The 57,362-nt window shown below is 65.6% G+C and carries 51 protein-coding genes (2 of these 51 cut by a window edge); 35 read left to right on the plus strand and 16 right to left on the minus strand.

The features are described from left to right. Both QX128_RS21525 and QX128_RS21530 read right to left on the minus strand, forming a co-directional pair. On the minus strand, positions 1 to 785 hold the 5' portion of the coding sequence (locus QX128_RS21525; RefSeq protein WP_316217381.1) for a hypothetical protein. Its footprint begins 382 nt before the window's first position; only the first 785 of its 1,167 coding nucleotides appear in the window; it begins with the start codon at positions 783 to 785; its stop codon lies off the left edge, out of view. Beyond that, positions 782 to 1,483 (minus strand): FecR domain-containing protein, encoded by a 702-nt coding sequence (locus QX128_RS21530; protein ID WP_316238462.1) that lies wholly within the window; start codon positions 1,481 to 1,483, stop codon positions 782 to 784. Before QX128_RS21530 ends, QX128_RS21525 begins: the two co-directional genes overlap by 4 nt. Positions 1,484 to 1,622: 139 nt before the next feature. On the opposite strand from QX128_RS21530, the gene QX128_RS21535 reads away from it, so the two are divergent. Beyond that, positions 1,623 to 2,951, plus strand: coding sequence for a phospholipid carrier-dependent glycosyltransferase (locus QX128_RS21535; RefSeq protein ID WP_316238463.1), 1,329 nt, complete (start codon positions 1,623 to 1,625; stop codon positions 2,949 to 2,951). 67 nt (positions 2,952 to 3,018) lie between these two features. Here QX128_RS21535 and QX128_RS21540 read toward each other — a convergent pair whose 3' ends face one another. After that, the gene (locus tag QX128_RS21540; protein ID WP_316238464.1) at positions 3,019 to 3,669 is read right to left on the minus strand and encodes an OmpA family protein; all 651 of its coding nucleotides are present in this window, start codon (positions 3,667 to 3,669) and stop codon (positions 3,019 to 3,021) included. 385 nt (positions 3,670 to 4,054) lie between these two features. Between QX128_RS21540 and QX128_RS21545 the strand changes: the two genes are divergently transcribed. From QX128_RS21545 to QX128_RS21560, 4 genes are all read left to right on the plus strand, one after another. Beyond that, entirely contained in the window at positions 4,055 to 4,285 is a 231-nt protein-coding gene (locus QX128_RS21545) for a hypothetical protein (RefSeq protein ID WP_315802718.1), read from the plus strand. A gap of 74 nt (positions 4,286 to 4,359) precedes the next feature. Beyond that, a complete protein-coding gene (locus tag QX128_RS21550; RefSeq protein WP_316238465.1) occupies positions 4,360 to 5,532 on the plus strand; it encodes a winged helix-turn-helix domain-containing protein in 1,173 nt (390 codons plus the stop codon). A gap of 126 nt (positions 5,533 to 5,658) precedes the next feature. After that, complete coding sequence (locus QX128_RS21555) at positions 5,659 to 6,216, plus strand: TetR/AcrR family transcriptional regulator (protein WP_316238466.1); 558 nt, start codon at positions 5,659 to 5,661, stop codon at positions 6,214 to 6,216. A gap of 50 nt (positions 6,217 to 6,266) precedes the next feature. Next, entirely contained in the window at positions 6,267 to 7,229 is a 963-nt protein-coding gene (locus QX128_RS21560; protein ID WP_316238467.1) for an alpha/beta hydrolase, read from the plus strand. A gap of 36 nt (positions 7,230 to 7,265) precedes the next feature. On the opposite strand, the gene QX128_RS21565 is transcribed toward QX128_RS21560, so the two are convergent. After that, entirely contained in the window at positions 7,266 to 7,700 is a 435-nt protein-coding gene (locus QX128_RS21565; protein ID WP_316238468.1) for a DUF2809 domain-containing protein, read from the minus strand. A 129-nt stretch (positions 7,701 to 7,829) separates the two neighbouring features. Between QX128_RS21565 and QX128_RS21570 the strand changes: the two genes are divergently transcribed. The 17 genes from QX128_RS21570 (at position 7,830) to QX128_RS21650 (ending at position 26,682) form a co-directional block, all read left to right on the plus strand. Next, complete coding sequence (locus QX128_RS21570; RefSeq protein ID WP_316238469.1) at positions 7,830 to 9,161, plus strand: MFS transporter; 1,332 nt, start codon at positions 7,830 to 7,832, stop codon at positions 9,159 to 9,161. Positions 9,162 to 9,605: 444 nt separating this feature from the next. Further along, positions 9,606 to 10,712: an efflux RND transporter periplasmic adaptor subunit gene (locus tag QX128_RS21575; protein WP_316238470.1), complete on the plus strand. Its 1,107-nt coding sequence runs from the start codon at positions 9,606 to 9,608 to the stop codon at positions 10,710 to 10,712. 154 nt (positions 10,713 to 10,866) lie between these two features. Next, entirely contained in the window at positions 10,867 to 14,007 is a 3,141-nt protein-coding gene (locus QX128_RS21580) for an efflux RND transporter permease subunit (protein ID WP_316238471.1), read from the plus strand. A gap of 24 nt (positions 14,008 to 14,031) precedes the next feature. Next, positions 14,032 to 14,640: a TetR/AcrR family transcriptional regulator gene (locus tag QX128_RS21585; RefSeq protein WP_315802870.1), complete on the plus strand. Its 609-nt coding sequence runs from the start codon at positions 14,032 to 14,034 to the stop codon at positions 14,638 to 14,640. Positions 14,641 to 14,779: 139 nt separating this feature from the next. Further along, the gene (locus QX128_RS21590; RefSeq protein WP_316238472.1) at positions 14,780 to 15,403 is read left to right on the plus strand and encodes a flavin reductase family protein; all 624 of its coding nucleotides are present in this window, start codon (positions 14,780 to 14,782) and stop codon (positions 15,401 to 15,403) included. A 52-nt stretch (positions 15,404 to 15,455) separates the two neighbouring features. Continuing rightward, positions 15,456 to 15,875, plus strand: a complete 420-nt coding sequence (locus QX128_RS21595; protein WP_316238473.1) for an acyl-CoA thioesterase — start codon at positions 15,456 to 15,458, stop codon at positions 15,873 to 15,875. Positions 15,876 to 16,247: 372 nt separating this feature from the next. Further along, complete coding sequence (locus QX128_RS21600; RefSeq protein ID WP_315802728.1) at positions 16,248 to 16,490, plus strand: hypothetical protein; 243 nt, start codon at positions 16,248 to 16,250, stop codon at positions 16,488 to 16,490. 159 nt (positions 16,491 to 16,649) lie between these two features. After that, the gene (locus QX128_RS21605; RefSeq protein ID WP_315802729.1) at positions 16,650 to 16,841 is read left to right on the plus strand and encodes a hypothetical protein; all 192 of its coding nucleotides are present in this window, start codon (positions 16,650 to 16,652) and stop codon (positions 16,839 to 16,841) included. 150 nt (positions 16,842 to 16,991) lie between these two features. Further along, positions 16,992 to 17,825, plus strand: coding sequence for a DeoR/GlpR family DNA-binding transcription regulator (locus tag QX128_RS21610; protein ID WP_316178064.1), 834 nt, complete (start codon positions 16,992 to 16,994; stop codon positions 17,823 to 17,825). Between the two features lie 153 nt (positions 17,826 to 17,978). Continuing rightward, positions 17,979 to 19,532 (plus strand): glycerol-3-phosphate dehydrogenase, encoded by a 1,554-nt coding sequence (glpD, locus tag QX128_RS21615; RefSeq protein WP_316238474.1) that lies wholly within the window; start codon positions 17,979 to 17,981, stop codon positions 19,530 to 19,532. Next, entirely contained in the window at positions 19,529 to 20,611 is a 1,083-nt protein-coding gene (locus QX128_RS21620) for an ABC transporter ATP-binding protein (RefSeq protein ID WP_315802731.1), read from the plus strand. The genes glpD and QX128_RS21620 overlap by 4 nt, the downstream gene beginning before the upstream one ends. 12 nt (positions 20,612 to 20,623) lie before the next feature. After that, positions 20,624 to 21,706, plus strand: a complete 1,083-nt coding sequence (locus QX128_RS21625) for an ABC transporter ATP-binding protein (RefSeq protein ID WP_315802732.1) — start codon at positions 20,624 to 20,626, stop codon at positions 21,704 to 21,706. Positions 21,707 to 21,709: 3 nt separating this feature from the next. Beyond that, positions 21,710 to 22,612 carry a sugar ABC transporter permease gene (locus QX128_RS21630; protein WP_316178068.1) on the plus strand — a complete coding sequence of 301 codons (903 nt, stop codon included), beginning with the start codon at positions 21,710 to 21,712 and terminating at the stop codon, positions 22,610 to 22,612. Beyond that, on the plus strand, positions 22,612 to 23,418 hold the full coding sequence (locus QX128_RS21635; RefSeq protein WP_315802734.1) for a carbohydrate ABC transporter permease: 807 nt from the start codon (positions 22,612 to 22,614) through the stop codon (positions 23,416 to 23,418). The genes QX128_RS21630 and QX128_RS21635 overlap by 1 nt, the downstream gene beginning before the upstream one ends. A gap of 188 nt (positions 23,419 to 23,606) precedes the next feature. Beyond that, positions 23,607 to 23,936, plus strand: a complete 330-nt coding sequence (locus QX128_RS21640; protein ID WP_315802735.1) for a DUF2160 domain-containing protein — start codon at positions 23,607 to 23,609, stop codon at positions 23,934 to 23,936. 67 nt (positions 23,937 to 24,003) lie between these two features. Beyond that, on the plus strand, positions 24,004 to 25,800 hold the full coding sequence (locus QX128_RS21645; protein WP_316238475.1) for an ABC transporter substrate-binding protein: 1,797 nt from the start codon (positions 24,004 to 24,006) through the stop codon (positions 25,798 to 25,800). A gap of 168 nt (positions 25,801 to 25,968) precedes the next feature. After that, complete coding sequence (locus tag QX128_RS21650) at positions 25,969 to 26,682, plus strand: hypothetical protein (protein ID WP_316238476.1); 714 nt, start codon at positions 25,969 to 25,971, stop codon at positions 26,680 to 26,682. On the opposite strand, the gene QX128_RS21655 is transcribed toward QX128_RS21650, so the two are convergent. Next, positions 26,671 to 27,486, minus strand: coding sequence for a tetratricopeptide repeat protein (locus QX128_RS21655; protein ID WP_316238477.1), 816 nt, complete (start codon positions 27,484 to 27,486; stop codon positions 26,671 to 26,673). The genes QX128_RS21650 and QX128_RS21655 overlap by 12 nt on opposite strands. Before the next feature lie 380 nt (positions 27,487 to 27,866). Here QX128_RS21655 and exbB point away from each other — a divergent pair, with 380 nt between their 5' ends. Genes exbB through QX128_RS21670 form a run of 3 tightly spaced genes read left to right on the plus strand, consistent with a single transcriptional unit; the run spans position 27,867 to position 30,016 of the window. Then, positions 27,867 to 28,643: a tonB-system energizer ExbB gene (gene exbB, locus QX128_RS21660; RefSeq protein WP_315802738.1), complete on the plus strand. Its 777-nt coding sequence runs from the start codon at positions 27,867 to 27,869 to the stop codon at positions 28,641 to 28,643. A 3-nt stretch (positions 28,644 to 28,646) separates the two neighbouring features. After that, complete coding sequence (exbD, locus tag QX128_RS21665; protein ID WP_315802739.1) at positions 28,647 to 29,072, plus strand: TonB system transport protein ExbD; 426 nt, start codon at positions 28,647 to 28,649, stop codon at positions 29,070 to 29,072. After that, positions 29,069 to 30,016, plus strand: coding sequence for a TonB family protein (locus QX128_RS21670; RefSeq protein ID WP_316238478.1), 948 nt, complete (start codon positions 29,069 to 29,071; stop codon positions 30,014 to 30,016). Before exbD ends, QX128_RS21670 begins: the two co-directional genes overlap by 4 nt. Before the next feature lie 43 nt (positions 30,017 to 30,059). Here QX128_RS21670 and QX128_RS21675 read toward each other — a convergent pair whose 3' ends face one another. Together QX128_RS21675 and QX128_RS21680 are read right to left on the minus strand one after the other, a co-directional pair. Continuing rightward, positions 30,060 to 30,401, minus strand: a complete 342-nt coding sequence (locus tag QX128_RS21675; RefSeq protein ID WP_315717331.1) for a hypothetical protein — start codon at positions 30,399 to 30,401, stop codon at positions 30,060 to 30,062. 48 nt (positions 30,402 to 30,449) lie between these two features. Beyond that, positions 30,450 to 31,292 carry a hypothetical protein gene (locus QX128_RS21680; protein WP_316167415.1) on the minus strand — a complete coding sequence of 281 codons (843 nt, stop codon included), beginning with the start codon at positions 31,290 to 31,292 and terminating at the stop codon, positions 30,450 to 30,452. 369 nt (positions 31,293 to 31,661) lie between these two features. Here QX128_RS21680 and QX128_RS21685 point away from each other — a divergent pair, with 369 nt between their 5' ends. Next, on the plus strand, positions 31,662 to 32,030 hold the full coding sequence (locus QX128_RS21685) for a hypothetical protein (protein ID WP_316238479.1): 369 nt from the start codon (positions 31,662 to 31,664) through the stop codon (positions 32,028 to 32,030). A 219-nt stretch (positions 32,031 to 32,249) separates the two neighbouring features. Then, the gene (locus QX128_RS21690) at positions 32,250 to 32,606 is read left to right on the plus strand and encodes an EF-hand domain-containing protein (protein WP_315802873.1); all 357 of its coding nucleotides are present in this window, start codon (positions 32,250 to 32,252) and stop codon (positions 32,604 to 32,606) included. Between the two features lie 79 nt (positions 32,607 to 32,685). On the opposite strand, the gene QX128_RS21695 is transcribed toward QX128_RS21690, so the two are convergent. Continuing rightward, a complete protein-coding gene (locus tag QX128_RS21695; protein WP_315802742.1) occupies positions 32,686 to 33,318 on the minus strand; it encodes a response regulator transcription factor in 633 nt (210 codons plus the stop codon). Between the two features lie 310 nt (positions 33,319 to 33,628). Between QX128_RS21695 and QX128_RS21700 the strand changes: the two genes are divergently transcribed. The 3 genes from QX128_RS21700 (at position 33,629) to QX128_RS21710 (ending at position 40,408) form a co-directional block, all read left to right on the plus strand. Next, entirely contained in the window at positions 33,629 to 36,022 is a 2,394-nt protein-coding gene (locus QX128_RS21700; protein WP_316238480.1) for a TonB-dependent receptor, read from the plus strand. Positions 36,023 to 36,460: 438 nt separating this feature from the next. Then, entirely contained in the window at positions 36,461 to 39,493 is a 3,033-nt protein-coding gene (locus tag QX128_RS21705; protein ID WP_316238481.1) for an autotransporter domain-containing protein, read from the plus strand. A gap of 546 nt (positions 39,494 to 40,039) precedes the next feature. Further along, entirely contained in the window at positions 40,040 to 40,408 is a 369-nt protein-coding gene (locus QX128_RS21710; RefSeq protein ID WP_409997934.1) for a hypothetical protein, read from the plus strand. A gap of 172 nt (positions 40,409 to 40,580) precedes the next feature. Here QX128_RS21710 and QX128_RS21715 read toward each other — a convergent pair whose 3' ends face one another. Next, the gene (locus QX128_RS21715; protein ID WP_316238482.1) at positions 40,581 to 41,678 is read right to left on the minus strand and encodes an alkene reductase; all 1,098 of its coding nucleotides are present in this window, start codon (positions 41,676 to 41,678) and stop codon (positions 40,581 to 40,583) included. A gap of 162 nt (positions 41,679 to 41,840) precedes the next feature. Continuing rightward, positions 41,841 to 42,344 (minus strand): DUF1993 domain-containing protein, encoded by a 504-nt coding sequence (locus tag QX128_RS21720; RefSeq protein WP_316238483.1) that lies wholly within the window; start codon positions 42,342 to 42,344, stop codon positions 41,841 to 41,843. Between the two features lie 188 nt (positions 42,345 to 42,532). Between QX128_RS21720 and QX128_RS21725 the strand changes: the two genes are divergently transcribed. Next, on the plus strand, positions 42,533 to 42,724 hold the full coding sequence (locus QX128_RS21725; protein WP_316217349.1) for a hypothetical protein: 192 nt from the start codon (positions 42,533 to 42,535) through the stop codon (positions 42,722 to 42,724). Positions 42,725 to 42,925: 201 nt separating this feature from the next. Next, on the plus strand, positions 42,926 to 43,300 hold the full coding sequence (locus QX128_RS21730; RefSeq protein WP_316238484.1) for a VOC family protein: 375 nt from the start codon (positions 42,926 to 42,928) through the stop codon (positions 43,298 to 43,300). 62 nt (positions 43,301 to 43,362) lie between these two features. Here the strand turns inward: QX128_RS21730 and QX128_RS21735 are convergent, their stop codons facing one another. Both QX128_RS21735 and pgm read right to left on the minus strand, forming a co-directional pair. After that, complete coding sequence (locus tag QX128_RS21735; protein WP_316178458.1) at positions 43,363 to 44,601, minus strand: lytic murein transglycosylase; 1,239 nt, start codon at positions 44,599 to 44,601, stop codon at positions 43,363 to 43,365. Between the two features lie 245 nt (positions 44,602 to 44,846). Then, positions 44,847 to 46,487, minus strand: coding sequence for a phosphoglucomutase (alpha-D-glucose-1,6-bisphosphate-dependent) (gene pgm / locus QX128_RS21740; RefSeq protein ID WP_316238485.1), 1,641 nt, complete (start codon positions 46,485 to 46,487; stop codon positions 44,847 to 44,849). A gap of 730 nt (positions 46,488 to 47,217) precedes the next feature. On the opposite strand from pgm, the gene QX128_RS21745 reads away from it, so the two are divergent. Beyond that, positions 47,218 to 47,922 (plus strand): hypothetical protein, encoded by a 705-nt coding sequence (locus QX128_RS21745; RefSeq protein WP_316238486.1) that lies wholly within the window; start codon positions 47,218 to 47,220, stop codon positions 47,920 to 47,922. 159 nt (positions 47,923 to 48,081) lie between these two features. Here QX128_RS21745 and QX128_RS21750 read toward each other — a convergent pair whose 3' ends face one another. After that, on the minus strand, positions 48,082 to 48,504 hold the full coding sequence (locus QX128_RS21750) for a hypothetical protein (RefSeq protein WP_316217346.1): 423 nt from the start codon (positions 48,502 to 48,504) through the stop codon (positions 48,082 to 48,084). A 335-nt stretch (positions 48,505 to 48,839) separates the two neighbouring features. Here QX128_RS21750 and QX128_RS21755 point away from each other — a divergent pair, with 335 nt between their 5' ends. Further along, positions 48,840 to 50,138, plus strand: coding sequence for a TadE/TadG family type IV pilus assembly protein (locus QX128_RS21755; RefSeq protein ID WP_316238487.1), 1,299 nt, complete (start codon positions 48,840 to 48,842; stop codon positions 50,136 to 50,138). A gap of 7 nt (positions 50,139 to 50,145) precedes the next feature. Here the strand turns inward: QX128_RS21755 and mdoH are convergent, their stop codons facing one another. Beyond that, positions 50,146 to 52,284 carry a glucans biosynthesis glucosyltransferase MdoH gene (mdoH, locus tag QX128_RS21760; RefSeq protein WP_316238488.1) on the minus strand — a complete coding sequence of 713 codons (2,139 nt, stop codon included), beginning with the start codon at positions 52,282 to 52,284 and terminating at the stop codon, positions 50,146 to 50,148. Continuing rightward, positions 52,272 to 53,777, minus strand: coding sequence for a glucan biosynthesis protein G (locus QX128_RS21765; RefSeq protein WP_315802755.1), 1,506 nt, complete (start codon positions 53,775 to 53,777; stop codon positions 52,272 to 52,274). Before QX128_RS21765 ends, mdoH begins: the two co-directional genes overlap by 13 nt. 592 nt (positions 53,778 to 54,369) lie before the next feature. Between QX128_RS21765 and arsA the strand changes: the two genes are divergently transcribed. After that, entirely contained in the window at positions 54,370 to 56,139 is a 1,770-nt protein-coding gene (gene arsA / locus QX128_RS21770) for an arsenical pump-driving ATPase (RefSeq protein ID WP_316178099.1), read from the plus strand. Positions 56,140 to 56,954: 815 nt separating this feature from the next. Here the strand turns inward: arsA and QX128_RS21775 are convergent. Further along, positions 56,955 to 57,362, minus strand: partial view of a short-chain fatty acyl-CoA regulator family protein gene (locus tag QX128_RS21775; protein WP_316238489.1) — the end only. Its footprint extends 1,038 nt past the window's final position; 408 of the gene's 1,446 nt are visible here — the last part of the coding sequence; its start codon lies beyond the right edge, outside the window; its stop codon occupies positions 56,955 to 56,957.

The raw sequence follows: 57,362 nt of genomic DNA on the forward strand, positions 1-57,362 counted from the left end.
AATTGCCACAGCTCGACCGAGGCCGCGAGCTCGTCGCGCGGCGAGAACCGGCTGATCCAGCCGGCGCGGCCATAGACCGCGTAGTTCGATGCCGTGGTGGTGCCGTCCACGGTGACGTTGCCGAGGCTCGTCGCATAGCTGCGGCCGTAGCGCACGCGCTCATAGGGTGTCAGGATGGTGCCGACGTCGAAGAACGGCCGCGACGAGCCCCAGTCGGCGAAGTCGTAGCGCAGTGCAAAGGCGCCGATCGGCGCAGACGTCACGTGATAGCCGTTCTCGTCGTAATGCGTGTAGGCGAGGCCGGCGAGCAGCGCCAGATTGCTGGTGAGCTGCTTGCGGCCATGGATGCCCGCCGAGAACGAGCCGGCCGAGCCGAACGCGCTGACGCAGTCGCTGCAGTTGACCTGCTCATTGACGCCGAGCAGCACCAGCCCGAGCACGCGGTTGGTGATCATCTGGTTGAAGCGCTGGTCGGCGAGGCTGTTGATCGCGTTGGCGCTGTTTCCCGCGCCGGTGGGCGACGGCGACGGGGTCGGCGTGCTCGAGGGCGAGGGCGTCGGCGTCGGACTGGCGGTCGATGTCGGCGTGGCCGACGGCGTCGGCGTCGCGGTGGGCGAGGAGGTCGGAGACGGCGACGGGGTCGGGCACGGCGCCGCCGCGAAGTTGTCCACCCCGCAATTGCTCTGCGCGGCGGCCGGCGCGGCTTGCAGGGCGAGCGCGAGCAGCCCGCCGGCGATGGCCGTCATCAGGAGAGCAAGCTGACCGCGGCGTGTTCTCATCGTCATCGTCCGCACAGGATGCCGGTGAAATCCTGCGGCGGCGCATTGCTGGCGAGATCGGTGACCGTGCAGAGGCCCGATGTCGACGCGCAGCTCGCCGCAAAGCTCCAGGACGGATTGCTGGTCTTCTTGATCGTGCTCCTGCCGTTGCCGGTTGCGGTGACGATGGCCGTGTCGCCGGGCTGGGTCAGCTCGAGGCATTGGAAGGTGAGGGTGCAGACCCGCGACGCGCCTTCCTGCAGCACGACCATGGTCTGGCCGCGCTGCGAGCGGATGTCGAGGATGGTGCCGCGCACGCCGATGGTCGCGAGTGGCGTGTTGATCTTGTAGGCGGTCTTCTCGGAATGGCCGGTGACGAAGCGGAACGCGCCGGTGCCGAGCCGGATCGCGATGTCGCGATAGCTGGTCTCGTCGTTGAACACGGTGCGGTCGAGCGTCAGGGTGGCGTTGGCGCCGAGCGAGAGATTGGTGCTGTCGATCATGACGAGCCGCGCGGCGCTGTCATTGCCGGTGCGCACGGTCTCGTTGCGTACGACGCCGTCGCCGACATTGATCGGGCTGCTCGACGCGCCTGCAACGCGCAGCACGTCCTTCTGCACCAGCACGGCTTCGCCGATGCGGCCGTCGGCGCTCGCGCCGCCCGCGACGCCCAGCAGGGCGGCGGCCGAGATCGCAGCGACACAGGTTCGGCGACGCAGGCTCATATCCACACCGAAGGTCGTTCCCTGCTCAATCTAGCCGAAGACGGCGTGCGGGGTTGTTGTAAAATGGGCACAAGTTTGCCTCGATGACCGTTCGGTGGTTAGTTGCCGTCACCGTGGGATCAGTTCAACGCGGAGGCCCATGAAGGTATCTGCTGCTCGCCGGGATGACGACGAAGATGACGGCGAGGTTGCGCAGGATGGCGCTCTGTCGGTCCGCCGCTGCGTGATGACGGCGTTGCTGATCTTCGCGATCGCGCACGTCGTGCTGATGATCGGGCTCGCCTCGCCGCCGAAATTCGTCTTCGACGAGGTGCATTACGTGCCGGCGGCGCGGCAGATGCTGGGACTGGGGCCGGCGACGCCGCAGCTCAACCCGATGCATCCGCCGCTCGCCAAGGAGCTGATCGCGCTGTCGATCAGGACGTTCGGCGACAATGCCTTCGCATGGCGCTATCCCGGTACCGTGCTCGGCGGGCTCGCCGTCGCCGCGATCTATCTGTGCGGCCTGGCGCTGTTCGCGGCGCAATGGCCCGCCATCGCGGCGGCGCTGCTCGCGGCCTTCAACCAGATGCTGTTCGTGCAGGCGCGCATCGCGATGCTCGACATCGGTGCGCTCGCCTTCAGCCTGCTCGCGATCGCGACGTTCCTGTTTTCATTCAGGCAGCGCCGGCCGCAACTCGTGTTCGCGCTGGCGGGGGCGCTGTTCGGCCTTGCGATCGCCTGCAAATGGAGCGGGCTGTTTCCGCTCTTGACGGCGCTTATCATCGTCGGTCTCATCAAGCTGTTGCAGCATTGGCAGACCTCGTTCGGCGATGGCGAGCCGACCGACTGGTATCGGCCCGAGCAATGGCCGCAACTGAGCTGGCTGCAGATCGTGCTGGGCCTCGTCGCGATGCCTACTGTCTGCTATCTCGCGACCTTCGTCCCGCTGCACGGCCTGTCCGTCATGGGTATCGTCGAGGCGCAGCGGCGCATCTTCGCCGACAGCATCACCACGGCGATCGCCGGCCACACCTATATGAGCGCGTGGCCGACCTGGCCGCTGCTGGTGCGTCCGGTCTGGTTCCTGTTCGACAAGAATGTTGACACCGACATCGCCGCAGTGGTGCTGCTCGGCAATCCGCTGGTGCTGTGGCCGGCGCTTGCCGCGCTCGCCATCTGCGTCCGGGATTTCATCGCGACGCGCAGCGCGACGGCGTTCCTGATCCTGGCGTTCTATCTCGGCTGCTATCTGCCCTGGGCGCTGCTGCCGCGCGCGCTGAGCTTCATCTACTACTACCTGCCGTCGGCGACGCTGGCGAGCCTCGCGCTCGTCCATGCGCTGCGACGCTGGCCGCGCTGGGTGCTGGTGAGCTATGTCGCCGTCGCGATCCTCGGCTTCGTCGCGATGCTGCCGATCAGCGCCGCCTTCATCGGCACGACGATGCAGACCTTCACCCGGCTGATGCTGTTCCAGAGCTGGATCTGAAGGGCGGACAAAAAGCGCCCCGCCTGCCAGGGACCGTCAGCAGGCGGGGCGATGCGCGGCGGAGCGCTCACTTCGCCGCGGTTTTGGTGTCCATGTTGACGACCTGGACCCGCCGGTTGAGCGGATCGGCCGGGTTTGCCGCGTCCTTGAGCTTGGTCTTGCCGTAGCCGACCGCGACGAGGTCCTGGCCGGGGAGGGCGAACTTCTCGACCAGATAGCGCTTGATGGTGTCGGCACGGCGCTCGGAGAGATCCTGGTTGAAGCCGTCGCTGCCGATGCCGTCGGTATGGCCGGCGACCACGAAGGTCGAGCCCTTCAGGTTCGGATCGGATAGCGCCTTGCCGAGTTCCTGCACGGCCGGCATCGAGGCCTTGCTGATCTCGGCCGAATTGTAGTCGAACTGGATCTCCAGATCGATCTTGGGCTTGGTCGCCGCGATCTCGGCAATCTGCTCGCGCTCGCCGAGCGACAGCGAGCGGGTCTTGCGGTTGCGCATGCTGTCGATGAAGGCCGCCTGCTTGGCCTGCGTCGCCGCGTCGACCTGCGGGTTCGCCTGCGGTCCGACCGAGATGCTGCGCGTGACCGCCTTCGGCTTCAGCGCGTTGAGGATCTTGTCGGCCGACACGGCCTCGCCGGCGAGAGCGGTGCCTGCGCCGAGCGCCAGCATCGCGGAGAACGCCGCCGCCTGAACTGCAAAACGTCCAAAATATGGGGTCATCGTCGTTATCCTTGGGTCGTCATGCCCTATGGCCATTGGATGCGTGAACGATAGAACGGGTTCAAAGCGTCCAATGTGATCGACGTCACGTTGCCGGACCGGGCGGGCCCTCGAGGGGCGAAGCGAGCGGTCTGCGAGACGCGCCGCGCGCTGCCGCAAAGCGATCGGCAGGTGGCCGGTCCGCGAACAACAAATCGGCCAGATGCGGTTCTACCGGATAGCGCTCGCCAGGAAAAAATCGCAAACCTAAGGGACGCGAACGGCGAGTGGATTCGTAGTCAAGAAACGCGAACAGAAAAGCAGAGCCGTGTTCAACCCATCGCACAGGCGCGACTATCAGTCCCATCGGGCGAGCAGCCAGGATCAGGCGGGATCATCCGGTTCCATGTCGACGCTGATTGGAGCAGGGATCATTGCCGCATCGATCCTGCTGTCGACGCTGTTCACGGCCGTCGGCAACCGCTATGTCGGCCTGGAAAGTCCCTCCGAGGATACGGCCTGGCTGGTCGACCGCCTGACCGGCCGCATCTACAAATGCCGTGCGCCCGATCCCGGCCGCGCCAGCTGCAAGGCCGAGATCGCCACCGGCAGCATTCCGGACAAGTCCAAGCCTTGAGGTTCCGCAAGGGGTTCCCGTCGGCCTGATTCGCCGTTGCGGGAGCGGGGGCGAATCTCGCACCATTGCGCGGCATGCCCGCCGTTTCCACGCCCATCCCGCTCTCCAAGCCGCAGGCGCGCCGCATCTGGCTGCGCGCGCAGCGGCTCGATGCCGAGGCGCCTTTCGGCGCGGGCCCCGAGGCGGTCGCCGCCGCCATCGCCCATCTCGGTTATGTGCAGATCGACACCATCAACGTCATCGAGCGCTGCCACCACCACATCCTGTTCAGCCGCATTCCCGCCTATCGCCGCGCCGATCTCAGGCAGGCGCAGAGCGCGGACAAGACCGTGTTCGAATATTGGACCCACGCGCTGTCCTATATTCCGGTGCAGGACTTCCGCTACTTCGTTCCGGCGATGCGCCGCCACCGCCGCGAGGGCCATCGCTGGCTCACGACCGTGAAGCCGGAGGATACGCGCAAGGTCATGCGGCTGATCCGCCAAGGCGGCGCGCTGACGATCCGCGACATCGACGACGACGTGCTGCGCGAGAAGGACCACGCCTGGGCCAGCCGCAAGCCGTCGAAGCGCGCGCTGCAACTCGGCTTCTACGAGGGCGTGCTGACGGTGTCGGGCCGCGACGGCATGCTCAAGACCTACGACCTCACCACCCGGCATTTCGGCTGGGAACGGCTGCCGAAGGGCGCCAACGATCGCGAGATCGCAGCCTATCTGCTCGACCGCGGCTTGCGCGCGCAAGGCGTCGTCAGCCTCGATTCGCTCTGCCATCTCAATGCGCCCAGCAAGGCCGCGGTGCGCCGGGTCATCGATGCCAGGGTCCAGCGCGGCGAACTGCTGCCGGTGACGGTGGAGGGCGCCGGCAAGCAGGAGCACTGGGCGACGCCAGCAGCGTTGGACGAGCCGGCTGAAATCGATCCGGCGCGCGTGCACATTCTGTCGCCGTTCGATCCGCTGATCATCCAGCGCAAGCGGACGCAGGCGATCTTCGACTACGATCATCGCTTCGAAGCCTATGTCCCGAAGGACAAGCGCCTGTTCGGCTATTTCGCGCTGCCCGTCCTGGTCGGCGACGAGATCGTCGCCGCGCTCGACCTCAAGACCGACCGCCAGAACGGCAAGCTTCTGATGCAGAAATGGAGCTGGGTCGGCCACGGCAAGGCCGCGCGTGGCGAGCCGCGCAAGGCGCTGAAGCGGCAGATCGAGGACGAGTTGCACCGGTTCCAGCGCTTTCAACTTGGAGACTGACCGCTGCGCCGGAGAGTCCCGTCGTGCTCTTGATTTGGAAACGAATGTTTCCTAAAAGAAGGAATGACGCGGTCACGAACGAATTCATCCGAGCGCCGCGGCCCCGGTCGGCCGCGCGAGTTCGATATGGACACGGCCCTGAACAGGGCCCTGGTGGTCTTCAGCGAACGCGGCTATCACGCCGCGTCGCTGGCCGAGTTGCGCGCCGCCATGAAGCTCGCCACTGGCAGCCTGTACAAGGCCTTTGCGGACAAGCGCGCGATCTTCCTGGCGACGTTGGATCATTACATCGCGCGCCGCGACCAGCAGGTGCGCGAGCGTCTCGATGCGCAGCACAGCGGCCGCGACAAGCTTAAAGCCTTGCTGCAGTTCTATGCGGAATCCGCCAGCGACAGCGAAGGCCGGCGCGGCTGCCTGGTCGTCACCAGCGCGGCTGAGCTCGCCACCTTGGATGCGGAGGCCGCCGCCAAGGTCCGCGGGGCGATGCGCCGGGTTGAGAGCCTGTTGCGCGATCTGATCAAGCTCGGACAATCCGATGGATCGATCCGGCCGAATCTCGACGCGGAAGTCGTGGCCGGCGCTCTTTTCTGCGTGATCCAGGGGCTGCGGGTGGTCGGCAAGACGGGGCGTGCGAAGAGCGAGATGATGAGCGTCGCAAATCAGGCCGCGGCCTTGTTCGCGTGATGCTGCGCCGATTTAGGAAACATTTGTTCTACAATAAAGGAGAGTGATCGATGCCCGAGTTGATGAACGCCATCTCTGCCAAAAGTCCGTCGCGTCTGGTCGCGGCTGAGCCGTTCTGTCGCGCCGAGCCCTCGTTGCCGGGATTCACCCACCGCTTCGAGACCGTCGACGGTGTCAGGCTGCACTATGTCAGCGGTGGCCCGCCGGATGGCGAGGTGGTGGTGCTGCTCGCAGGCTTCCCCGAAAGCTGGTTTGCCTGGCGCAAGGTCATGCCGCTGCTCGGGTCGCGCTATCGGGTCATTGCGCCGGATCTCCCGGGACAGGGGGACTCGGACCGTCCAGCCGAAGGCTACGACACGCAGGCGCTGGCCACGACGGTGCACCGCCTGCTGCAGCAGCTCGGTCTCACCCGCTATCATCTGGTGGCCCATGATATCGGCGCGTGGGTGGCCTATCCCTATGCGGCCTTGTTTGAAGCCGAGGTGCGCAGCCTGGCCCTGCTCGATGCAGGAATTCCCGGCGTCACCTTGCCCGAGGCGTTGCCGTTCGCGCCAGACCGCGCGTGGCGCACTTGGCACTTCGCGTTCCACGCCGTCGCGGATCTCCCGGAGATGCTGATCCATGGCCGCGAACGCGACTATCTCGCCTGGTTCCTGCGGCGGAAGGGGGCCAGTCCAGAAGCGTTCTCCGAATGCGATCTCGACGAATACGACCGCGTGCTGACCAAGGCCGGCGGCTTGCGCGCCGGGCTCGCCTATTATCGTTCCGCTGCACTGTCCGCGCTTCAGAACCGCGAGCTGAAAGCCAGGGGCAGGCTGAAGCCGCCGGTGCTGGCCGTCGGCGCCGACCAGGGATCGATCGTGGACATGGCCGCGCCGCTCAGGGAGGTCGCTGATCACGTCGAGGGCATCACCATATCTTCGTGCGGCCACTACATCCCGGAAGAGCAGCCTGCCGTTCTGGCCGAGGAGCTGAACGCCTTCTTCAGCCGCGTCGGTACCGCGTCGGGCTGAGCTCTCGCGCGATGTCGTAGCTTGCCCGGGGCAAGCCTATGCCGAAGCCGGCCGCATCGCGATCCGGTCGATCCAGACGCCGATGAGGATGCCGACCACATAGGCGGCAATGTTCCACAGCGAGAAGATGCGGCCGAGCAGCAGCGCGCCCGCCAGCGTCAGGCGAAAGCTGTCGAGCCAGGGCGTGTGGATCAGCCTGAAGGCTTCGACGATGGCGGCGATGGCGAGCGCGAGGCCGGCGATCTGCCCCACCGCCATTCGCGGCAGCAGCGCGACGAGCAGCATATAGACCATCGTCGCCCAGAGCACGGAGCCGCCATACTTGACGATCAAGGCGGGAAGGCCGAGGCCGGGACCGTGGAAGCGCAGGCCAAGCCCGAGCGCGATCACGATCAGCGCCGTCGCGAGCGCTCGTGCTGCGCGGCGGCGCCTGTCAGCGCGGGTGAGCATCCCGGGTGACGAGAGCGTCATGCGCGTGCCGCGCCCCCGCGATGCGCCGACGGGCTGTGGGGTCTCAGGTTTTCCGATTGACTTGCCACGACCGATGCTCAACACCGCCCATCAACTACCAATGTCTGCAATGCTCCCGGGAGGAGATCGATGAGTCCGTCCGCCACCACCCCGGCCGCGCCTGGCCGCTCCGACATCGAGGCCGCGACCATCCGCGCCATCTCCTGGCGGCTGATCCCGTTCCTGGTGCTGGCCTATTTCTTCTCGTATCTGGATCGCGTCAATCTCGGCTTCGCCGCGCTGACCATGAACGCCGAGCTGAAGTTCTCGCCGCTGGTGTTCGCCTGGGGCGCCGGCATCTTCTTCATTGGCTATTTCATCTTCGAGGTGCCGAGCAATCTGGCGCTGGAGAAGTTCGGCGCCAGCCGCTGGATCGCGCGCATCATGGTGACCTGGGGCATCATCTCGGCGCTGATGGCGCTGGTCTCGGGCCCGTGGAGCTTCTACACGCTGCGCTTCCTGCTCGGCGTCGCCGAGGCCGGATTCTTCCCGGGCATCATCCTCTATCTCACTTACTGGTATCCCGCGCAGTATCGCGCGCGCTTCCTCGCCGCCTTCGCGGTTGCCGTGCCGATTTCGACCGTGATCGGCGCGCCTGTGTCGGGCCTGCTGCTCGGCATGCACGGCTTGATGGGACTGCAGGGCTGGCAGTGGCTGTTCATCATCGAGGGCATCCCCTCGGTCATCCTCGGCGTGGTCACCTGGTTCTACCTGACCGACCGGCCCGAACATGCAACCTGGCTGTCGGCGGAGCAGAAGGCCTGGCTCGCGGCAAGGCTCGAGGCCGAGACGGCGGCGAAGCAGGCCGCCGGACACATGACGCTCGGCGAGGCGCTGTCGTCGCCCAAGGTGATCGTGCTCAGCCTGATCTATTTCGGCTTCGTCGGCGCGCTCTACGGCATGCAGTTCTGGCTGCCGCAGATCGTCAAGGCGTTCGGACTGACCAATGTGCAGACCGGCTTCGTCACCGCGATCCCCTATGCGTTCGGCACCGTGGCGATGATCCTGTGGGCGCGGCATTCGGATGCGACGCGCGAGCGCGTGATCCATGTCGGCGCGCCACTGATCCTGATCGCGGTGGCGCTGGCCGCCTCGAGCATGATCGGCGATCCCACGCTCACCATGGTCGCGCTGACGGTCGCCGCGATCGGCGTGTTCTGCGTCTTCGGCGTGTTCTGGACCTTGCCCACGGCGTGGCTGTCGGGCACGGCCGCCGCCGGCGCCATCGCGCTGATCAATTCGATCGGCAATCTCGCCGGTTTCGGCGGCCCCTATCTGGTCGGCTGGATCAAGGACACCACCGGCTCGACCACCCATGGCCTGCTCGCATTGTCGGTGCTGCCGCTGATCGCCGGGCTGCTGGTGTTCTTCGGCGGCCATGAGAGCAAGGTCGAATTCGCAGGCCAGGCGCCGGCGGAATAGCGACCGCACAATCGGCTGACGATTGCAGACCTGAAACCGCCCATCGGCTGAGTGCGACGAAGGGCCCGGTCTCGACCGGGCTCTTTGTTGTCGTTGCCCCAGCAAGGGCACGTGCGCTCCGCGGGGTGAGGCGGGTGCGATCCGCGGCGGCCGTGCGGACGTTCGTTGAGAGGCTGCATCAGCCACGTCATTCCGGGGCGGTCGCGCAGCGACCGAACCCGGAATCTCGAGATGATGAGGATCGTGCCAACCACCTCGGGATTCCGGGTTCGACCGCTGGCGCGGTCGCCCCGGAATGACGTGAGTCCCCGACAGGCTGCCTGCCGATGGACTGAGCACCTGCGGCAACGTGTCCAGATGTTCACGAAGTCATGATCACTGACGAATATTGACAATCGTCACTCAACATTCGACACTTGCTCGCAACTGCAGCGAGGGTGCCCCATGTTGATCCGCCTGATTTTCGCGAGCTATTCCAAGCTGTTGACCGGTCTTGCGCTGGCCACCATGACCGTCGCCCTGGCCGGGTGCAATGAAACCGTCGCCCAGAAGGCCGAGCCTGTCAGGCCGGTGCTGGTCGCGCCCGTGCATTACGAGGCCGAGACCCCCGAACGCAGCTTCGTCGGCACCATCCGGCCGCGCATCGAGGCCGATATCGGCTTCCGCGTCGCCGGCAAGGTCGCCAAGCGCCTGGTCGAGGTCGGCCAGACTGTCGATGTCGGCCAGCCGCTGGCCACGCTCGACGAGGTCGACCTGAAGCTCCAGGCCGAGCAGGCTGAAGCCGAATTCCGCGCTGCCACCGGCGTGCTGGCGCAGGCGTCCGCCGCCGAGACCCGCGCCAAGGAGCTGCGGGCCAAGGGCTGGACCACGGATGCCCAGATGGACCAAGCCAGGGCGTCCGCCGACGAGGCGAGGGCACGGCTCAACCGTGCCGAACGCTCGGTCGAACTGACCCGCAACTCGCTGTCCTACGCGACGCTGGTTGCGGATGCGCGCGGCGTGGTCACCGCGAGCATGATCGAGCCGGGCGTGGTGGTTGCCGCCGGCCAGGCCGCGATCCGGGTCGCGCGCTTCGCCGAGAAGGAGGCGGTGGTCGCGATCCCGGAGACGCTGCTCGAACGCGCCAAGACCGGCAGCGCCTACGTCACGCTGTGGTCGGACGCCGACAAGAAATATGCGGCCAAGCTGCGCGAGATCGCGCCGGCCGCCGATCCCGCCACGCGCACCTATCTCGCCAAATTCTCGCTGCCGGACGCCGGCGAGGCCGTCTCGCTCGGCATGACCGCGACCTTGACGCTCGCCGATCCCGCCACCACCCGCGTCGCGCGGCTGCCGCTGTCGGCGCTGTTCAGCGAGGGCCGCGATCCGTCGCTCTATGTGGTCAACGACAAGGGCGAGGTGACGCTGAAGCCGGTGAAGGTGAAGGCCTATGACAGCAAGGACGTGCTGGTCACCTCGGGCGTCGACGAGGGTGAGAAGGTCGTGGCGCTCGGCGTGCAGAAGATCGACCCCGCGCAGAGAGTGCGCATCGTGTCGGCGCTGACGTTCTGATGGCATGATGGCCTCATGGTTCGAGACGCGCGGCGACGCCGCGCTCCTCACCATGAGGGGCTAGATCCTCATCCTGAGGAGGCGCGAAAGCGCCGTCTCGAGGGATTGAGGCCACCGAAGCGTGAAGCAACTAGGTCCTCATCGGAGAGCACCCATGAAGCGGTTCAACCTGTCGGCCTGGGCGGTCAATCATCCGCCGCTGGTGCTGTTCCTGATCATTGCGCTCGGCGTCGCCGGCTTCTTCTCCTATCAGAAGCTCGGCCGCGCCGAAGATCCGTTCTTCACCGTCAAGGTCGTCAACGTCTCGGTGATGTGGCCGGGCGCGACGGCGGCCGAGATGCAGAGCCAGGTGGCCGACCCCATCGAGAAGAAGCTGCAGGAGCTGCCTTATTTCGAGAAGGTGCAGACCTATTCGAAGCCGGCCTTCACCGCGATGCAGGTGACCTTCCGCGATTCGACGCCGCCGAAGGAGGTGCCGCATCTGTTCTACCTGATCCGCAAGAAGCTCGACGACGTGCAGTCCTCGCTGCCGTCGGGCATCGTCGGTCCGTTCGTCAATGACGAGTTCTCCGACGTCGATTCGATCCTGTTCATGATGACCGGCGACGGCGCCGACTATGCGCAATTGAAGAAGACCGCCGAAGGTCTGCGCCAGCGCCTGCTGAAGGTCGCCGGCGTCACCAAGGTCAATCTCTACGGCACCCAGGACGAGCGCATCTATGTCGAGTTCAGCCATGCCAAGCTCGCCACGCTCGGCATCACGCCGCAGGCGCTGTTCGATTCGCTTGCCAAGCAGAACAATGTGACACCGGCCGGCACGGTCGAGACCTCGTCGCAGCGGGTGCCGCTGCGTGTCACCGGCGCGCTCGATGGCGCCAAGGCGGTGGCGGAGACGCCGGTCGAAAGCAATGGTCGGGTGTTCCGGCTCGGCGATATCGCCACCGTCACCCACGGCTACGTCGATCCGCCGAGCTTCAAGGTGCGGCAGGAGGGCAAGCCCGCGCTCGGCATCGGCGTCGTCACCGCCAAGGAGGCCAACATCCTGGAGCTCGGCAAGGAGGTCCACGCCGCGGCCGACGACTTCATGAAGGCCGTGCCGCAGGGCATCGAGATCGAGCAGATTGCCGACCAGCCCAAGGTGGTCGAGCACGCCGTCAGCGAGTTCGTGCATTCGTTCGTCGAGGCGCTGGTGATCGTGCTGTTCGTGTCGTTCCTGGCGCTGGGGTGGCGCACCGGCATCGTCGTGGCGCTGTCGGTGCCGCTGGTGCTCGGGCTCGTCTTCATCGTCATGAACATCATGGGGCTGAACCTGCACCGCATTTCGCTTGGGGCCCTCATCATTGCGCTCGGCCTTCTGGTCGATGATGCCATCATCGCGGTCGAGATGATGGTGGTGAAGATGGAGCAGGGCTGGGACCGGATGCGCGCGGCGTCGTTTGCGTGGGAGTCCACCGCGTTCCCGATGCTGACCGGCACCCTGGTCACGGCCGCCGGCTTCCTGCCGATCGGCTTCGCCAATTCCGCGGTCGGCGAATATGCCGGCAGCATCTTCTGGATCGTCGCCATCGCGCTGGTCGCGTCCTGGTTCGTCGCGGTGATCTTCACGCCCTATATCGGCGTCAAGCTGCTACCGGACATGAAGGCCCATCACGGCCATGACGAGCACGCGGTCTACGACACGCGCATGTATCGCGGCCTGCGCGCCATCGTGCGCTGGTGCGTCGATCACCGCATCACCACCGTCGCTGCGACGGTCGGCGTGTTCGCGGCATCGATCGTCGCCTTCGGCCACGTCCAACAGCAGTTCTTCCCGCTGTCGGAACGCCCCGAGCTGTTCCTGCAGTTGCGGCTGCCGGAGGGCACCGCGTTCGGTGTCACCGAGAAGGCGGCGCGCGAGGCCGAGGCGCTGCTGAAGGACGACAAGGACATCGAGACCTACACCGCCTATGTCGGGCAGGGCTCGCCGCGCTTCTGGCTCGGCCTCAACCCGCAACTGCCGAACGAGGCCTTCGCCGAGATCGTGATCGTCGCCAAGGACGTCGCCGCGCGCGAGCGCATCAAGGCCAAGATCGAGACCGCGGCTGCGAACGGCGAGCTGAACGAAGCGCGCGTCCGCGTCGATCGCTTCAATTTCGGTCCGCCGGTCGGCTTCCCCGTCCAGTTCCGCGTCATCGGTCCCGATGCGGCCAAGGTGCGCGAGATCGCCCATCAGGTGCGTGACGTCATGCGCCAGAACCCGAATGTCAGGGATCCGCAGCTCGATTGGAACGAGCAGTCGCCTTACCTCAAGCTGGTCGTCGACCAGGATCGTGCCCGTGCGCTCGGCCTGACCCCGCAGGACGTGTCGCAGTCGCTGGCGATGCTGATCTCCGGCGTCCAGGTCACGACCATCCGTGACGGCATCGAGAAGGTCGGCGTCGTCGCGCGCGCGGCACCGTCCGAGCGGCTGGATCTCGCCCATGTCGGCGATCTCACCATCACCTCGAAGAACGGCGTGGCGGTGCCGCTGCAGCAGATCGCCAAGATCGAATATTCCCACGAGGAGCCGATCCTGTGGCGGCGCAACCGCGACATGGCGATCACGGTGCGCGCCGACGTGGCCGATGGCGTGCAGGCGCCTGATGTCACCAACCAGATCTCGCCGAAACTGCAGGATATCCGCAACCACCTCGAGCCCGCCTACCGGATCGAGGCCGGCGGCGCGTTCGAGGAATCAGCCAAGGGCAATGCCTCGATCTTCGTGCTGTTTCCGCTGATGGTCATCGTGATGCTGACCCTGCTGATGATCCAGCTTCAGAGCTTCTCGCGGCTGATCCTGGTGTTCCTGACCGCGCCGCTCGGCATCGTCGGAGCGTCACTCGGACTGAATGTCGCCAACGCGCCGTTCGGCTTCGTGGCGCTGCTCGGCCTGATCGCCCTCGCCGGCATGATCATGCGCAACGCGGTGATCCTGGTCGATCAGATCGAGACCGACGTCGCCCATGGCCTGACCCGCAAGGACGCGATCATCGAGGCCACGGTGCGCCGCGCCCGCCCCGTGGTGCTGACCGCGCTGGCGGCGATCCTGGCCATGATCCCGTTGTCGCGCTCGGCGTTCTGGGGCCCGATGGCGATCACCATCATGGGCGGGTTGTTCGTTGCAACCTTCCTGACGCTGCTGTACTTGCCTGGATTGTATGCCCTATGGTTCCGCAAGAGTCTGGACGAGCGCGGAGCGAAAGACGCGGATCATTCCGCAGCGCAGCACGTTGACGTGCCGAGGCCTTCGCTTCCTCTGGCCGAGGCCGCCGAATGAAGGATCAACAAGATCGCAGGCATGATGACCCTGGTTTCCGACCATATCGAATCCGACACGCACGAGCGCATTCTCGTCGTTGCTGAGCGCCTGTTTCGACAGATCGGCTACCAGAAGACGACCGTCGCCGACATCGCCAAGGAGCTCCGCATGAGCCCGGCGAATGTCTACCGGTTCTTCGACTCCAAGAAGGCGATCCACCGCGGGGTCGCCCGCACGCTGATGGCCCAGGTCGAGGCGGCCGCCATCGCGATCGCGGAGCGGCCCGGACCGGCGGCGCCGCGGCTGCGCGAGCTGCTCGGCACGATCCATCGCATGAACACCGAGCGCTATGTCGGCGACAACAAGCTGCACGAGATGGTCGCGGTGGCGATGGAGGAGAGCTGGGACGTCTGCGAGGCGCACATGCTGCTGATCACCGAGATCATCGGCCGCGTGATCGGGCAGGGCGCGGCGTCCGGCGAATTCGCGGTCACCGACCTGACGCTGGCGGCAAAATGTGCGACGACCGCGATGATGCGCTTCTTCCATCCGCAGATGATCGCGCAATGCGCGACCAAGCCGGGCCCGACGATCGACGAGATGATCGATTTCGTGCTGGCAGGGCTTGGTTCCAGGGGCGCTGCGGTCTAGGTTGCAGTCATTCCGGGGCGATGCGAAGCATCGAACCCGGAATCTCGAGATTCCGGGTTCGCCTCTTCCGATCAAAGTGGCTTCGCCATTTTTGTCGCGCGAGGCGCCCCGGAATGACTGCTGCTTAGGAGACGACGGCGTGATCGAACGCGACTTGCATTTCTACGAACCGAAGAACGGCCACGGCCTGCGCCACGATCCCTTCAACGCCATCGTCGCGCCGCGTCCGATCGGCTGGATCTCGTCGCGTGATCCGGATGGGCACGTCAACCTTGCGCCCTACAGCTTTTTCAATGCGTTCAACTACACGCCGCCGATCATCGGCTTCTCCTCGACGCAGTGGAAGGACTCGGTCGCCAACATCCAGGACACCGGCGAGTTCGTCTGGAACCTGGTGACGCGCGACCTGGCGACGCAGATGAATGCGACCGCCGCGCATGTCGCGCGCGAGGTCGACGAGTTCAAGCTCGCGGGCGTGACGCCGGTGCCGTGCAAGTTCGTCAACGTGCCGCGGGTCGGCGAAAGCCCCGTCGCGTTCGAATGCAAGGTGACGCAGATCATCCAGCTGCAGGGCGCCGACGGCACCAAGGCCCAGGCCTGGCTGACGCTCGGCGAGGTGGTCGGCGTGCATATCGACAAGACGCTGATCAAGGACGGTGTCTACCAGACCGCGCTCGCGCATCCGATCGTCCGCGCCGGCCGTCGCGGCGACTATTTCGAGATCATGCAGGAGGCGATGTTCGAAATGGCGAGGCCGGACTGACGGCCCTGCTTGGCGCCTTCTTGAACGCTCCCGCAATTGGAGACCATCCGACGTGACCGAAGCGACCGCCCATGCCGCGCCGACCGAGCCCCGCGGCGATCTCTGCATCCGCACGCTGGCGATGCCGGCGGACACCAACGCCAATGGCGACATCTTCGGCGGCTGGCTGCTCAGCCAGATGGACGTCGGCGGCGGCGTGTTCGCCGCCAAGGTCGCGAAGTCGCGCACGGTGACGGTCGCGATCGAGGCGATGAACTTCCGCAAGGCGGTCTATGTCGGCGACCTCGTTTCGGTCTACGCACATCTCGTCCGCGTCGGCCGGACGTCGATGACGGTGCGTCTCGAAGCCTGGGTGCTGCGCCGGAAAGAGGAGCAGCCGATCCTCGTCACCGACGGCAATTTCACCTATGTCTCGATCGACGACGGCGGCTGGCCGCAGCCGATCCAGCGTGATGGCGTGATCGCGACCTGATCACATTCGCGGTCGGCGGCCGCAAATAACCTCCGTTAATGCGCGGCATATGCCGCTCGCTCGGCATAGGAACCGGCATCCGGCGATGCGCGTTCATTCGAGCACGTTCGCGCGGCGTCTGCGCCGATCACTCTCGCGCGATCTACGTCCGGTCCACAGGGCAGGCGTCTTTACGATGTTTGCAAGTTCTGGTTGCTTGGATGCGCGTTGCCGCGTCTCTGCCGTATTGCGCGCTTCGAGTGGCGCGCCGGACGGACAGCAATCATGGCAGTCCGTTTCCGACCAACAAGGCAAAAAATGCCAGCCGGAAAAAATTGCCGGCACAGGGGAAATGGTGGGGGCATGTTGCGCGAACAGGGTGGGAGGAAGTCCATGTCGGACGTCGACGAGAAACTGACCTTGCAGGTGCTGAAGAAGCTGCAGCAGCGGCTCCTCCATGCCGAGCGCAGGATTGGCGTCTACGAGCATCAGCTCAGCGCGTTTCGTGAACATCACGTCGAGGTGCTGAGGGATCTGCGCACGATCTATCAGTTGCTCGGTCGGCATCAGCACTGTCTCGGCGGAGCCGATGCATCGCTGCACAAGGCGACGCTCGTCCCGGATGATCCGCACTGATTCGGCAAGGCGTCACGGCGTGAGGGCGTGCAGCGCAGCCAACATAACATCCACACAATTTCCTGTTGGCATTCACGTCGGAATAGCCGGGGCTCCCTGCACGGAACATTCGTCATGGAGCTCGGTTATACGCCCCGGAATGAACGACGGGATTGCGCAATGTCCGAAACCTATATCATCGAGGTCAGCTCCCAGGCGGCGGGGATCGTCATCCGCGACCGCGGCGGCTTTCGCTTCTTCGCGGCGTCCCATCGCTTCAATGCCCTCGAGGGCCAGGTGTTTCGCAATGCCCGCGAAGCCGAACGCGCCGCGATTCGGCTCGTGACCGGTGAGCTGAGCGCAGCCGCCTGAGCGAGCTCGGCGCACGTGGACGTAGGCCGGACCAAGGCCGCGTCTGAGCTGCTCCGGGGCGGGCGATTGCTGCGATGCGCCCAATGCTTCGCCGATTGACGCTTGACTCGATCAGCATCACCATGGTGCAGCTTGTCCTGAAAGCTTGCCATGGCCGTCCTGTCCCAACGCCAGACCGACATCCTCAACATCGCCCGCGCCTCCGGCCGCGTCATGGTGGAGGATCTCGCGCGCCGCTTCGAGGTCTCGGCCCAGACCATCCGCAAGGATCTCAACGATCTGTGCGAGCAGCGCGCGCTGACGCGCATCCATGGCGGGGCCATCATCGCCTCCGGGGTCGAGAATCTCGCCTACGAGGCGCGGCGCTTCGTCGCTGCGGACGAAAAGAAGGCGATCGGTGCGGTCGCAGCCGCGCGGATTCCGAACGGCTCCTCTCTGTTCATCAATATCGGCACCACGACGGAGGAGGTGGCGAGCGCGCTGTCGTCGCACCAGGACCTGCTCGTCATCACCAACAATCTCAACGTCGCGATGCTGCTCTATCCGCATCCGCGCATCGAGGTGATCGTGGCCGGCGGCACCGTGCGGCGCTCGGACGGCGGCGTCATCGGATCGACCGCGACGCAACTGATCGGCCAATTCAAGGTCGACTATGCGATCATCGGCGCGTCGGCGATCGACGAGGAGGGCGCGCTGCTCGACTTCGACTATCGCGAGGTCCAGGTTGCGCAAGCCATCATCGCCAATGCCCGCAGCGTGATGCTGGTGGCCGATTCCACCAAGCTCCACCGCAGCGCGCCGGTGCGCATCGCACATCTCAGCCAGATCCAGACCTTCGTCACCGACCGCCCCCTGCCGGACGGACTGGCGAGCCTCTGCCATAGCCGCGGCATCGAGGTGGTCTCGGCGATGCCCGCCGACGATGCCGACGACGCCGCAGAGGCAACCGAAACGGCGGGGTCCGCCGTGCTCCGCCGCGCCTGACTTTCCGCCACTCTCGCAGGCTCCTTGATCCCGGTTTGGGCAGCTTTTGCCCAACCGCGGCCCAACATGCGAATTTCGATTTTCTTTCACTTTCGTTTGTGTTTAACTCGAAACCGAAAGTGAAATCGCCGCAGTCAAGGCGATTGCCGGGGGATGCGTCTGTTGGAGCGGATCTACGACCTCGCCATTATCGGAGGCGGCGTGAACGGTTGCGGCATCGCGCGCGATGCGGCCGGACGCGGAAATTCCGTTTTCCTGTGTGAAATGAACGATCTGGCGAGCGGGACCTCGTCCTGGTCGACCAAGCTCGTGCATGGCGGCCTGCGCTATCTCGAATATTACGAGTTCCGGCTGGTCCGCGAGGCGCTGATCGAGCGCGAAATCCTGTGGCAGATCGCGCCCCATATCATCCGTCCGCTGCGCTTCGTGCTGCCGCATCATTCGGGGCTGCGCCCGGCCTGGCTGCTGCGCCTCGGCCTGTTCCTCTATGACCATCTCGGCGGCCGCAAGCTGCTGCCGCCGACGCGGTCGGTGAACCTGCGCAGCGACGAGGTCGGCCGCCCCTTGATCCCCGGGCGCTACAGCAAGGGCTTCGAATATTCCGACTGCTTCGTCGACGATGCGCGCCTGGTCGTGCTGACCGCTCGAGATGCCGCCGATCGCGGCGCCGTCATCCGCACCCGCGCGCGTGCGACCGAGATCCATCAGGATGGCAGCCACTGGCTGGTCACGACCGAGAACACCCAGACCGGCGAGCGCGAGACCATCAAGGCGCGCGCGCTGGTCAATGCCGCCGGTCCCTGGGTCGAGCAGGTGCTGGCGACCGGCGCCGGCGTCAATGCGAAAGCGAAGGTGCGGTTGGTGCAGGGCTCGCACATCGTGGTGCGCAAGCTCTACGATCACGACCGCGCCTACATCTTCCAGAACGCCGACGGCCGCATCATCTTCGCCATTCCCTATCAGCAGGATTTCACGCTGATCGGCACCACCGATCGCGACTATCAGGGTGATCCGGCCAAGGTGAAGGCGACCGACGAGGAGATCGCCTATCTCTGCGCCGCGCTCGGGGAATATCTCGCCAAGCCGGTGACGCCGGCCGACGTCGTGTGGAGCTATTCCGGCGTGCGGCCGCTCTATGATGACGGCGCCAGCGAGGCCAAGGCAGCGACCCGCGACTACGTATTCGAGCTCGATACGCCCGGCGGCTTGCCGCTGCTGTCGATCTATGGTGGCAAGATCACCACCTACCGGCGCCTGTCGGAAGAGGCGCTGGAGCGTCTTGCGCCCTATCTGAAAGGGGGCGACGCGGAGGAAGGCTGGACCGGCAAGGCGCCGCTGCCCGGCGGCGACATGAAGGTCTCGGCCGTCGGGCCGTTGATTGCGGATCTCTGCAAGACCTTTCCGTTCCTGTCGGATGCACATGCGAAGCGCATCGCCCATGCCTACGGCACGCGGGCTGCGGCCATGCTCGCCGGTGCGACATCTTTGGCCGATCTTGGCCAGGACTTCGGTGGCACCTTGACGGAGCGTGAAGTCAGGTACCTGATGACGGACGAGTGGGCGTTGACGGCCGAGGACATCGTGTGGCGTCGATCGAAGCTGGGGTTGCGGATGTCGGCGGCTGAGATCGCCGCCCTCGAGGCGTGGATCACAGCCAATCGCGAGCGCTCCACTTTGCCGGCGCGTGAGGCGGGAGGACGCGCATGAGCGTCACGCTCGATCACGTCTCCCGAATTGTCGACGGCGTGACCACCATTCGCGACGTCTCGCTGACCTTGCAGCGCGGCACGCTGAGCGTGCTGCTCGGGCCGACGCTGTCCGGCAAGACCTCGATCATGCGGCTGCTCGCCGGCCTCGACAAGCCGACCACCGGCCGCGTGCTGGTCGACGGCAAGGACGTCACCGGCGCCGATGTGCGGCAGCGCTCGGTCGCGATGGTCTATCAGCAATTCATCAACTATCCCTCGCTGACGGTCTATGAGAACATCGCCTCGCCGCTGCGCGTGCAGGGCAAGTCGCGCCAGGAAATCGAGAAGCGCGTGGCGGAAGCGGCGCGGCTGCTCCGGCTCGAGCCCTATCTGAAGCGCACGCCGCTGCAGCTCTCCGGCGGCCAGCAGCAGCGCACCGCGATCGCGCGCGCCCTGGTCAAGGGGGCCGACCTCGTGCTGCTGGACGAGCCGCTCGCCAATCTCGATTACAAGCTGCGCGAGGAGCTGCGCACCGAGCTGCCGCGCATCTTCGAAGCCTCGGGCGCGATCTTCGTCTACGCCACCACCGAGCCGTCGGAGGCGCTGCTGCTCGGTGGCCGCACCATCTGCATGTGGGAAGGGCAGGCGCTGCAGGCCGGCGATACCGCGGCCGTGTATCGCCGACCCGATACCTTGCGTGTCGGCCAGGTGTTCTCGGACCCGCCGATGAACACGGTCGAGATCCAGAAGCGCGGCGAGAGCGTGGAGTATGCCGGCGGGGTCAAGGCGCCGGCGGTCGGCCTCTATGCCGATCTGTCCGATGGCGCCTACCGCGTGGGCTTCCGCCCGCATCAGCTCGGGCTTGGCAAAGGCGACGGCAGCCACGGCCGCCATGCCTTTCCCGCGATCGTCTCGGTCACCGAGATCACGGGATCGGAGAGCTTCGTGCATCTGACGCGCGACGGCATGAACTGGGTCGCCGTGCTGCACGGCGTCCATGAATATGAGCCCGGCGAGATCCTCGACGCGGTGCTCGATCCGTCCAATGTGTTCGTGTTCGACGCCGGCGACCGCCTGGTCGCCGCGCCGGCGATCTGAGGGAGATGCCGCATGGCCCGCATTGACCTCGTCGATCTCGCCCACGCCTACAACGGCAACAGCGGCGATATCGAGAGCTACGCGCTGAAGCCGGTGACGATGACCTGGCGCCAGGGCGGCGCCTATGCGCTGCTCGGCCCGTCCGGCTGCGGCAAGACCACCTTGCTCAACCTGATCTCGGGCATTCTCACGCCCTCGCACGGCAAGATCCTGTTCGACGGCACCGACATCACCAAAGCCTCGACCCGTGAGCGCAATATCGCGCAGGTGTTCCAGTTCCCGGTGATCTACGACACGATGACGGTCGGCGAGAACCTCGCCTTTCCGCTCAAGAACCGCGGCGTGCCCAAGGCCGAGATCGACAAGCGCGTCGCCGAGATCGCGCGTCTCCTCGATCTGACTCCGGACCTCAACCGCAAGGCGACACGGCTCACCGCCGACGCCAAGCAGAAGATCTCGCTCGGCCGCGGCCTGGTGCGCTCCGATGTCGCCGCCGTCTTGTTCGACGAGCCGCTGACCGTGATCGATCCCGAGCTGAAATGGCAGCTGCGTTCGAAACTGAAGGCGCTGCATCGTGAGCTCGACCTGACGATGATCTACGTCACCCACGACCAGACCGAGGCGCTGACCTTCGCCGACACCGTCGTCGTCATGCATGACGGCCGCGTGGTGCAGAGCGGCACGCCGGCAGAGCTGTTCGACAAGCCGGCGCATACCTTCGTCGGCTACTTCATCGGCTCGCCGGGCATGAACATCCTCTCCGCCGAGGTGAAGGGACGCGAGGCCCGCATCGACGGTCACACGCTGACGCTGTCGCGCAGCTACGACGCGCTGCCGGCCGGAGCCAAGATCGAGATCGGCGTCCGTCCGGAATTCGTCGATGTCGCGCAGCCCGGACCCGGCCTGCTCGATGCCAATATCGAGCGCGTCGACGATCTCGGCCGCATCCGCTTCGCGCGCGTCCGTGTCGGCGACGTCAAGTTCGCCGCGCGACTGCCGGCCGGCTTCTCGCCGCAGGGCTCCGCGATCGGGCTGAAGTTCAATCCAGCCTATGTCCACGTCTATGCCGACAGTCGTCTCGTCGAGGGAGCCTGAGTGATGGACAAGACCATCAACAACAAGGCCTGGTTCCTGGTGCTGCCGGTGTTCCTGCTGGTGGCGTTCTCCGCCATTCTGCCGCTGATGACGGTGGTGAACTATTCGATGCAGGACACCTTCGGCAACAACCAGTTCTTCTGGAACGGTGTCGGCTGGTTCAAGGAGCTGCTCGATCCCTCGACCGACCTCGGCGGCCGCTTCCTCGCCTCGCTGTGGCGCAACCTGATCTTTTCCGGCGCAATTCTCGCCATCCAGGTCCCGCTCGGCATCGTGATCGCGCTGGCGATGCCGCGGCAGGGCTGGACCGTGGCGTTCGCACTGGTCGTGCTGGCATTGCCGCTGTTGATTCCGTGGAACGTTGTCGGAACCATCTGGCAGATCTTCGGGCGTCCCGACATCGGCCTGCTCGGCTATGTGCTCAACGCCATCGGCCTCGACTACAACTACGTCTCCAACGAGGCTGACGCCTGGTTCACCGTCATCCTGATGGATGTCTGGCACTGGACCAGCCTGGTGGCGCTCCTATGCTACTCCGGCCTCAAATCGATCCCGGACGCCTACTACCAGGCGGCCCAGATCGACGGCGCCTCGCGCTGGGCGGTGTTCACCGCGATCCAGCTGCCGAAGATGCACCGCGTGCTGCTGATCGCCGTGCTGCTGCGCTTCATGGACAGCTTCATGATCTATACCGAGCCGTTCGTGGTCACCGGCGGCGGCCCGGGCAATTCCACCACCTTCATCTCGATCGAGCTGGTCAAGATCGCGCTCGGCCAGTTCGACCTCGGCAAGGCCGCGGCGCTGTCGCTGGTCTACAATCTGATCATCCTGATCGTCTGCTGGGTGTTTTACACCATCATGACCAATGCCGGCGCCGAGCGCCGGCCGGTGGAAGGGGGCGCGTGATGAACACGATTCCGGGCCGCCGAATCATCATCTCGCTGTTCCTGGTCTTCCTGCTGTTGCCGATCTATTGGCTCGTCAACATGAGCTTCAAGACCAACACCGAGATCGTCTCGACCATGACGCTGTGGCCGCATCAGCCGACCATCGCGAACTACATGCGCATCTTCACCGACGAGAGCTGGTATTCCGGCTACATCAACTCGTTGAAATACGTCGTCATCAACACGGTGATCTCGATTGCCGTAGCGCTGCCGGCGGCCTACGCCTTTGCGCGCTACCGCTTCCTCGGCGACAAGCATCTGTTCTTCTGGCTGCTGTCGAACCGCATGGCGCCGGCCGCGGTCTATGCGCTGCCGTTCTTCAATCTCTACTCGGCGATCGGGCTGTTCGATACGCCCTGGGCGGTGGCGCTGGCCCATTGCATCTTCAACATCCCGCTCGCGGTCTGGATTCTCGAGGGCTTCGTCTCGTCCGTGCCGCGCGAGATCGACGAGACGGCGTTTCTGGACGGCTACTCGTTTCCGCGCTTCTTCATCAAGATCCTGGTGCCGCTGATCGCCAGCGGCATCGGCGTGGCGGCGTTCTTCTGCTTCATGTTCTCCTGGGTCGAGCTCCTGCTGGCGCGCACGCTGACGGCGACCGAAGCCAAGCCGATCTCGGCGATCATGACGCGAACCGTGTCTGCCGCCGGCATGGACTGGGGCCTGCTCGCCGCCGCCGGCGTGCTGACCATCATCCCCGGCGCGCTCGTGATCTGGTTCGTCCGCAACTACATCGCGCGCGGCTTCGCGCTGGGGCGGGTGTGATGATGATTTCATGTCGCCGCAGTCTCCGCTCCACCTCCCCCGCCTGCGGGGGAGGTCGCATCGCATCGTCAGATGCGATGCGGGTGGGGGCCTCTGTCCTCTCGGGCAGTTCGACTCGCGGCGCCCCCACCCCAACCCTCCCCCGCAAGCGGGGGAGGGGGGCCGCTACCGCCTGGAGTCACTGAGCCATGGACAACATCGCATGGATGGCATGGACCCTGCCGACAGCAATCTTCTTCGCCGCGCTGGCCTGCACGCTGGTCGTCATGACCTGGCTCGCGGCCCGCTACCCCGAGGCCGAGCGGGTCGGAGTGCTGCGCATTCCGACCACGCGCGGCGATCGTCTGTTCATCTCGCTGATCTTGGCGGCGATCATCCATCTTGCCTGGATCGGCCTGGTCGGCACCGACACGATTACGACCTTGCCGATCGGCGAGGAAGGGTTTGAGGTTTCGAGCCTGTGGCTCGCAACCGCAATTTCGCTTGCGTCCGCCGTTGCGATCTTTCGCACCGTCTGACGCAAGTGAAAAGGGGCAGATCCGGGGGCAACCCGGACCTGGAATATTGTCGCTCAAGGAGGAAAGCATGCGACACTTGAAGCCTAGGAAGCATCACTTGACCAAGGCCCGCTACCTCGCGATGACCAGCGCCGCAGCGCTGTTTGCCGCGGGCATGACGATGTCCGTTCCGGCAAAGGCCGACGAGGCCGCCGCAAAGAAGTGGATCGACAGCGAGTTCCAGCCGTCGACGCTCTCGAAGGACGACCAGATGAAGGAAATGCAGTGGTTCATGAAGGCCGCTGAACCCTTCAAGGGCATGGAGATCAACGTTGTCTCCGAGACGCTGACAACCCACGAATACGAGTCCAAGACTCTGGCAAAGGCGTTCGAAGAGATCACCGGCATCAAGGTCAAGCACGACATCATCCAGGAAGGTGACGTCGTCGAGAAGATCCAGACCCAGATGCAGTCCGGCAAGAATGTCTATGACGGCTGGATCAACGACTCCGATTTCATCGGCACCCACTTCCGCTACGGCCAGGCCGTCGACCTGACGGACTGGATGGCGAAGGACGCCAAGGACGTCACCGATCCGATGCTCGACGTCAACGACTTCATCGGCAAGTCCTTCACCACCGCGCCCAACGGCCATTTGTATCAGCTGCCCGACCAGCAGTTCGCCAACCTGTATTGGTTCCGCTACGACTGGTTCACCAACCCGGACTACAAGGCCAAGTTCAAGGCCAAGTATGGCTACGACCTCGGCGTGCCGGTGAACTGGTCGGCCTACGAGGACATCGCCGAGTTCTTCACCAACGACATCAAGGAGATCAACGGCGTCCGAGTCTATGGCCACATGGACTACGGCAAGAAGGATCCCTCGCTCGGCTGGCGTTTCACCGACGCCTGGCTGTCGATGGCCGGTAACGGCGACAAGGGCCTCCCGAACGGCCTGCCGGTCGACGAATGGGGCATCCGCATGGAAGGTTGCCGTCCGGTCGGCTCCTCGGTCGAGCGCGGCGGCGACGTCAACGGACCTGCCGCAGTCTATTCGATCGTCAAGTATCTCGACTGGATGAAGAAGTATGCTCCGCCGCAGGCCCAGGGCATGACCTTCTCGGAATCCGGCCCGGTGCCGTCGCAGGGCAACATCGCTCAGCAGATATTCTGGTACACCGCCTTCACCGCCGACATGGTCAAGCCCGGCCTGCCGGTGATGAACGCCGACGGAACGCCGAAGTGGCGCATGGCTCCGTCGCCGCACGGCTCCTACTGGAAGGACGGCATGAAGCTCGGCTATCAGGACGTGGGATCGTTGACGCTCCTGAAGTCCACGCCGGTTGATCGCCGCAAGGCGGCCTGGCTCTATCTTCAGTTCATCGTCTCCAAGACGGTCAGCCTGAAGAAGAGCCATGTCGGTCTGACCTTCATCCGTGAATCGGACATCTGGGACAAGTCGTTCACCGAGCGCGCTCCGAAGCTCGGCGGTCTGATCGAGTTCTACCGCTCGCCCGCCCGCGTGCAGTGGACCCCGACCGGCAACAACGTGCCCGACTATCCGAAGCTCGCTCAGCTGTGGTGGCAGAACATCGGCGACGCGTCGTCGGGTGCGAAGACGCCGCAGGCCGCGATGGACGCGCTCGCCGCCGCTCAGGACTCCGTGCTTGAGCGTCTTGAGAAGTCCAAGGTGCAGGGCGACTGCGGTCCGAAGCTGAACAAGAAGGAATCGGCCGAGTACTGGTTCAACAAGTCGGCGAAGGACGGCAACATCGCTCCGCAGCGCAAGCTCGCGAACGAGAAGCCGAAGGGCGAGACGATCGACTACGACACGCTGATCAAGTCGTGGCCGGCGTCGCCTCCGAAGCGCGCCGAGGCGAAGTAACTGCCTCTCCTGCGGCGGGTCGGCGACAGGTCGGTTCGTCCGTCGGGAGCTTGGAAGGCCGGGAGCAATCCCGGCCTTCTTCTTTTTCGTTGACTTGTCCGGTCATGCGCGTTCGGATCGCTCTGCTCGTCACCCGATGAGACTTGGTTCGAGCCGCTGGAAATTGCGATGCGCATGACCTTTCGCTGTGATCCCGCCCTTGTGGATCACCTGCCGCGGCCGGTGCGGGCCAGAACCGTGCTGCCGGATTGGTTGCGGCAGATGCCTGCCTCGGCGCATTCCGAGGTGCACGGGCGCGACATCCGCACGGTCAAACAGTGTCCGCCCTTCGTCGATGCGATGGCCTATGGCGTCATGATCCTGCTGCCCTGTGACATCAGCGTCGAGCGCGGCGCGTTCGCGTGGGAATGGGACATCCCGGCCCCGGCGACCAAGGGACATCCTCGTGCGCCGCTGAGCTTTCATGTCGCAGCGCAATTAGCCGGCGCGCAGTTCGCGTCGGATCAGCAGGCGGCCATCAAGTTCAATTCCTTCTGGACGATCGAGTGCGACGCCGGCTGGTCGCTTTTCGCGACGCATCCGGTCAACCGCGAGGACTTGCCGTTCCGCACCCTGTCGGGCCTCGTCGATGCCGACCGCTTCCACGACGGCGGCATCAATTTTCCAGCGCTCTGGCTCGATCCGGATTTCACCGGCGTCCTGCCTAAGGGTACGCCTGTGGCGCAGTGCTTCGCCGTATTGCGCGAGCCGCCGCAGCTCGTGTTCGAGCCGCTCGACGACGCGCAGCGTGAGACCTACGCTGCAACGGTGGCTGAGGTGCTCGCGACACCCAACGTCTACCGCAAGAGATTTCGCGCACGCCGCGGCCGCCTAACCAGCTGAGTTCAGGGCGCACTTCAACGCGGCAGGGTCGATCCAAAGTCGGCCATGCGGAGCCGAGGTGAGCGCCATGGCGATGGCACCGAACATCTGTGGGCGAAGCCGATAGGCACAAGCATAGGCCTGCATTGCCGCGTCGGGGTCGCCGCTCTCCTGCAGGACGATGCCGAGATTGAGCGCCGCTTCGGCGTGATCCGGCCTTATCGCCAGTACGCGGCGATAGGCTGCGGCAGCTCCCGCGAGATCCGCAACATCCTGTCGCACGAGGCCGAGATCGAACCAGACCGAGGCCGGCGCAGCCGGGTTGGCTGCCCGTTCGAGGACGGTCCGTGCCGTATCGAAGTCGCCGTTCTCCCAGGAAAGACGTCCGAGCCGCGCTAGCGCTTCGTCGTGCTCCGGTATGACCTTGAGAATCGCCAGCCAAGCTGCCCGCGCCTGGGCTGCCATTCCTGCCTGATCGAGAATGCGCGCTTTTTCGATGAAGACATCGCGGCGGGGTGACAGCGCGATGGCGCGGTCGACATGGGCGAGCGCGCGCTCGAAATCCTTCCCCACCCGCGCGATACGCGCCGCAAGCAGCCGAGCTGCGGCATGGTCCGGCCGGCGGGCCAGACTGGCCTCGATGCGCAACCGTGCTGCGGCGTTGTCCTCGACCGCGAACAGCACTGCGGCAAGCAGATGGCTCAACATCGGTTCGTCTGGACTTTGCTTCAAGCCCGTTTCGCACAGCCGTTGCGCCTCTGCCGCGCGCCCTGCGTTGAAGGCGGCCGTGGCGCGTCGCGCGATCTCTTCGGTGGTTTCGCTCATATTCACGATCATATACGGTCGGGCCGGACAACTGAACTCGGGTGCCGGCTCCGGACTCATCGTCCGCGGTGATGCGAGCGGTGCCCTCGCCGGCTCGAGCTGGGCGAACTTGAGGCCGATGCGCACCACCGTAGCGCAGCAACCGCTCGCGCCCGTTCCATCCGGGAATTCTTCCCATCGGCCTGGGGACATATTCCATGAGGCAAGTGTCTTGAAGCTGCCGAGAACAGGCGGCACTCTCGGCTTGCGAACAGTGCAGCCGTTCCATTGCAGCTCTGCCCGGGTATCAAAACCAAGAGCCCTCCGGGGAGAACGGTGGACGGCACGGGGCTCCGCGGCTGCATCGAGGACCCCCAAGGTCCCTTACAGGGAGTACGGCCATGGATCAGGCGCACATCGCCAATATCGCGAGCACGCTGCCGGAGGCGTTGTCGCCCTGGACCATGTTCATGCAGGCCGACATCGTCGTGAAGTCGGTGATGATCGGCTTGGCGTTGGCCTCGGTGGCAACCTGGACGGTGCTGGTCGTCAAGACCATTCAGCTCCGCTCGGCGCTGCGCACGGCCCGCGGCGCGCTCGGCATCACCATGGCGGCCCGCTCCTTGGCCGATGCGACAGGACGCATTTCGGCCGATGAGGGTGTCGTCGGCCGACTTCTCGCCCTGGCCGACGACGAGATCGACAAGTCGCGCGGCCTGCCTGCCGACGGCATCAAGGAGCGCGTCTCCTGGCAGTTCGAGCGGATCGAGGCGGCGGCAGTGGCGCGCATCGGCCGCGGCATCGGCATTCTCGCCACCGTCGGCGCCGTCGGCCCGTTCGTCGGCCTGTTCGGCACGGTCTGGGGCATCATGAACAGCTTCATCGGCATCTCGCATGCGCATACGACCAACCTCGCGGTGGTGGCGCCGGGCATCGCGGAAGCGCTGCTCGCGACCGCCTTCGGCCTCGCCGCCGCGATTCCCGCGGTCGTGATCTACAACCTGTTCGCGCGCGCCACCGGCGGCTATCGCGCCGTCATCGCCGATGCATCGGTGGCGGTGATGCGGCTGCTCAGCCGCGATCTCGACCGGCAGCATGCGGGGCCCGCCGAGGCGCGGCGCAGCGCCATCCGCGCGGTCGAGGCGCCGATGCTGTCGATCGCCAATCCGGCGGAGTGAGCCATGGCCGTCAAGCTCGCCCGGCGCACCGACGAGTTCGAGGAGACGCACGACATCAACGTGACGCCGTTCATCGACGTCATGCTGGTGCTCCTGATCATCTTCATGGTCGCCGCGCCGCTCGCCACGGTCGACGTCCCGGTCAACCTGCCGGCGATCTCGGCCGAGCCGCAGCCGCGCGCGGAGACGCCGGTCTTCGTCACCTTCAAGGCCGACCGCTCGCTCGCCGTCGGCGACCAGAGCGTGGCGCAGGCCGACATCGCCGCCTCGCTCGATGCCGCCACCAAGTCCGATCATGAGCAGCGCGTGCTGCTGCGCGCCGATCAGACGCTGCCCTATGGCGAGGTGATGGCGCTGATGAACACGTTGCGCCGCGCCGGCTATACCAAGGTCGCACTCGTCGCACTGGAAGACCGGGGCGCGCAGTGAGCGTCCTGACGCTCGATCCGTTCGAACACGAGCAGCGCCGTGAGCGGACGCTGTGGACCATCGCCGCGCTGGTGGTGGCCGCGCTGCATGTCGGGCTCGCCGTCGGCTATCTGCTGCTGCGCCCCGCGCCGCATGGGCGTGCCCAGGCGCCGGCCTTCGACGTCGTGTTCACCCCGGCGGTGGTGAGCGAGCCGGCGCCGACGGCGCAGGATGCGCCGGCGTCCGAGCCGCCGCCGGCGGAGCCGCCGAAGGAAGAGCAGGTGAAGGACGAGCCGGTCGCGCGTGAGGCCGTCGCTGAGCCTGTCCCGCCGGCTCCCTCCGAGCCGGAGCCGCAGGTCATGGCCCAACCTGACCTGGAGCCGGATGTCATTCCCTCGCCGGAGCCCGCGCCGCAGGTCGCCCTTGCGCCCGAGCCGCCGCGTGCGGACGATGTCGTTCTGCCGCCGCCGCCACCACCGAAACCGATCGAGGCGAAACCGCCGGAGCCGAAGCCCGTTCCCGTGCCCGAGCGTGTCGAGCGCAAGCCGGTCGAGAAGAAGGAGACGAAGGAGCGGGCCGAGAGGAAGTCCGCACCGCCGAAGCCGGCTGCGGCGCCGGCGGCCCGGCCTTCACGGGTCGCGTCGGCGCCCAATCCCGGCGAGGACAGCGTCGGGGCGCGCGAGGGCCAGGCCAGTTGGAACGCCGAGGTGGTGGCGCAGATCCGCCGCGCCGCGGCCTATCCCTCCGACGGCAATGGCGCGAGCGGCACCGTCATGCTGAACGTCGTGATCGATCGCAACGGACGACTCTTGTCGCGACGGCTCGCCGGCAGCTCGGGCTCACCGGCGCTGGACCGCGCGGCGATGGGCATCATCGAACGCGCCGCGCCGTTTCCGCGGTTTCCGCCGGCGATGGCGCAGACGCAGGTCTCGCGCACGGTGCCGCTGCATCTGAGGCCGCGCTGAACGCGGCGCCATCCGGAGCTACGTCCGGTGGCGCTCCGTCCCGCTATTTGCTGCACTCGGTCAGATCCGTATCGCGCACGACGAACTGCGCGCCTTCCTTGAGCTCGATGTTCTTGGCGACGCAGGTGCGGCCGCCCTTTTCGGACAGCTTGATGTCGTAGCGGCCGGACTTCACGCCGACCAAGGTCATGCGCTCGTTGTGGTCGACCTCGCCCTCGTCGTCGTTCTTGCACTGGTCGGCGCCCCAGGTCTTGGTGCCCGCGGCCGCCAGGTACATCTTCACGATGGTCTGGCCGGTGCGGTTGAGAAAGCGCGGGCCGTCCTCGGCGGACGCGGCGGAGCCGGCCAGCATGAGAAGCGCGCAGGCGGTGACGAGGCGACGCATGACGAGTGTCCTTTTCTTATGATTGGTCACGGGATGAAGGCGCGCGGATCAGAAATCCTTGCCGATGCTGGTCTTGACGGCGAGGCCACGCGAGGCGTTGGTCAGGCCGTAGCCGACGCCGAAGCTGAGCTCGAAGCCCTTGAAGCGGGTGTCGGCGACGGCGTAGAGCGTCTGCATCTGCTGATTCCAGGGCAGGATGTAGCCGAACGGTCCGAGATTGGAGAAGTGCTCGATGCCGACGGTCCAGCGGTCGCTGAGGCGCTTGACGAAGCGCACCGAGGGCTCGAAGGCCGAGCCGGCGCCGTCGATGCCGAAGGTCATGTTGGCGTTGAAGATGAGCTGATAGTCGTTGGGCAGGTTGACGCCGATGATCGGCGTGAACATCTGCGCCACCCGCGGCGTGGCCTCCTGCACGAAGCGCGGCGCGCCGGGCTGGCCGGCGCCGGCCTTGTTGGCGACCCACAGATCGGGCGTCAGGCCGCCCTGCGGCGCCAGGATGGTGCGTGACACCAGGCCGAGGAAGACGGTGCGCTCGAGCCGGTCGCCCTGGATGAAGGTCTGGCGAATGGTGACGCCGCCGGACTGGAATGAATAGCCGGGCACGCCGTTGTCCATCACGTTGCCCAGCGCCATCGGCACATTGGTGCGGGCAAAGGCGTAGGGCGAGGTCAACGCGATCTCGTACCATTCGGTCGGCGAGTAGCCGATCTCGGTCTCGCCGGTGACCGCACGCTGCGGCACGCGGCGTCCGCCGTTCTGTTGCGGATTGAAGGTGGTCAGATAGCCGAAGCGCTGCTCGACCTGGAAATGTCCGGGCGAGGCCGGGTCATTGCCCTGGATCTCCTCGGCCGCTGCGCCGAAGGGCGCGAGCACGAGAGCACCGGCAGCCATGTACAATCGCGATCGTCTTTTTGCACTCCTGGCGATGCCGTTCGGCTGCATGTCCCCGCGCTCCCTTCAACTGATGAGCTAGCGAGTCGGCGGGGCGAAAACATGCGGGCCTGTCGGCTGAAAGATGACGCGATCGGGAAACGATCAGTCGTTGAATGCCGCATTTGCTCCGGCCTTTCCTGTTTCGGTGAGGAATAGGGATGTTTTGGCAAGTCGAGCGGGACATTTTGACCGAGACAATATGGCGGCCATTTCGCGAGTGAATCTCAACACGGTGATGAATGTGGCGTGTTGCAAACACATTGAGGTCATAGAGCGAGGAAAACATCGGTTGCAGCATGCATTGCTGATCGCCGGATCAGCCAGAGAATGGACACGCCCGTGCTTCACACACCCGGTCATCGCCGCCGCTTGTCCGCTCAGCCGATGCCGCTCGGGCTGATAGTTGCGCTCCTCCTGTCCACGCTGCTGCCGGACGGACGCGCCTTCGCGGAGGAGACGCTGCGGGACCAATTGGAAGCCTGGTGGAGTCAAACCCACGCCGGCAAGAGAAGTCAGGTTGGGCAAGCCCAACACGCGTTGTCGGGGAGCGATGCCAAAACCGCAAGGCATGTCGCCAAGCGCAGACGCCACGTCGCCAACGCCCGGGCCGAGGCGGAGGAAGGCACCTTCGACCACGATAGCGGTCCGCGTCGCGACCGTCCGGGGAGATATTTCCTGCACGGACCGAGGTTCTAGTCCCGACGCTCTTGCGGGAATTTCTCGGGCGTCGCGTTCTTGCACTTGCGAAATGACAGGGCCTCCCATACGTCAAAGCGATGTGTGGCGCGTTGCCGATGAAACCAGCGACGCTCGCATACGTTGTTTTCGTGCCCTTCATCGCCGCCCCTCGGACGGCGGAGACAAAGGATCAATTCGATGAATTGGAAACTGATGATGACGGCCGCTGCCGTCGGCATGGCCGCGATCGTCGGCACGTCGACGATGGCTGTCAGTGCACCGGCCCCTTCCAAGCTGCTGACCGCGATCGACCCCGACAAGGACGGCACCGCCGACATGAGCGAGGTCCGCACGGCCGCCGGCGCGCTGTTCGATCGTCTCGATCGCGACCATGACGGCACGCTCGACGCCAAGGAGCTGCGCGGCCGCGTTTCGGCCAAGGATCTCAAGGCCGCGGATCCGGACAATGACGGCACGCTGACCAAGGACGAGTATCTCGCGCTGGTGGAAGGCCGCTTCAAGGCGGCCGATCCTGACAACGACGGCACGCTCGATTCGAAAGAGCTGAAGTCGGTCGCCAAGCTGCTGAAGTGAGGCGCCGTCCGTATCGGACGCGACCAGGACATGGACTCACGGGGCCTGCGACGGGAGACCGTCGCAGGCCCCTCGCGTTTCAGCTCGGGCGGGACATTTCCACTGCGAGACGAACCAGGTCGGGCAGGCTGCGGGCCCCGAGCTTCTGCCGCAGCCGGTAGGTCAGGTTGATGACGGTCTTGTAGCTGATGCCGAGATGGTCGGCGATCGCCTGATAGGATTTCGCCTCGGCCAGCAGCGCCAGCGCCTGGCGCTCGCGCGGGGTCAGCGCAGGGGCAGCCATGCCGTCGGGGTCGGCGCGGAGCAGGGCGATGCGGGTGGCGAGCTGCGGATCGAGATAGGTGCCGCCGGCGCGCACCTGCTCCAACGCCTTGGGCAGCTCGTGCGGCGGCGCGTCCTTCAGCAGATAGCCGCTGGCGCCGGCGTCGATCGCCGAGCGGACGATACGCGGATCGGCATGCATGCTGAAGACCAGGATCCGGGCGCGGGGATCGTGCGACCGCATGCGTTCGATCAGACGGATGCCGCCGAGCTCCTGCCCGTGCAGACGCAGATCGACGATCGCGACGTCCGGCCGGTCACGGACATAGGCGTCGTACCCGCTGTCGGCATCGTGTGCCTCGGACAGCGAGCGGATCCCGGCTTCGTTCAGCAGCCAGCGGCAGGCCGTGATCACGACCGGGTGGTCGTCGACGAGAAGAACGCGATACATCCGACGTCGTCTTGCCCCTATGGCGCCGACGGCGCCGATGCTTCCCTCTACCAATGAGTTCCCTTGCAAACCAGGATCGGGTGCAACAGTGCGGCCGAGTCTGGGAGAGAGCCCGGCGAATTGATCTCCACTTTCCGGATCCGGGAAGATTGTCCCTAGGGGCCGAAGAATATTGCCCGTTGCGACGAACTGGACGGCTGTTTACGAATGTTAAGGTTCGTAAACGGGTAAATCGACCAGTTTTGGTGCGGGTGGGGCTCAGGGGCGTGGGCTGTTGCCGGAACCGGTCGACAAGAAACTGGGGGACGTCTTGACCAGACTGTCGGCGCTGAAGAGCGCGCTTCTCGCGACGTGTGCGTTGCTGCCCACGGCTGCGTTCGCGCAGCAAACCCTGCAGACCATCGAGGTGGTCGGCGTCTCGCCCGTTCAGGGCAGCGAGATCGCGAAGGACAAGATTCCATCCAATGTCGAAACCATCGGGGCGCGGGAGCTCGACCACAGCCGTGCGCCGACGCTGCTCGACGGCATCCTGCAATCGGTGCCCGGGGTCTCGCTCAGCGACCAGACCGGCAACGCGTTTCAGCGCGACCTGAACTACCGCGGCCAGACCGCCTCGCCGGTGCTCGGCACGCCGCAGGGCATCGCCGTCTACCAGAACGGCACCCGCATCAACGAGGCCTTCGGCGACGTCGTGAACTGGGACCTGATCCCGGAAATGGCGATCGCGCGCATGACCCTGATGCCGAACAATCCGCTGTTCGGCCTCAACGCCACCGGCGGCGCGCTCTCGATCGAGATGAAGAACGGCTTCAACTACCAGGGCGGCGAAGCGCAGCTGTTCGGCGGCTCGTTCGGCCGGATCCAGTCGGGCGCGCAATACGGCTGGAACAATGGCACCTATTCGACATACATTGCCGCGGAAGGCGCCTATGACCGCGGCTGGCGCGACTATTCGTCGGCCTCGCAGATCCGGCGCATGTATGCCGATTTCGGCGCGCGCGGCGACAACACCGAATTCCACCTCTCCTTCACCGGCGCCGACAACAAGCTCGGCTCGGTCGCGGCTACGCCGATCGAGATGCTGAATCAGCGCTGGTCCAGCGTCTACACCTGGCCGCAGTCGCTGCGCCTGCAGATGCAGATGGTGCAGGCCAGCATGAAGTGGGCGCCGACCGACACGCTCTCGATCCAGGCCAACGGCTACTACCGCAACTACAAATCCGCGCGCATCGACGGCAACGGCACCGAGGTTGCGGCCTGCGACCCTGCGGGCGCGTTCCCCGGCGAATTCTGTCTCAGCGATGCCGCCGGCACCGAGTTCCAGATGAACCGCAACGGTCCGACCGTCAACACGCTGGCGGGCGATGCGGCGCTCGGCCAGATCGACCGCAACACGGTCAAGACCGACAGCTATGGCGGCTCGCTGCAGGCGACCTCGACGACGCAGCTCTTCGGCCATGACAACCATTTCGTCGTCGGCGCCAGCGTCGATCACGGCAATACCAACTTCCAGGCCACCTCCGAGCTCGGCACCATCGACAACAATCTGTTCGTCACCGGCCTCGGCGTCTACGTCGATCAGCCCAATGCCGGCCTCGCCCCGGTCAACCTGAACGCCAAGAACACCTATCTCGGCGTCTACGCGACCAACACCTTCGACATCACCTCGCAGCTCGCCTTGACGGCCGGCGGCCGCTTCAACTGGGCGCAGATCAATCTGCGCGACCAGACCGGCTTCGCGCCGCTGCTGAACAGCAACAACAACTTCCAGCGCTTCAACCCGGTGGTCGGCCTGACCTACAAGATCACGCCTGATATGACCGCTTACGCCGGCTACTCCGAGGCCAACCGCGCGCCGACGCCGCTCGAGCTCGGCTGCTCCGATCCGGCCAATCCCTGCCTGATCGACAACTTCCTGATCGCCGATCCGCCGCTCAAGCAGGTGGTGTCGCGCACCGTCGAAGGCGGCCTGCGCGGCGAGATCTCCGGCGGCCGCTCGGCCTACGCCGCCGATCTGCCGGCCTATCGCAAGGCGCCGATCAAGTCGGTGGCGGTTGATGACGGCTGGCGGCTGCGCTGGGGCCTCAGCCTGTTCCGGACCGAGAATTCCGACGACATCATCCAGGTCGTCGACCCGGCCAACCCGGTGCGCGGCTACTTCAAGAACGCCGGCACCACCCTCCGCCAGGGTGTCGAGGCCAAGCTCGATCTCGCTTGGAATCGCTGGACCGCATACGCCAACTATACTTTCATCGACGCCACCTTCCGCAGTGCTTTCGACGTCAACGATCCGTTCCTCGGGGCGCCGGTCGGTGTCGTCTCCGGCAACCACATTCCCGGCATTCCGGCGCATCGCCTGAAGCTCGGCGCGGAATATGCCGTGACCGACGCCTGGAAGGTCGGCGCCAGCGTCAACTATGTCGGCAGCCAGTACCTGTTGCACGACGAAACCAACGTCTATCCGAAGGTTCCGGCCTACTGGGTCGTGAACGTCAACACGTCCTATCAGGTGACCAAGAACGTCGAGGTGTTCGGCCTGATCCAGAACCTGTTCAACCAGCGCTACTACTCGGCGGGCACCGTGTTCGACCCTGCCGGCTTCAACACCGCCGGCGGCGGAACGGCGTTCGCGTTGAACGATCCCCGCAGCATGGTGCCGGGAATGCCGCTCGCGGCCTATGCCGGCATCCGGGCGAAGTTCTGAGCTTCGCATCCTGACGACTATAGGCGCATCCGCGCCGCGCCACGGCAGCCCCCACCGTGGCAAGAAGGCCGGGAGAAATCCCGGCCTTTTCATTTGCTGGTCGGGGTCTTGCAGGTGCCGGAACCGCGAGCGCGGAGTTCATCTCTGCGATGTCCTTCGCGGTGGAGCGGTCTGCCGTCCTCGTCGTCAAGTTTCAGATCTGGCGGGAGAGCGGTGCTTCAAGCGAAGCCGCTTATGATGATTAATCGAATTACTATGGGACTAATTCCGCTGTTAGTTGGACAATGTCCCGTGCGTTCATAGAAAAGTTCGCCTTGCTGGTTCCTGCCAACGTTTCGATACAATCGGTCATCAACAAGAAGCTGTGTATTGCGTAACGTGGGGCGTCAGGTGAAATCAAAAAGCAAAAAGCGCAGCGAGGCGGCTGCCGCTAGTTTCGTGTTGTTGTCGACATGGATGGTCGTCGGCGAGGCAAGGGCCGAGTGCACGACGCCGGGTGTCACGGTCACCTGCAGCGGGAGCATCTCCTCCGCGATCACCGTGTACGACGCCGCTGCGGCGACAGCGACGCCCTCGAGCGGCAGCAATTCCTATACGCCGGCGAACCCGGTCTTTCCAGCGACCGGCTACAATCCCAACCCTCCCACGACGATCGTCACGCTGGACTCCACGGCCGTTCGCAATCTCACTACGAACACCCAGACCGGCCTGGCCGATCGCGGCATGATCGCGGCCAATTTCTCCAATGCCGAGGATCCGGCGGTCAACAACGTCATCATCAACAATGCCGGCTGGCTGAGCCTCACCACCAGCCAGCTCAGCGCCGGCCGGCTTCACGTCGTCGTCGCCGACAGCCAGGTCAACAAGTTCACCGTCAACAACACTGGGACGCTCGCCGTCACCCAGAATGTCTTCGGCGCGTTCGATGCGAGCAAGCTGAGCGTTTCGATCGGCGCTACGGCGACAGGCCGGTACAACGGCACCAACCTCGCGGTCATCTCGGCGCTCTATTCCGACGACAACACCAACAGCTTCGTGGTGAACAACCGCGCCGGCGGTACGATCTCGGCGACCGGCAACTATGCCGCTGCCTATTACGGCCGGGCCGACACCTCGATCACCAACTCCGGCACCATCGCCAACACGAGCTGGACGGCGGCGAGCCGCTTCTACGACGGTCACTGGGCGATCGCAGCGTTCGCCGGCGCCGAGTTCGATACCATCCCCGGCAGCAATCCGGATTCGCCGCTCTACAAGTTCGACTCCAGCGGCAACGTGACGGTGACGGAGACCAAGGCGCTGACGCTGACCAACAACGCCAGCGGCGTGATCAAGGGCGACATCCTGGCGCTCGATACCAATCCGCTGACCACCGCCGCCGGTCTCGCCGCAGGATCGACCTTCCCGCTGACCGGCAGCGGCTCAAACTCTGGCCCGCGCGACAGCGTCATCGCCAATGCCGGCCTGATCCAGGGTAACCTCTATCTCGGCTCGGGCGAGCATGACATCACCAACAGCGGCACGATCTCGGGATCGATCTCGGTCGACCAGAGCGCCTCGCGCGGCTCCTTTGCCAAGGCGACCGCGGGTACCGTCGCCGGCACCTATAGCAGTTCCGGCTCGGGCATGGATGCCAACGGCAACGCCTGTCCGACGGCCGGCACCAACACCACGGACCCGCTCTGCGCCGCCAGCACCAACCAGGCGGCGACGTTCTTCGGCGCCCGTACATTCAATCTGGTCAACACGGGCACGCTCGGCGGCGACATCACCATCAACGACGAGGATGGCGCGACGAATGCCATCCTGCTCAAGGGCACCGGCTTCAGCGGCAACGTCGTCGCGCAGAACGGCCTCGGCAGCAATTCGCTGACGCTCGACGGCGTGACAAGCCTCGCCAGCATCGTCAATTTCGGCATGCTGGACCTGATGAAGTCGCAGGTCACCGTGAGCGGCGGGGCCGGCGTGCAGCTCGTCGATGGCGTCGTGCTGCGGACCACGATCTTCGGATCTGGCGGCACCGCGGCGGCGCCGTCGACCAGGATCGGCAACATCACGGGCGCGGTGACCTTTGCGGGCGCGGGCACGGTCGCGCCGACGCTTCAGGGCATCGTGCGCCATGGCGATGTCTACCGCGTCGCGACGGCGGTGTCGGCGACGCCGCTCGACGTCGATTTCTCCGGCGCGCTGGTCGGCTTCACGGCCGATACGTCCACCGGGGCTCTGCTGCTGAATGCATCCGTGCGGTCGCCCGCGACCATCGCCGGCATCTCGCCCTCCAGCCTCGCCGCGCTGAACGGATTGCTTGGCTACAGCGGCAGCAACGCGCAGGTGCAGGCGCTCGGCGGCGCGGTGCAGAGCCTCGGCACCGACAGGGAGGTGCGCAGCGCCGGCGATCAGTTGCGTCCGTTCGTGAACGGCGCCCAGGTCCAGGTGCCGCTCAGCACCGCATCGCTGTTCCAGAACCAGATCGACAACCGGCTGACGGCCGCGGCCGCATCGCCCAATTCGCGCGTCGCCTCGGCGTTCGCCGACGACACCGATCCGCTCACCTCGATGCTGATGGCCTTCAATGCGACCAAGGCCCGTCCGACGGTGAAGGCAGCGCTGGCTCCGGCCATCGCGCCCGAACCGGAACGCACCGTCTGGGGCAGCCTGATCGGCACCAATGCGTCGCAGCGCGACGTGGCCGGTGTTGCCGGCTACAGCGGCAATACCGGGGGGCTCGTTGCCGGCATCGATCAGCGGATCGATGGTGCCTTCCGCGTCGGTGCCGCGTTCGGCTATGCCACCAGCGCGATGGACGATCGGACCGCCGCCGGCGATGCGGTCGGGATGCAGCACTATCAGGGCACGGTGTACGGTGCCTATGTCCAGCCGTCCTGGTACGTCAACGGCTCCGCCGGCGTCGCGCTGGTCGACTACACCACCACGCGCCGCATCAACTTCGCGGGCTTCACCGATACCGCCTCCGGCAGCCACAAGGGGTGGCTGACGCTGCTCCGCGGTGAATTCGGTCTGCCCGTGAAGGTGGATCAGGCCGTGCTGACGCCGTTTGCCGGCGTGACCTATGCCCGCCTCGATCAGCAGGCCTACACCGAGACCAGCACCGCAGGTGCTGCGCTCGCGATCGCCAAGCAGACCACCAATTCGGTGCGCTCGAACCTCGGCCTCCGCGCCTCGGTTCCGTTGCTGGTGACCTCGACCTACGGCTTCGGCCTGGAGACGCTGGCGGCATGGCGGCACGAGTTCGGCAACACCGCGCAGAACGTGACCGCAAGCTTCGCCGGCGGCGGCGCGACCTTCTTCGCCGCCGGACCGTCGCCCGAACGCAACCTGGCCGAGCTGGGCGCCGCGCTCAAGCTGGTGGCATTCGGCGAGCGTCAGTCGATCTCGCTGGGCTACAACGCCGTGGTCGGCAGCCAGTATCTCGAGCAGTCGGCGGTGCTGAAGGTGCGGGCGGAGTTCTGAAGAGTCCGCCTTTGGCAGAGCCTGCGAAGCACGACGTCGAAGAGGCCGGGAGCAATCCCGGCCTTTTTGTCGCTGCATCGTCGCAGCGCGCGGCGCGACGCGTCTCCGCTGCCGTAGGGTGAACAAAGGCGCGCGCGACACTGCATGCCGCGAGCTGAACTCCATCGCGCACCGTGCCCACCATTCCCTCCGGTTGCGCGGGTGCGCGGTGGGCACGCGACGCCTGCGGGGCGGCCGCTTTGCCCACCCTACGCAGCCTGCATGAATCGTCGAGGGGCCTGCTCACGCCGGGTCTCGGGCAATTATCCCGCTGGCCTCGTGAGCGGGATCGTTGCCTGCTCTTGGAATTTACGAAGCATCGCGATTAGTTGCTGCCGGCCTCCGTCAACTACGAACTTCCGCCACAGAAGCCGACCAGCTATTGCGCATCGTATCGAGCAGCGAGGTGTGCACATGAGTCGTAGATCTTCAAGCCTTGTATCGATCGTCTCATTATTGGTGGATGCCGTTCGCCGGCCCCACGTCCGCCGTTGGGTACGAGCGACAATCTCGGTCGCGACTCTCGCCGGCGGTATAGGTGCGCATTCTCTGCTGCTTGGCGATGCGACGGCGCGCGATCTCGACGGGCGTTATGCCAATTCTCCGCTCAAGGGCTGGTTCGAGAGTTTGCGTTCGGGCAGGGGGCCGTGCTGCTCGGATGCGGATGGCACCGCGCTCTCGGACACGGATTGGGACACGAAGGATGGCCGCTATCGTGTCCGCATTGAAGGCCAATGGTGGGTCGTTCCGGAAGAGGCCGTGGTGACTGAGCCCAATCGCGCCGGCCGGACGATGGTATGGCCCGTGTATTATCGCGAGCTGAATACGGGCCTGCGCATCGATGTGCGCTGCTTCCTGCCGGGCAGCATGATGTAGGTGGGGATGTGCTGGATCGCGGGGCTGTAGGGTAGGCAAAGGCGCGCAAGCGACATGCTGCGTCAGACGCGGTCTCTTGCGCGCCGTGCCCACCATTCCCTCCGCTTGCGCGGATGCACGGTGGGCACGCGCCGCCTGGCGGCAGCGCTTTGCCCACCCTACGAGATGACGATTACTCCGCCGCTTGCGCCGCTTTCAGCGTCGGATAGTCGGTGTAGCCCTTTTCGCCGCCGCCATAGAGGGTGGCGCGGTCGAGCTCGTTGAGAGCTGCGCCCGTCTTGAGCCGCTCGACCAAGTCGGGATTGGCGATGAACGGCCGACCGAAGGCGATCAGGTCGGCCGCGTTGGCATCGAGCTGCTTGTTCGCGAGCGCGAGGTCATAGCCGTTGTTGGCGATGTAGGTGCCGTTGAAGCGCTTGCGCAGCGAGGCGTAGTCGAACGGTGCAACGTCGCGCGGGCCGCCGGTCGCCCCCTCGATCACGTGGATGTAGACCAGATTCAGTGCCGCGAGCTGGTCGACGATGTAGTCGAACAGCGCCTGCGGATTGGAATCCGAGATGTCGTTGGCCGGCGTCACCGGCGACAGACGGATGCCGGTCTTGTCGGCGCCGATCGCCTCCGAGACGGCCTTGGCGACCTCGAGCATCAGCTTTGCGCGGTTCTCGATCGACCCGCCATAGGCATCGGTGCGCTTGTTGGCGCCGTCCTTGGCGAACTGGTCGAGCAGATAGCCGTTGGCGCCGTGGATCTCGACGCCGTCGAATCCGGCCTCGATCGCATTCAATGCGGCCTGCTTGAATGCCGCGACGATGCCGGGAATTTCGCCGAGCTCGAGCGCGCGCGGCGCTGAGACGTCGGTGAAGGCGCCGCCGACGAAGGTCTTGGTCTTGGCGGCAACGGCCGACGGCGCGACCGGTGCGCCGCCGTTCGGCTGCAGCGAGACATGGGAGATGCGGCCGACATGCCAGAGCTGGATGAAGATGCGGCCGCCCTTGGCGTGCACCGCGTCGGTCACCTTGCGCCAGCCGGCGATCTGCGCCTTGGAATAGATGCCGGGCGTGTCCTGATAGCCCTGACCCTGCTGCGAGACCTGGCTCGCCTCGGAGATCAGGAGGCCGGCCGAGGCGCGCTGGGCGTAGTACTCGGCCGTCAGCGGACCAGCGGCGAGGCCTTCGACGGCGCGGTTGCGCGTCAGCGGCGCCATCACGACGCGGTTGGCGAGGGTGATCGGACCGAGCTGGTACGGCTCGAACAGTTTGGATGCACTCATCGGGGTCTTTCCAGGAGGGAGGAGCAGGGGATTCAGGTCAGTTGTGCATTGCCGCGAACAGCGCAATGCCGGGAGGTATCCGTCCGGCGCAGACGAGCCGCGCGATGGAGCGGCCGCGACTGGCCGTCCGCTGGACAGCCTGTCGCAGTGCACGAAAGGGGATCAGGCCACGCCCAGGAAGTCCCGCTTGCCGATGTCGACGCCGTTGTGGCGGAGAATGCCGTGAGCGATCGCAGCGTGGAAATAGAAGTTGGGAAACGAGACGCGGTTAACGAAGTCCTGCCCCTTCAGGGTCAGGGTGGTGTTGGGCCCGCTCGGAAAGGTCACGTCGCGGCTATCGGCCCCGTCGAACTGCGCCGGCGTGAACGCCTTGAGGTAATCGACGGTCTTGGCGAGCCGCTGGCGGAGCTCGGCGAAACTCGTCTCGGTGTCGGGCGTGCTGGGGATCTCGCTGTGGGACAGCCGCGCGCACCCCTTGGCGGCGAAGTCGCAGGCGAGCTGGATCTGCTTGGAGAGCGGCAGCATGTCCGGATACAGGCGTGCGCCGAGCAGCACCTCGGGGGCGATCTTCCTGGCTTCGCAATGGGCCTCGGCCTTGCTGAGCAGGCCGGACAGGCTGCCGAGGATCTGGAGGTAGGCCGGGACGGTCGAATCGTAGAAGGACATGTGATGCTCTCTCTTGGCAGGAGACGTCGCGACGAAAGCGCGCGCCCTCGGAGATGGGGCGGCGTTCAAGAGAATGCAACTGCATCTTTCCGGTTTTTCCGGGCGCTGGCGGATTGCTGCCCTACCGTTCCCGGCATATCACCTCGTCTATGCGAGCTGGCCGTCGCCGGCGTTCTCAGCGATTTTCGATGTCGCGGCAAATAGGCGGTCGCCACTGCTGTCGCACGACTGGCATCCATCAGGCGCATGCCTTCCAGTATGAGGATTTCGCCAAGCCGTGGACGCAACGCCGGATCGAGGTCGTGGAGAATTTCGAGCGGGACACCGGCCTGAAGGCGTATAAGGCCTGGATGGACAAGAAGGACCGGCACCCGTACTGAGGCAGGCATGACGGCGACGGCTCATTCGGCTGAGTTGCCGACCATGCTCGGGATGGAGATCATTGTGACAAGCCGACGGGCTCGAGTTGTCCGTCAGCTCCCGCTTTTGTGTCCGGAGCGATCATCTCGCGGTCCAATTCCAAGGTGATAGATTGGAATTGGGAGGAGCGGACGATGGTCGCATGACATCGGAGGACACGCATGATCCGTTCCGGAGCTTTGATCGCCATCCTGCCGTGCAATGATCTCGATGCCTCGGAGCGGTTCTACAATCGGCTCGGCTTTGCGCGCCCGGACAGCGACAGGCCGGCTCCGGGTGAGCCCGACACCTATCGCATGCTGTCGAATCCGCAAGGTGGATCTCTGCACCTGACGGACGCGGTCGAGGGATGGCTGACGCCGGGCCGAAACCCCTTTGGACTCTACCTCTATGTCGAGGATGTCGACGCCGCGGCGCGGGAGTTTCAGCAAACGCCCGAAGACAAGCCTTGGGGGATGTACGAGTTCGCGCAATCCGACCCGGATGAAACCTTGGTCCGTGTCGGCTGGCCAACGCGGCTGCGCGCCGGGTCGTAAGAGGTCATCGACTCGTTTGGGCTCTTACGCGCCACGCGCGGGCGTCGCCCGCCGATGTGCGCTCACCGCGTCGCTGTCGTTGAAGCCGGTGCCGCCTGCGCCCGCGGCGTGTTTCCACGCATCCGCGTGAGCAGCTCTGCCGTGGGCCAGGAGTCGGCCGGCAGCCCCAGCCGCAGCTGCATCGTCTTGACCGCGGTGCGACTCTGCTGTCCCAGCACGCCGTCGACCTTGCCGACGTCGAAGCCGGCCTTCACCAGCAGCTGCTGCAGCTCCTTGATCTCGTTGAACGGCAGTTGCGCCACGGGACCGGCGGGCTTGCGCATTGGCGGCGCGCCGGCGATGCGGGCGGCGAGGTAGCCGGCCGTGGTCGAATAGATCAGCGAGTTGTTCCATTCGGTATAAGCGGCGAAGTTGGCATAGGCCAGGAACGCCGGGCCGTTGCGGCCCATCGGCAGCAGCACCGAGCCTTCGAGCGCATCGTTCGGCAGCGGCCGGCCATCGGCATAGGTCACGCCGAGGGCGGTCCATTTGCTGCGCGGCGCCTTGACGGTGAGGTCGGCCTGCTCCCAGGGAAACGTCTGCGGCACGCGGATCTCCTCCAGCCACGGCTCGCCGCGGCGCCATTTCAGTCCGGTCGCGATGTAGTTGGCGGTCGAGCCGATCACGTCGGGCGCGCTGCGCAGGAGATCGCGGCGGCCGTCGCCGTCATAGTCGACGGCATAGGTGACGTAGTGGGTCGGCAGGAACTGGGTCTGGCCGAGCTCGCCAGCCCAGGAGCCGATCATCTCTGACGGCGTGAGATCGCCGCGGTCGATGACCTTCAATGCGGCGATGGTCTCGTTCTGGAAGCGCTCGCTGCGGCGGCAGTCATAGGCCAGCGACACCAGTGACGGCAGCACCGGCAAATTGCCCATGTTGGCGCCGAAATCGCTCTCCAGACCCCAGAACGCGGCGATGACCGCCGGGGGCACGCCATACTCCTTCTCGGCGCGCGCGAACGCTGCCGCGTGCGCCTTGATGTGCTGCTGGCCGTTCTGCATCCGGTAGGGCGCGGCCATCCGGCCGGCGAACTCGGTGAACAATTGACCGAACACGCGCTGGCCGCGGTCGCGATTGACGATGCCCTGGTTGTAGGTGAGGTAGGGCGAGGCGGCCGCGATCGCGCTCTGAGACACGCCTTCGGCAATGGCACGCTGCTTCAGCTCGGCGAGAAACCGGTCGAAGCTCTGGCCGTTATGGCAGGCCGCGGCGCGCATCGATGGCGCCGGCTTGGGCCGCGGCGCCGCAGCCTCCGGCGCCATTTGCGCCGACGCGCTGACAACCAGCATGAACGAGGTTGCGAGCGCGCTGAAGGTGACGCGCAAGGCAGTCGAAGAGCTTCGCATCCGGTCTCACCGATGGCTGTCTAATTCCTTGTCCATCCATCGATATCCGATACGGAGGGAAAGGAAAAGGCGAGGGGGAAGCGAATGGTGGAAAGGGGCGAATGGCGAATAGGGAGTAGCGAATAGGGGATGAGGAAGCCCCCATTCGCTACTCGCCCTCTTCACCCAACCTTCGCCAGCGCCGCCTGGGCCTCGCTCTGGATCCGCTTGAGATGCTCGGCGTCGCGAAAACTCTCGGCATAGAGCTTGTTGACGTCCTCGGTGCCGGAGGGGCGCGCCGCGAACCAGCCGTAGTCGGTCTCGACCTTGATGCCGCCGAACGACTGGCCGTTGCCCGGAGCCTTGGTATGCACCATGCGGACGGGATCGCCGGCGAGCTCCTTCAGGTTCAGCATTTCCGGCGTCAGCGCCTTCAGCGCCGCCTTTGCCGGCGGGCTCGCCGGCACGTCGATGCGCTCATAGACCGGCGCGCCGAGCTCTGCCGTCAGCTCCTTGTAGAGCTCGCTCGGGTCGCGGCCGCGCCTGGCCATGATCTCGGCCGCGAGCAGCCCGAGGATCAGGCCGTCCTTGTCGGTGGTCCACACCGTGCCGTCGCGCTTCAGGAACGAGGCGCCTGCGCTCTCCTCGCCGGCGAAGCCGAAGCTTCCGGAGCCGAGCCCTTCGACGAACCATTTGAAGCCGACCGGCGTCTCCACCAGCTTGCGGCCGAGCTTCTGCGCGACGCGATCGATCAGCGAGCTCGACACGATGGTCTTGCCGATGGCGGCGTCGCTGCGCCAGTCGGGCCGGTGCGCGAACAGATAGGAGATCGCGGTCGCCAGATAGTGGTTCGGATTCATCAGCCCGCCCGAGCGCGTGACGATGCCATGGCGGTCGGCGTCGGTGTCGTTGGCAAACGCGACGTCGAAGCGCTCGCGCATGCCGATCAGGCTCGCCATCGCATAGGGCGACGAGCAGTCCATGCGGATCTTGCCGTCCCAGTCCGCGGTCATGAACCGGAAGGTCGGATCGACGAGATCGTTGACGATGGTGGCATTGAGGCCGTAGCGCTCGATGATCGGCGCCCAATAGGCAATCGCCGCGCCGCCGAGCGGATCGATGCCGATCTTGATGCCCGCGGACTTGACGGCCTCGAGATCGACGGTGTTGGCGAGATCGGCGACGTAGGGCGTGATGTAGTCGTAGGTGTGCACCGAGCCGCTCTGCTTGGCCCGGCTGTAGCTGATGCGCGATACGCCATCGAGGTCGTTGGCCAGATAGACATTGGCCTGCCGCTCGATCTCGCCCGTCGCATCGGTGTCGGCGGGGCCGCCATGCGGCGGATTGTATTTGTAGCCGCCATCCTCCGGCGGATTGTGCGACGGCGTGATGACGACGCCGTCGGCGAGATGCGCCGTGCGGCCCTTGTTGTAGGAGATGATGGCGTGCGAGATCACCGGTGTCGGCGTGTAGCCGCCGTCCTTGTCGACCATCACCTCGACGCCATTGGCGCCGAACACTTCGAGCGCGCTGGCCAGCGCGGGCTCGGCCAGCGCGTGGGTGTCGATGCCGACGAAGAGGGGGCCGTCGAGGCCCTGCTGGCGGCGGTAGTCGCAGAGCGCCTGGCTGGTGGCGAGAATGTGGTTCTCGTTGAAGCCGGTCTTCAACGACGAGCCGCGATGGCCCGACGTGCCGAACGCGACGCGCTGGGTCGGCTCGTGCGGGTCGGGCTTCAGCGCATAATAGGCCGTGATCAGCCGCGGAATGTTGGCGAGCGCGGCATTGGCGATCGGCTTGCCGGCTGCGGGGTCTGTCTTGGCCATGGAGCATCCTTCGCAAGTTCGAGAAACATCTGCGGCGGCGCTTCGTTCCGCCGCGGCGGGCGCAGGGAACGCGGCGCGTCGCGACGAGCCTGCCGCAACATGGCGGCGCGCGGCGATCCGATCAACGGAATTCGTGCCGGGCGCAGCGTGCCGCACCGGCCGGCTGCGTCAATCCGTCAGCTCGTAGATCGGACGTTCCGGCCCGACCAGCTTGGCGGTGAAGCTCACGGAGCGGCCGGCGAGCGCCGTGAACCGCCCCGATCGCTGGCTGTGCCGAGGCCCAGACCCACGGCAACGCACACGGCAGATGCCGTGCTGTCGACATTCATTGGCCCATCCCGCATGTCCGTGGTCCGCAAGCGCGCCCCTCAATCGCAGCCCCCGAAGATCGCTGTCCGTGAAGCCTATTTGATGTCGGCTGGGGGAATGCTTGAGTCGCGCGGTCGAGGCCGGCCAATGTCGCCGCCTTGTGCGCGCGACATTAACCACGCCTCACTGAGTCCGCGTGCCGGGACCGGCGCTTAAGCCTGAGTTTAACCGATGACCCTTGAAATAGCAGGCCAGAGCAGAGGCGCGTCTCGTGCGCGGGAGAGTCGTCAGGAGCGGAAAAGTGAGAGCGCTTTGTCTCGGCGCGTTGGCCGTCGTTTCAACCTTGGCGCTGGCCGGCTGCAGCCACCAGGTCACGCCGCAGGTGGCATCGTCTTGCGTCGATCTGAGCGGAAGGCCATGCGTGGACGGTCCCGTCGCCGACCAGTCGCCGCAATCATTGGAGCCTGCCACCACGATCCACAAGCCTGCGGTCGCGCGCCGCGCGGCTCTGCAGCGCAGGCACGCCCGTGCCGCAAAGCGCCGGGTCAAGTCGCAAATCGTCACCGCCAAGCCGGCTGAGAAGCCGACTGAAAGGCCGGTTGACAAACCGATCGAGAAGCCGCTCGCGGCGCCGGCGCGAACGCCGCGGCCCGGTTCGCCTGCGCCGGCTGACGGAGCACCTTCGCCGGTGATCAAGACCCCCGCCGCCACGACGGACACGCCGAGTCCGGCCAAGGTCCAGAACGACGTCATGGTGGCTGCGGTGACGGTGGCCGCCGAGCTCGCCGAGCGGATGACCGCGCTGCGTGTCCCCGAAGGACCCGGCGAAAGTCCTCTCGTCGCTGTGCTGCTGGCGCGTCCCACCGTGCGTGGCGTAGGCGATCTCAGCGGCAAGGTGATCGCGATCGACGAGCGCTATGCCAAGTCCAACGCGAAGATCACCGCGGCCATGAATGCGGCCGGTGCGACGGAGGTGCTGCTGCTGGAAGGGCAGGCCACCGCGATCACCCGGTTGAACAATGGCGAGGTGAGCGCGGCCGTGGTGGCCCTGGTCTCGCCCGAGGCCGCGGAGGCGTTTCCGAAGATCGCGGGCTTTCGCCTGTTCTCTGTCGTCCTGAAGCCGTAGCTTCACGATGAGCATGAACATCTGCTTGGCACATGCCAAACCAGCACCTTCATGCAGTCATCCGGACAGATTGTTGCGGAGGCAAGTCGAAAGGCCCGGCGAAGGTTGTTGTCGAGGGCGCAATCTTGCGGAGGGAGGCTCCCACGTTCGGAGCCCGGCTCAAGCCTTCTTGGCGGCCTTCTTCGGCGCGGCCTTCTTCGGTGTGGGCTTGGCTGGATCGTTCCCGGCCGCCTTGCTCGTCGCCTTGCCGCCTTGCGGCTTGGCCGCCGCACCGTCGGCCTTCTTCTCCGGCTGCTTGGTCTCCGGCTTCCTGGGCAGCTCCGCGGCGGCGGCCTGGCGCATCGCGCGGGCGTAGCTGTCCGCGACGTTGTCGGCGGAGATCAGGAGCCGTCGGGCGGCGGCATTGGCCTGCTCGACCGCCTCGCGCGCGAGCAGCTTGAAGCGCTCCTTGGCGTCCTTGTCCTTGGCCTTGACGGCCATGCCGTTGAAGCGGTCCTTGCGCTTTTTCGCCGCGGCCAGAATAGCCTTGTTCTGCTGCTTGGCCAGTTGCCGGATCACGGCATCAAGATCGGCATCCGCCATCGTCGTCCCCAACTCCCCCAGAGAATCAGCGCGCCCCGGCGCTGCAAACCGCGCGGACTATGCAATCGGCGCAGCCGCTTTGCAATCGGGGTACCAGAGGAGGGGCGCCGCGCAGATCGGGCGGGCGGGCGGACGAGACCCGTCCGTCATTCGGTGTCGTGCCGGCCCACGAAAACCGTCCGCATGGCGGTCATGTCGCTTCGAGTGGTGCATCGACACCGCTTACGACAATCGGAAACGCAACGTAACGAATTCTCTGCAATTCCATCAATTCCAATGCAACGGTTGATCCGCAACATCTTCGGCAACATCACCGTGTTTGTTGGAGTGTGGCCGTGCTGGCCGGAAATAGATACCTCAGCCTATTGTCGCGGTTCCGTCGCGACCAGAGCGGCAATATCGCGATCATCTTCGCGCTTGCCCTGCTCCCGATCCTCGCCTTCGTCGGCTCGGCGATCGACTATTCGATGGCCGTGCGCGCCAAGGCGAAGCTGTCGGCTTCGATGGACGCCGCGATGCTGGCTGCGACCGGCTACACCGCCATGCGCGGCGCCGCGTCGGACGCCAAGACGGCGGCGACCAACATGTTCAACGGCCAGATGGCGGCGCATAATCTGGCGGCGGACTCGCTGAACATCGATATCAGCGATAGCGTCACGGCGCGGACCGTGACCGGCAGCGCCAGCGTGGTGGTCAAGACGGCCTTCATGCACATGTTCGGCTACCCGACCATGACGGTCTCGGCCTCGTCGTCGGCTTCGGCCTCGTTCCCGACCTACATGGACTTCTACGTTCTGCTCGACAATTCGCCGTCGCAGGGCCTCGGCGCAACCACGGCCGACATGACGACGCTGCAGAATGCGACCTCCGACAAGTGCGCCTTCGCCTGCCACGACACCTATACGTCGAGCACGAAGAAGACGCTGCAGACCAACAGCTATTATTCCATCGCCAAGAAGAAGGGCGTGACGATGCGGATCGACGTCGTCAGGTCGGCGACGCAGTCGCTGACGGACACCGCGACCGCCAGCCAGGTCGTCAGCAACCAGTACCGCATGGCGGTCTACAGCCTGGGCAGCGACTGCGGCTCGCTGGGATTGACCACCATCGCCAGCCTGTCGTCGAGCATGTCGTCGGTGAAGTCGTCGGTCGGCGCGCTCGACCTGATGACGATCCCCTATAGCGGCTACAACAACGACATGTGCACCGATTACGACGGCGCGATGTCCGCCATGAACGGCGTGATCCCGACGCAGGGCGACGGCTCGTCGACCAAGCCGCAGAAATGGCTGTTCTTCGTCGCCGACGGCGTCGCCGACTATTCCTATCCCACCACCTGCAGCAAGACCGTGCTCTCCGGCGGACGCTGCCAGGAGCCGCTGAACACCGCGACCTGCACCTCCCTGAAGGCGCGCGGCATCAAGATCGCGGTGCTCTACACCACCTATCTCGCGATCACCAACAACAGCTGGTACACGACCTACATCGCCCCGTGGCGCAGCGACATCGGCAATATCATGAAGTCTTGCGCCAGCCCCGGCTACTACTACGAGGTGGATTCCAGCGGCAGCATCGGCGCCGCATTGACCGCTCTGTTCCAGCAGGCGATCGCCTCGGCGCATCTGACCAAGTAGCCCGGGCTCATGCCTCGGCGGCCGGCAGCTTGACGAGCCGCTCGATCGTGGTGCGATCGTTGAGCACGGCGAGCGTTTCGCGGCGGGAGAGGAAGTCGATCGCGTCCCTGAAGCAGGCCGCGTCGGCAATCCTGGCCTTCGCCGTCGTCAGCTCGACATCGATGTCACCCGGCTCGCGGCGCCGTGGCGCGGGCAGGGCATCGACATGCTGTCGCCGCAGCTCGGCATTCCGCTGCAGCGCGACCAGCGCGGCCTCGCGGCGGGGCTCCGGCTCGCGGGCAAGCTCCCGCGCCCGCATCAGCACGCGCGGCGGCGTCCGGTCCTCGGGCGTCACGAACAGGCCGGCGCCGGTGCCGCGGCCGCCCGTCAGAAGGCCGATCGGAATCGACAGCACGAGGCCGGCGATGACCGGCGACATCCAGGCGAGCAGCGGCAGCGACACCGCATAGGCGCTGGCAGCCATGGCGAGGCCGCACAGGGTGGGCAGCGCGAACTTGCGATAGATCTCCTGCCGGCTCACGCCGCCGTCGCTGCGGCGCTGCACCTGCCACCCGGCGTCGCGCCCGAGCAGGATCTCGATCACGGCGACCGACTGGAAGATCATCATCGATGGCGCGATCAGCGCAGCCAGCACGGTCTCAGCCGACACCGCGACGCAGAGGCGCAGCCCGCCGCCGAAGCCGCGGCGCCGCGCCGGCGTGAACAGGGCCGCGAGGCAGGCGAGCAGCTTCGGCACCATCAGCAGCCCCAGGGTCGCGGCAAAGACCTGGGCGGCGAGCACCGGATCCTGCGCCGGCCAGCTCGGAAACAGCGCAAAGCCCTTCGGGAAATATTCCGGGCGGACGAAATTGGCCTGCAGCGAAATCAGGATGCCGAGCACGAGGAACGCGAACCAGAGCGGCGCGGTGATGTAGGCGCCGATGCCGATCAACAGGTGCAGCCGCGACACCCAGTGCAGGCCGCGCGCCGGCAGCACCGCCAGATGCTGCAGATTGCCCTGGCACCAGCGCCGATCGCGCGCGGCGTGATCGATCAGCGATGGCGGCACTTCCTCGTAGCTGCCGTCGAGGTCGACCGTCATGTAGATTCCCCAGCCGGCGCGGCGCATCAGCGCGGCCTCGATGAAGTCGTGGCTGAGAATATGCCCGCCGAACGGTTTTCGCCCGCGCAACTCCGGCAAGGCCGCGTCCTGCGCGAACGCGGCGATGCGGATGATGGCGTTGTGGCCCCAGTAATTGCCTTCTGCGCCGTACCACCAGGCATTGCCGGCGGCGATGACAGGTCCGTAGAGCCGGCCGGCGAATTGCTGCAATCGCGCGAACAGGCTGGTGCCGTTGACGATCACGGGCAGGGTCTGGATCAGCGCCGCCTGAGGGGCGTGCTCCATCGCATGCGCCAGCCGCACCACGGTCGCGCCGCTCATCAGGCTGTCGGCGTCGAGGATGATCATGTGATCATAGGCCGCGCCGAAGCGCCGCACCCACTCGGCGATGTTGCCCGCCTTGCGGGCGACATTGTCGGCGCGGTGCCGGTAGAACACGCGATCGGTGCCGCACGCCTCGCGCAGCGCCAGGAACGCGGCCTCCTCGCCGATCCAGATGTCGGGATCGGTGGTGTCGCTGAGCAGGAACCAGTCGAAGCGCTCGGCCTGGCCGGTCTCCGCCACGGACTCGATCATGGCGCGCAAGCGCACCATCACCGCGTGCGGATCCTCATTGTAGGTCGGCAGCAGCATCGCCGTGCGGCTCGAGAGTCCGGGCAGCGGACCTTCGACGTCGATCGCGATCGTATCGCGGCGGCGCGCGAACATCGCGCAGAAGCCGGCCAGCGCCGACACGAAAGCAAAGGCGATCCAGGCGAGCAGGATCGAGAACAGCACCAGCACCATGCCTTCCAGCACGGTCACGCCGCCGACATCGACCACCTCGTACATCCTGGTGCAGCCGGCCAGCGTCAGCGCGGCCGTGCCGGCGAAGATCAGCATGCGTCGGAACGCGATGCGTGGCCCGCTCGTGATCGCCTGCGTCGCCGCCGGAACATGATGGAGCGGCGACGGCTGCATCGCGAGCGGCGCTTCTGGGGGCAGCAGGCCGTTGATCTCCGCGCGACGAGGCGCGCGCATCGTCTCTGCGGCTACGGCGTCCATCGGTAGATCCAGCTTTCGGAGACGAGCTTGTCGTTGGCGGTCAGCTCCGCGCGCAACTCGACCGGTGCGCTATTGACGGCGCATTGGAAGCTCAGCCGCCATCCGCCCGTCTCGGGATTGGGCTGCGTGACGATGTTGGTCACCTCGGCCTTGTCGGCGCTCACCACGCCCTTGATCTGCGCCGGATCGAGCCCTTTCAGGGCGTCGCCTTCGAGCTCCAGCACGAACAGCCGGCCTTCGCCGTGAACGCCGACGCCGGTGCGGGTGAAGCGCGCCAGCGCGTGCGGCTTCGGCGCGTCCTGGCCCCAATGCAGGCGATAGGTCATGTTGTGCTCGCCCTTGGCGGCGAGCGGCGTCTTAGGCCGCCAGAATGCGGCGATGTTGTCGTGGATCTCCTGCTTGGTCGGAATCTCGAACAGCACCACGGCGCCTTCGCCCCAGTCGCCGATCGGCTCGATCCACAGGCTCGGCCGCCGTTCGAAATGCGATTCCAGATCCTGATAGGCGGCATAGCTGCGCTCGCGCTGCATCAGGCCGAAGCCGCGCGGATTGAGGTCGTTGAACACGCTGACTTGCAGGTCGCGCGGATTGCTCAAGGGACGCCACAGCTGCTCGCCCTTGCCGTTGAACATCGCAAGCCCGTCGGAATCATGCACCGCGGGTCGGAAGTCGTCGGCCTCGTTGCGGTCGTTCGGTCCGAAGAAGAACATGCTGGTCATCGGCGCCAGCCCGGCATGGCCGATCTCGACGCGCGGGTACAGCGAGGCCTCGACGTCGAACACGGTGGTCTCGCCGGGACGAATGGTGAAGCGGTAGGAACCGGTCGCGCTCTTGCTGTCGAGCAGCGCGTGCACCACCATCGCGGTGGCGCCCGGCGTCGGCTTCTCCAGCCAGAACGCCTTGAAGACGGGGAATTCCTCGCCCTTCGCCTCGCCGGTGTCGATGGAAAGTCCCCGCGCGGAGAGACCATAGATCTCACCCTTGGCCACCGCGCGAAAATAGCTCGCGCCGAGGAACACGCAGACCTCGTCATAGTAGTCCGGCCGGTTCATCGGCGCATGGATGCGGAAGCCGGCGAAGCCGAGGTCGGCCGCCGGGAACGCCGCGACCTGCTGGCCGAATGCGAAGTCCTCGGGACGATAGGCCACGGGCCTGGCCTGTCCGTCCGCAACCTCGTAGATGTCGACCCGGTCCTTGTAGATCGAGCCGCGATGGAAGAACTGCGCCTGGAACGGCAGGTCGTCGCCGCGCCACAGCGCGTGGTCCGGCAGGAAGCGGATCGAACGATAGGCATCGTAGTCGAGCTTCGCCAGCGCGTCCGGCAGCTTGTCGTCCGGCGCGGCGAATGGCTTGGCCGCGAGGGCGCGTGCGAGGTCGCGCACGGTGGCTGCACTGAACGGCTGAGCCGCAGGCGGCGCTGCGGACGCGCTCCGCGCCAGGGACGCGGCGACCGGGATCGCAGCCGCAGATTGAATGAACTGACGGCGATTCAACTTATTCTCACTCTGTTGCGTGGAACTGCGGAGCAACCCTTCTGGAGGCCTGCGGTTCCACCGCAAGCCAACAAGAGGCGGCTTTGGAGTTCCGACCTGCTGAATGCGCCAACGGCGATCCGTCCGGCGCGTGCAGAGCATGTGCGCGGCGTTCTGAACGCAGCGTGAGCGACGGTCCCGCGTGACGGACATGGAGCCGAGACGTGAGCATTCGACCTGCTCGCGTCAGCCACAGCAATTTTGCTTCTCGTGTCTTACGCCGGAAGGTGCGGGGCTACATCCAGGGCTGGGATCTTCCACGTCCTGACTCGCACACGGCGGCTGCCGCAATGCCGACGATGGGTGCGCTCCTGCAACACGATTATTGATCCATCGCAACAAGGAGTCGTGCCGGGGCTCTACGAATCGATTGGTCTGCGGCAACCGATCAAGGCACGAAAAGGTACCATGATTGGTGACCCGAAAGGACGTCGAAGTCGGTCTAGCACTCCGCGCCGAGTTCATGCACCGAATCGAGCGAACGCCGGCGACAAAAATCTTACCGACTCCCGGGTCGGCAATGCCGCACCACGATCACCTGGAAGGGATTTGAATGCTTCGATTGCGTGCGCTGAACGCTCCGACGCCCTTTCTCTTTTTCACTGGCAAGGGCGGTGTGGGCAAGACGTCGCTCGCTTGTGCGACCGCCATCAGTCTCGCGGACCGTGGATTGCGTGTCCTTCTGGTCAGCACCGATCCTGCGTCGAACCTCGACGAGATGTTGGAAGTTGAACTAACTGACAGCCCGGTGCCGGTGCCGAACGCGGCAAGGCTCTTCGCGATGAATATCGACCCTGAGGCCGCAGCCGAGAGCTACCGAGCTCGCGTGCTCGAACAGCTCGAGCCCACGGTGACGGATCAGGAGAGATCGACCATACGCGAGCAGCTTTCCGGCGCATGCACCACCGAGATTGCCGCATTCGACGAGTTCGTCGGATTGCTGGACGGGGACAGAGCGGGTTACGACCATATCATCTTCGATACGGCCCCGACCGGCCACACCTTGCGGCTTCTGAGCCTGCCGAAGGCTTGGACCGGTTTCCTGAAGGACAACGACCGCGGAGCATCGTGCCTCGGCCCACATTCGGGTTTGAAGATGCAGGAGGATCGTTTTCGACAAGCGCTTCAAGCGCTGGGCGATCCTCGGCGGACGACCGTGGTCCTGGTGACCCGCGCCGACCGGAGTGCAATCCGGGAGGCGGCGCGAACGTCGAGCGAACTTGATGCACTCAACCTCTCCAATCAGACACTCGTCGTGAACGGACGCTTTCACGCCACTGACCCTGCCGACGCGGTCGCAAGCGCACTCGAGCGGGATCAGGATGAGGCGCTCGCCTCGATGCCGGATTCGCTGCGAAAGCTGCCGCGGGACGACGTCCCATTGGTTGGGTTCGACATTGTGGGTCTCGCGGCGCTCAGGGCCGTGTTGTCGTCGTCCAGTCCACGGCTTGAGACGTCGACTGGCGAGCAAGTCGGAGTGCCGGTCGGCCTGCAGGGCCTCGACCGTTTGGTCGATGACATTGCTCACCGCAATAGCGGCCTCATCATGGTCATGGGCAAGGGCGGCGTCGGGAAGACGACGGTTGCCGCTGCCATCGCTGTCGGCCTTGCGAGACGCGGACATGCCGTCCATCTCAGCACGACCGATCCAGCGGCCCACGTCACGGATGTCGTTGATGCCGCGATGCCCGGGCTGACGGTGGATCGGATCGATCCTCGGCGCGAGACGGAGCGCTATGTCGCGAAGATACTGGCGAGCCGTGGCCGCGACCTGGATGAGCAGGGCAAGGCGCTCCTGCTTGAGGACCTGGCTTCGCCCTGCACGGAGGAAGTCGCCGTTTTCCATGCCTTCTCGCACGTGGTTGCGGAAGCCCGGAGCGCCTTTGTGGTGCTCGATACGGCGCCGACCGGTCATACTCTGCTCCTGCTCGATGCGACCGGGGCCTATCATCGCCAGATGACGAGCCAATTGGAGCCGAGCGCCGCTGGCCGGCTGATCACGCCGCTGATGCGATTGCAGGATTCCAGCTACACGCAGATCATCCTGGTGACCCTGCCGGAAACGACGCCCGTTTCGGAGGCCGCCGCTCTCCAAGAGGACCTGCGGCGCGCCGGCATCGAGCCGTTCGGTTGGGTGATCAACAAATGCCTCGCCGCCTCCGGAACTCGCGATCCCCTGCTGCAAGCGCGGATTGCCAGAGAGCGGACCCAGATCGCTCGTGTTCAGGACGGCCTGGCCAAGCGCGCTTTCATCATGGGGTGGCGAAGCAGGCCTCCTGTCGGCATCGAGGAGCTGGAGGCCTTATCGATACCGAGTTCTTGATCACGTTCAGCTCCAGCGCGATCTGGTCTCCTCCCCTCGCGTCTCTTGTTACGCGACCCCCGCCCGCCCGTCGGGCAAATCGGCCGCGCATATTTGTTGGATTTGCGGCGCGCGCTACCGGCTCATGGCCTGTCGAGCTGTCAATTCCGTGTGCGCCGATGGACTGATTTCGTCAGCGAGTTCAGCTGGATCACTCGTGTCCAGTCCTATCGGCAAAAATATTGCTGTTTCCATTTTTCAGAATTTGATGTTCACTCCGCTTGTCCCGCCTCGATCTGAGGGGCGTTTCGCGGTCGTCACGAGCGTTGGGTGCGGGATGCGATGGGCGTATCGAACTGCAGCGCGAGCGATCGTGCCGACGAACGGTTCGATGCGCACGGTCAAGCCGTGTGGTCCTGATCTCCCGGTGCTGAGATCAAGTTTGCGCCTGCGATGGCGCTGATGACAGGGGCAAGACAGCCGGTCCCTGGGGAGAGCACGGAGTAAGCCGTAAAGCCATCGCGCGGGGAAGGCCGGGATGTCCCAGCCGAACCTGTGGTTCCTGCCCCGTGCATTTTTTCCGCACGGGGGCCATGGGGGCGGCGAGCTCCCGGTCTTCCCTGCGCCCTCTGTGTTCAAAGGGGGCAAACTAACAGAAAAGCTCGGGCGCAGATGCGCCGCGAGGAGGTGACTGCATGTCTCTCCGCACCGGATATCCGAGCTTCACGTGTCTCCGCGTGACGTGTGCTCGCGTCCGTGCGTTGTTTTTTCAGTGTCATTGCGAGAGCGGGGCTACACACTCCGCCCCCGGAATGACGGAGGCGAGAGTGGAGCCCTCACAACTCCCTCGCATTGCTGAACGCGAACGAGCTGACGCGCCGGGTGGTCTCATCCAAAATCAGCGTCCGCGTGATCGGCGGCTCGGCGCGCTGGGCGCAGTTCTCGCGCTCGCAGAGACGGCAGTTGACCCCGATCGGGGTGCCCTCGGCCGTCTCGAGATCCATGCCGGCGGCGTAGACGAGGCGCGACGCGTGGCGGATCTCGCAGCCCAGGCCGATCGCGAAGCGTGGCTGCGGCAGCGGATGCGGCGCCACCGGCCGGCGGACCATCTGGGCAATCGAGAAATAGCGCGAGCCGTCGGGCAGCTCGATGATCTGCTTCAGCAGCCGGTCCGGCGTGTCGAAGGTCGAGTGCACGTTCCACAGCGGGCAGGTGCCGCCGAACTTGGAGAACGGGAAGGTGCC

Source organism: Bradyrhizobium sp. SZCCHNR1015 (assembly GCF_032489875.1).
Taxonomy (GTDB): Bacteria; Pseudomonadota; Alphaproteobacteria; order Rhizobiales; family Xanthobacteraceae; genus Bradyrhizobium.

Excerpts from the sequence above, each read along its gene's own strand:
- QX128_RS21605 (WP_315802729.1), top strand. The coding sequence starts at position 16,650 with ATGTCCGAAACCTATATCATCGAGGTCAGCTCCCAGGCGGCGGGGATC.
- QX128_RS21610 (WP_316178064.1), top strand. The coding sequence starts at position 16,992 with ATGGCCGTCCTGTCCCAACGCCAGACCGACATCCTCAACATCGCCCGC.
- QX128_RS21580 (WP_316238471.1), top strand. The coding sequence starts at position 10,867 with ATGAAGCGGTTCAACCTGTCGGCCTGGGCGGTCAATCATCCGCCGCTG.
- QX128_RS21530 (WP_316238462.1), bottom strand. The coding sequence starts at position 1,483 with ATGAGCCTGCGTCGCCGAACCTGTGTCGCTGCGATCTCGGCCGCCGCC.
- QX128_RS21725 (WP_316217349.1), top strand. The coding sequence starts at position 42,533 with ATGTCGCGGCAAATAGGCGGTCGCCACTGCTGTCGCACGACTGGCATC.
- QX128_RS21575 (WP_316238470.1), top strand. The coding sequence starts at position 9,606 with ATGTTGATCCGCCTGATTTTCGCGAGCTATTCCAAGCTGTTGACCGGT.
- QX128_RS21680 (WP_316167415.1), bottom strand. The coding sequence starts at position 31,292 with ATGGCTGCCGGTGCTCTCGTGCTCGCGCCCTTCGGCGCAGCGGCCGAG.
- QX128_RS21535 (WP_316238463.1), top strand. The coding sequence starts at position 1,623 with ATGAAGGTATCTGCTGCTCGCCGGGATGACGACGAAGATGACGGCGAG.
- QX128_RS21695 (WP_315802742.1), bottom strand. The coding sequence starts at position 33,318 with ATGTATCGCGTTCTTCTCGTCGACGACCACCCGGTCGTGATCACGGCC.
- QX128_RS21735 (WP_316178458.1), bottom strand. The coding sequence starts at position 44,601 with ATGGCGCCGGAGGCTGCGGCGCCGCGGCCCAAGCCGGCGCCATCGATG.
- QX128_RS21600 (WP_315802728.1), top strand. The coding sequence starts at position 16,248 with ATGTCGGACGTCGACGAGAAACTGACCTTGCAGGTGCTGAAGAAGCTG.
- QX128_RS21655 (WP_316238477.1), bottom strand. The coding sequence starts at position 27,486 with ATGAGCGAAACCACCGAAGAGATCGCGCGACGCGCCACGGCCGCCTTC.
- QX128_RS21635 (WP_315802734.1), top strand. The coding sequence starts at position 22,612 with ATGAACACGATTCCGGGCCGCCGAATCATCATCTCGCTGTTCCTGGTC.
- QX128_RS21630 (WP_316178068.1), top strand. The coding sequence starts at position 21,710 with ATGGACAAGACCATCAACAACAAGGCCTGGTTCCTGGTGCTGCCGGTG.
- mdoH (WP_316238488.1), bottom strand. The coding sequence starts at position 52,284 with ATGGACGCCGTAGCCGCAGAGACGATGCGCGCGCCTCGTCGCGCGGAG.
- QX128_RS21645 (WP_316238475.1), top strand. The coding sequence starts at position 24,004 with ATGCGACACTTGAAGCCTAGGAAGCATCACTTGACCAAGGCCCGCTAC.
- arsA (WP_316178099.1), top strand. The coding sequence starts at position 54,370 with ATGCTTCGATTGCGTGCGCTGAACGCTCCGACGCCCTTTCTCTTTTTC.
- glpD (WP_316238474.1), top strand. The coding sequence starts at position 17,979 with ATGCGTCTGTTGGAGCGGATCTACGACCTCGCCATTATCGGAGGCGGC.
- QX128_RS21540 (WP_316238464.1), bottom strand. The coding sequence starts at position 3,669 with ATGACCCCATATTTTGGACGTTTTGCAGTTCAGGCGGCGGCGTTCTCC.
- QX128_RS21625 (WP_315802732.1), top strand. The coding sequence starts at position 20,624 with ATGGCCCGCATTGACCTCGTCGATCTCGCCCACGCCTACAACGGCAAC.
- QX128_RS21720 (WP_316238483.1), bottom strand. The coding sequence starts at position 42,344 with ATGTCCTTCTACGATTCGACCGTCCCGGCCTACCTCCAGATCCTCGGC.
- QX128_RS21550 (WP_316238465.1), top strand. The coding sequence starts at position 4,360 with ATGCCCGCCGTTTCCACGCCCATCCCGCTCTCCAAGCCGCAGGCGCGC.
- QX128_RS21715 (WP_316238482.1), bottom strand. The coding sequence starts at position 41,678 with ATGAGTGCATCCAAACTGTTCGAGCCGTACCAGCTCGGTCCGATCACC.
- exbB (WP_315802738.1), top strand. The coding sequence starts at position 27,867 with ATGGATCAGGCGCACATCGCCAATATCGCGAGCACGCTGCCGGAGGCG.
- exbD (WP_315802739.1), top strand. The coding sequence starts at position 28,647 with ATGGCCGTCAAGCTCGCCCGGCGCACCGACGAGTTCGAGGAGACGCAC.
- QX128_RS21730 (WP_316238484.1), top strand. The coding sequence starts at position 42,926 with ATGATCCGTTCCGGAGCTTTGATCGCCATCCTGCCGTGCAATGATCTC.
- QX128_RS21555 (WP_316238466.1), top strand. The coding sequence starts at position 5,659 with ATGGACACGGCCCTGAACAGGGCCCTGGTGGTCTTCAGCGAACGCGGC.
- QX128_RS21570 (WP_316238469.1), top strand. The coding sequence starts at position 7,830 with ATGAGTCCGTCCGCCACCACCCCGGCCGCGCCTGGCCGCTCCGACATC.
- QX128_RS21750 (WP_316217346.1), bottom strand. The coding sequence starts at position 48,504 with ATGGCGGATGCCGATCTTGATGCCGTGATCCGGCAACTGGCCAAGCAG.
- pgm (WP_316238485.1), bottom strand. The coding sequence starts at position 46,487 with ATGGCCAAGACAGACCCCGCAGCCGGCAAGCCGATCGCCAATGCCGCG.
- QX128_RS21560 (WP_316238467.1), top strand. The coding sequence starts at position 6,267 with ATGCCCGAGTTGATGAACGCCATCTCTGCCAAAAGTCCGTCGCGTCTG.
- QX128_RS21690 (WP_315802873.1), top strand. The coding sequence starts at position 32,250 with ATGGCCGCGATCGTCGGCACGTCGACGATGGCTGTCAGTGCACCGGCC.
- QX128_RS21675 (WP_315717331.1), bottom strand. The coding sequence starts at position 30,401 with ATGCGTCGCCTCGTCACCGCCTGCGCGCTTCTCATGCTGGCCGGCTCC.
- QX128_RS21685 (WP_316238479.1), top strand. The coding sequence starts at position 31,662 with ATGGACACGCCCGTGCTTCACACACCCGGTCATCGCCGCCGCTTGTCC.
- QX128_RS21650 (WP_316238476.1), top strand. The coding sequence starts at position 25,969 with ATGCGCATGACCTTTCGCTGTGATCCCGCCCTTGTGGATCACCTGCCG.
- QX128_RS21565 (WP_316238468.1), bottom strand. The coding sequence starts at position 7,700 with ATGACGCTCTCGTCACCCGGGATGCTCACCCGCGCTGACAGGCGCCGC.
- QX128_RS21640 (WP_315802735.1), top strand. The coding sequence starts at position 23,607 with ATGGACAACATCGCATGGATGGCATGGACCCTGCCGACAGCAATCTTC.
- QX128_RS21545 (WP_315802718.1), top strand. The coding sequence starts at position 4,055 with ATGTCGACGCTGATTGGAGCAGGGATCATTGCCGCATCGATCCTGCTG.
- QX128_RS21585 (WP_315802870.1), top strand. The coding sequence starts at position 14,032 with ATGACCCTGGTTTCCGACCATATCGAATCCGACACGCACGAGCGCATT.
- QX128_RS21620 (WP_315802731.1), top strand. The coding sequence starts at position 19,529 with ATGAGCGTCACGCTCGATCACGTCTCCCGAATTGTCGACGGCGTGACC.